A 56,170-nucleotide genomic window follows, 5' to 3' on the forward strand; every position below is an offset into this window, starting at 1 on the left:
CCCGGAAGCGGTATTCCTGTCGACGCACATCGTCGTCATGTCGCCCCGTCCGGGCCGGATCTACGACGTCATCGAATGCAATTTCCCGCGCGACCGGGAGCTCGAGATCCGGGAGACGCCCGAGTTCATCGCCGTCGCCAATCGTGTGAGGCACGGACTGCGCGAGGGCCATTCCTATGACGGGTGAGCCCTCACCCCCGACCCCTCTCCCCGAGGGAGAGGGGAGAACGGCGCCGCAGGTTTCCCTTCCCCCTCAGCGGGAAGGTCGCGCGAAGCGCCGGATGAGGGCGCAGCGATGAAATCTGCGCTGCCCATAGCGACCGTCGTGCTCGCCATTCTCGCGATCTGGTACGTGGCCGCGGCGCTCATGAATGCGTCCCTTCAGCGCGACCTTTTCGCCAACTCGGGCCAAGCCCATTATTCGACCCAGGAGCTCATCGTGGGCTCGCTTAACATGGAGCGGCCGAAGCTGCCCGCGCCGCACCAGGTCGCCAGCGAACTCTATAAGCTCGTCTTCGCCACCCCGCCGACGTCGAAACGCAGCCTCGTCTATCATGGGGTCATCACGCTTGAAGAGACGCTGATCGGCTTCGCCATCGGCTCGGCGCTCGGCATCGGGCTTGCCGTGCTCATCGTCTCCATGCGCTGGCTCGACCGCTCGATGATGCCGTGGATCGTGGCGTCGCAGACGGTGCCGATCATTGCGCTTGCGCCAATGATCGTCGTCATCTTGAACCAGTTCAACATCACCGGCATCGCGCCGAAGGCGGCGATTGCGGCCTATCTCTCGTTCTTTCCGGTAACCGTCGGCATGGTCAAGGGCTTCCGTTCGCCCGACCCGTTGCAGCTCGATCTCATGCGCACCTATTCGGCGACGCGGGCGCAGACGTTTCTGAAGCTGAGGGCGCCGGCCGGCGCACCGTTCTTCTTCGCCAGCATGAAGATCGCCGCCGCGGCGGCGCTGGTCGGCGCGGTGGTCGCCGAGGTCACCAAGAGCGAGGACGGCGGCTTGGGCGCGCGGCTCTTGGCCGGCTCCTATTATGGGCAGACCGTCCAGATCTGGGCCGCTCTGTTCGTCGCCGCGGCGCTGTCGGCGGCGCTGGTCGGCTTGATCGGCGTCATCGGGCGCATCGCCCAACGCCGCATGGCGTTTTCGTCATGACGTCCGGGCGCCTTGCGAACCTTCTGCCGCCCATCGCCTTCGGCCTCGCGGTGCTTGCGATCTGGGAAGCGGGAGTCCGGCTTTTCCACGTGCCGGCGATCATCCTGCCTCCGCCCTCGGCGATCGCAATGCGGCTCGCCACCTCCGTTCCCACCCTCGCCGCCGACTTCAACCAGACGATCCGAGGTGTGCTCGCGGGTTACGCCATCGGCTCGCTCGCCGGATTCGTGATCGCGGTCCTGATCGACCGCTCGCAATTCCTGCAACGCGGCCTCATGCCGATCGGCAACCTGGTCTCCGCGCTGCCGATCGTCGGCATCGCGCCGATCATGGTGATGTGGTTCGGCTTCGACTGGCAGTCGAAGGCCGCCGTCGCGGCGGTGATGACGTTTTTCCCGATGCTCGTCAACACGGTGGCAGGGCTCGAGGCGCCGGGCGCGATAGAACGCGACCTCATGCGGTCGTATACCGCCAGCGGTCCGCAGACGTTGGAAAAGTTACGGCTGCCGGCCGCGTTGCCGTTCATCTTCAACGCGCTCAAGCTGAACACGACGCTCGCGCTGATCGGCGCGATCGTCGCGGAGTTCTTCGGGACGCCCATCGTCGGCATGGGCTTCCGGATCTCGACGGAGGCCTCGCGGCTCGACCTCGACGTCGTCTGGGCGGAGACGCTGCTCGCGGCGATCACCGGCTCGGCGTTGTTCTTCGGGATCGCTTGGCTCGAACGAAGAGTCACCTTCTGGCGCCCGGCATTCCAGTCCACGACCGAAAAGGAGATGCGATGAGTCTCGGCAGGATCGTTCCCGCGGCCGTTTGCGCGTTCTTGCTGCTGGGCGGAAGCGCCAGCGCGGCGGATCACCTCACCTTGCAGCTCAAGTGGGTGACTCAAGCCCAGTTCGCCGGTTACTACGTCGCGCAGGCGAAGGGCTTCTACAAGGATGCCGGGCTCGACGTCACCATCAAGCCGGGCGGCCCCGACATCGATCCCTCGCAGGTGTTGGCCGCCGGCGGCGCCGACGTGATCGTCGAGTGGATGCCCGCCGCCTTGGCGGCACGCGAAAAAGGCGTGCCGGAGGTGAACATCGCGCAGGTCTTCCAACGTTCCGGCCTGGAGTTGACCTGCCGCAAGGACAGCGGCGTTCGCACGCCGGCCGACTTCCGCGGGAAAACGCTCGGCGTGTGGTTCTCGGGCAACGAGTACCCGTTCTTGTCGTGGATGAGCAAGCTCGGCTACAAGACGGACGGACCTCCCAACGGCGTCACCGTGCTCAAGCAAGGCTTCAACGTCGACCCGCTCTTGCAGAAGCAGGCCGCCTGCATCTCGACCATGACCTACAACGAGTACTGGCAGCTGATCGAAGCCGGCATGCAGCCCTCGCAGCTGGTCGTCTTCAAGTACGAGGACGAGGGCGTCGCCACGCTCGAGGACGGTCTCTACTCGACCGAAAACCGCATCAGCGATCCGGCCATGCGCAGCCGGCTGGCGCGCTTCGTCAAGGCGTCGATGCGCGGTTGGGCCTACGCGATCAGCCATCAAGCCGAAGCGGTCAACATCGTGATGGCGGCCGACACGTCGGGGGCGCTGAACGCCGCGCACCAAACGCGTCAGATGAGCGAGATCGCGAAGCTCGTCGAGGGGCCGCAGAAGCCGGGCTATCTCGACGAAGCCGCGGCGAACCGCACCGTTCGCGTCCTGCTCGGGGGCGCGAGCAAACCGGTCATCACGCACCCGCCGACCGGCGCGTGGACGCACGCCGTCTGGCAGGAAGCGTTCGCGAAGTGACGATGCCCATCCCGACCGCGTGGGTGCTCATCACCCTCGAGTTCGGCACCCTGCTCTACGTCGTCTGGCTCCCGCTGATGCCCGCCGTGTACCGCAAGCCGCTCCAACGCGGAGACCTGAGCACCGAGGACGCGGAGCGCCGCTACAAACGCTTGACGATCGGGCTGATCGTCTACGGAGGCGCATTGTTGTTCGGAGCCACCCCCCAGCTCGGAGACAGCGGTACGTTGGGCGCCGCGGCCTGGTGCGGCATCGTCTTGGGCGTCATCGCCGTCATCGTCGGCGTGGTCGTCCGCCGCAGCGTGCACCGACGAATCACGGCGGTCACCTCGTCGCGATGACGGGACGCTGCGGGTGACGCCCGACCGCTACTTCGTCTTGGCGTAGGCGTCGGCGAGGTCGCCGATCGCGCCGTCGAGCGCGGCGGTGACCTCGTCGAGCTGATCGTCCTCGATGGTGAGCGGCGGACCGATGTGCATGACGTCGTACCGGCCCCACGCGAAGACGCCGCGCTTGGCCAGGCCGGCGAAGAGCGTCGGCATGATGCCCGCGTTCTTCCCTTGCCACGGCACCAGCGGCGTGCGCTTCGCGCGGTCGCTGACGAACTCGAGCGCGAAGAATGCGCCCACGCCGCGCACGTCGCCGACGATCTCGTGTTTGTCGCGCAGCTTCTCGAGCCGCGCGCGAATCTTCGCTTCGAGGGCAGCGGCACGCGGGAAGATACCGTCGCGCAGGTAAGCCTGCACGGCGGCGAGTCCGGTCGCCATCGAGACCGGGTGCCCCGAATACGTGTGGCCGCCAGGTACCGGGCGCGCGTCGAAGGCCTTGGCGAGGTTCTCGCGCACCAGCACGCCGCCGAGCGGGACGTAGCCCGAGGTCACGCCCTTGGCGAAGCTGATCATGTCGGGAACGACGCCGAACTTCTCCGCGCCGAACGCGGCGCCCGTGCGCCCGAAGCCGGTCATCACCTCGTCGAGGATCATGACGATGCCGTACTCGTCGCACAGCGCGCGCACGCCGGCGAGATAGCCGGGCGGGAAGACGATGACGCCGTTCGACCCGACGACGCTCTCGATCAGGATCGCGGCGACGCTGTTCGCGTTCTCCGCTTCGATCGTCTCGCGCAGATGCGCCAGCGCGCGCGCCGTCTCTTGGGCCGGATCGTCGGTGAAGAACGGGCTGCGATACGGATAGGGCGCCCAGAAGTGCACGACGCCGGTCATCACGCTGCCGGGCTCGTTGAACCAGCGGCGGTTCTCGCCGGTCAGCGTCGCCGCGCCGGTGGCCGAACCGTGGAACGAGCGGTACGCGCTGAAGACCTTCGAGCGGCCCGTCAGCGCGCGGGCGAACTTGACCGCGTCTTCGTTCGCGTCGGCCCCGCCGACGGTGAAGAACGAGCGGCAGCCTTCGCCGCCCCACGGCGCGATCGCGCTGAGCGCTTCTCCCAGCTCGGCGCGCTTGTCGTTGAACCAGCTCGGCGGGCTGAAGCACAGCCGGTCGATCTGCTCGTGCATCGCCTGGATGACCGACGGGTAGCCGTGACCCAGGTTGACCGCGATCAGCCCCGCGGTCAGGTCGGCGTAGCGCTTGCCCTCGGAGTCGTACAGGTAGATCCCCTCGCCCCGGACGATGACCGGCGGCGGCGGACCACCCGACTGCGTCCAGGGGGTCAGCACGTAGCGCGCGTGGAGGCTCTGCAGGTCCTTCGACGAGGCGATCATCGGGTGGTGTTCGCCGCGCGGCGCGGCGGGTCCGCCGCCGCGAACAGCTCGGGCAGCGCCAGCGCGAAGCCCGGCAGGGCCTCGTGCGCGAGCACGTCGTCTCGGGTTTGGTCTCCGGGAGGACGATCTCGTGGAGCGACATCGGTTCACGCCGACCTTATCACGCGCTGCGCGCGCGACAAGGTCAGCGGCCGATGAGCTGGTGGACGCCGTTCGACGCCAGCTGCCAGAGATGCGCGGCCAGCGGCGGCACGAACTCGGCGAACGCGAACACGCCCGCCAGCGTGCGCGTCGGCCCGACCAGCACGAGCGGAATGCCGATCAGCACGATCGCGAGCAACAAGCCCAACAGCGGACCGAAGCCGCGCAGCGGCGTGCGCGCGACCATCGTGCCCGCCGCGTAGTCGCCGAGTCGGCGACGGGCCGGAAACGGCACCATGATGCCGCCGATCAGCAGCACGTCGATCGGCCGCAGCACGCCGCGCAAGAACGCGCGCGTGAGACCGATCGTGCGCGTGCCGCGCGCGTAGACGTGCAAGCCGAACAGGAGCTTGCCGATCGTCGTCCCGGTGAACGCCTCCGCGACCCACACGTAGACCAGCGCGATCGCGATGCCCAGCCCGAGCGTCGCGTCGAAGCCCCGTTGCGTGTTGGTCGGCAGGCCGGTGATCGGGTTGATCGCGATCAGGGCGTAGCAGAGCAGCGTGACGACGCCGGCGACGAGCGCGAGGTCGACGCCGAACGCGAACAGCCGCGCGAACGCGTCGCCCAGCGGATGCCCCGTCGGCGGCCGCCGCGCGATGCCCGCGTAGCGTGGCGGCGGCCCCTCGACGAAGTGCGCGTCCTCGACCTCGACGACGGGCGCGCGCGGGGGCGGCTGCGGCGGCGGCTCGACCGCGTGCATCGCGATGGTCGGATCCTCGGGCGGCGGCGGCGTGCCGGGCGGCGGGGGTTGCATCGTGCGCATGTACCGTCCCCTACCGGCCCAGGTGTCATCCGGCGGTCGGCGGCAGGCCAGGAGAGACGTGCAGGCAGGCGAACTGGCTGCTTTGGGGCCTGCCATCGCGTCCGCTTCGTGCAGTCGCCGGCCACGATCTTTCCGCCGATCTACATCGCCCAGACGTACCGGTATCGCCCGGGCCCGTGCGGTATGGTGGTGACCTGGCAACCCGCCAGCATCGCCATCCCCTCGCGGGCGCCGTACGTCACGGTCAACGCGACCAACGGCTCGCGCCGCGTAATCGTGCGCTGATCGCCCGCTCGCGGCGGGTGGCTAGACGAAGCCGCTCGCCGCGGTCGCGCCCTTTTTCTGCAGCTCGGCCTGGCGCAGCTCGACGCGCCGTATCTTGCCCGAGCGCGTCTTGGGCAGCTCGGCGATGAACTCGATCGCGCGCGGATACTTGTACGGCGCGGTGACGCGCTTGCAGTGCTCCTGCAGCTCCTTCACCAGCGCTTCGGACGGTTCGTTGCCCGGCCGCAGCACGATGAACGCCTTGACGATGTTGCCGCGGTCGGGATCGGGCGAACCGACGACCGCCGACTCGAGCACCGCCGGGTGCTCGAGCAGCGCGCTCTCGACCTCGAACGGGCCGATGCGATACGCGCCCGAGGAGATGACGTCGTCCGCGCGCCCGACGAACCAGAAGTAGCCGTCGTCGTCGACTTGCGCGCGATCACCGGTGAGATACCATTCGCCGCGGCGCGACGCGCGCGTCTCGTCGTCGTTCTTGTAGTAGCCGGCGAACAGCGAGGGCGGATCGCCGCGCAGCGCGATGTCGCCGACGTCGCCCGGCACGCACACGTTGCCCTGCTCGTCGACGACCGCCACGTCGTGACCCGGCATCGGCTTGCCCATCGAGCCCAGTCGCACCGGCAAGCCCGGCACGTTGGCGACCAGCAGCGTGTTCTCGGTCTGCCCGTAGCCGTCGAGGATCGTCAGCCCGAACGCCTCGCGCCAACGCTCGATCACCTCGGGGTTGAGCGGCTCGCCGGCCGAGACGCAATGGCGCAGCTTCGGCAGCTTCCACTCGTTCAGGTTGGGCAGCTTCGCTTCGAGGCGGTATTCGGTCGGCGCCTGACAGAGCACGGTCACGCCGAGATCGCGGATCATGTCCATCCGCTCGGTCGGGACGAACGCGCCTTCGTGCAGCACGATCGCCGAGCCGCACGACCACGGCCCGAGCAGCACGTTCCAGATCGACTTGGCCCAGCCGGTCCCGGCGGTGCACCACACCACGTCCGTCGGCTTGGCGTCGAGCCACGCCGCGGCTTGCAGCCGCTTCGCCCACGTGTAGGCGACGCGGTGCACGACGCCCTTGGGGTCCTTGGTCGTGCCGCTGGTGTAGACGATGTAGGCCATGTCGCCGGCCTGCGTCGGCGTGCCGGCGAACGGCTGCGCGGCGCGCACGAGCGGGTCGGCGGCGGTCCAGCCGTCGCGCGTGCCGCCGACGAGCAGCCAGATGCGCAGGTCGGGCGCGTCGGCGGCGATGGCGTCGATCTCCCCGGCGTTGCTGACGTGGCCGATGACGGCGACCGCGCCGCTGTGGTTCGCGCGGTACAGCAAATCTTTCGCGCGCAGCTGCTCGGCGCCGGGAACGGCCACCGCGCCGATGCGCAAGAGCGCGGTCATGCAGAACAGCCAGTCGGGGATCTTCGGCAGCACGACGATGACGCGATCGCCCGCACGCACGCCCGCGTCGCGCAAGACGGCCGCCCACCGCTGTGAGGCGTCGGCGATCTGCGCGAAGGTGTAGTCGGTGCGCGCGCCCTGCGCGTCGATCGCGACCAGACCCAGGCGGTCCGCTCGCGCGAGCTGGTCGACGACGTCGCGCGCGAAGTTGAAGTCCGCGGGGACGTCCCAGGTGAAGGTTCCGGCTGCCATGGGCCCAGGATTCGCAGGCCGCCCCGGGGTACCCGCCCCCATGCCAGCCTTCGATCCGGCCCGCATCCTGCGTGCTTCGAGCATCCGGTACGGCAAGCTCCGGGTGCGCGGCGTGCCGGCGATCCTCTTCGGCGCGAGCGCGATCGTCGTCGCGGTCGGCGCGATGCGCGCGGTGGTTGCTTCCGCGCCGCATCTCAGCGACACCCTGCGTGAAGGCGCCAAGCTCGTCGAGGCCGTCCGCAAGGACCAGCCGCGTCTCAAAGCCTAGGCCACCCGCCTAGGCTTTCAGCACCCGGACGACCCGGTAGTCGCCGTCGTAAAGGCGCACCAGCTGGACGTCATAGCCGCCGCGCGCACCGCGGTAGCGCACCAGCGAGGTCGAACCGTGCGGGCCCGGCCGCACGATCACGCTGAAACCCGACTCGTCGAAGCGCCGCGTACAGCCTGCGTCGCGGCCGCAGATGCGCGGGCGGACCTCCGTGACCGCGACCGCGAGCGGATCGCTCGCGCGGCCGTGCTTGCCGAAAAGCCCGTTGAAGATGTTTTCCGGTGCGAGTTGCACCGCGCCGATGCGCCAGCCGGCCGTTTCGTGCACGAGCACGATCGTCCCGGCGTACCACGCCAGCGTCTGCACGCCGCCGCGCAGCGCGTACCGGCGCTCTTCGACGAACACCTGCGCGCGCGTCACCGTTCCCGACTGCTCGACGGCTTGCAGCAAGTCGACGTGCGCGACGTCGTCGAAGCTCGCCACGAAACGGGCGCGCGACTCGCTCGCGCGCCGCGCGCTCGAGAGCAGCTCGTAGGCGCGCGCGAACGGCGCTTCACCCGCCCCGATCGTTCCGCCGCCGGCGCGCATCGCGCCGGCGCCCGCGCCACGGCCGAGCAGGTCGTACCACGCTTGCACCGCGTCGAACGGCGTGTCCGTGCGCACGGCCGCGGGAGCGGCGGCGAGGAACGCTGCGAGCGCGAACACGCCGACCATCGCCCGGAGAACGCGCCCCGGCCTACAAAAGTCGCGCCCCGGCGAAGGCCAGGATCGCGACGACCACCCACCGCAGCGCGAGATCGTGCAGCTTGCCGGCGAGCCGGCTGCCGATGTAGACGCCGGGCAACGATCCGCACAAGAGTCCGGCGGTGAGCCGCCAGTCCACGTCGCCGAAACGCGCGTGACCGAACGCGGCGATCGGGACGATGGCGGCGGCGAACGCGATCTCCGAGCCGACCAGCCGGCGCAGGACGATTCCCGGGCCGAACAAGAGCAGCAACGGCAGCGTGATCGAGCCCGAGCCGATCGACGTCAGCGCGACGAGGAACCCGACCACCAAGCCGATCGCGATGTTGGCGCCCAGCGAGCCGGGCCGCTGATCGTTCTCTTTGCGTATCCGAAAGAAGCGCTGCGCCAAGATCGCGGCGCAGGCGATGAGGATCGCGATCCCGATGGCGTGTCGCGTGACGTGCTGCAAGGTCTTGGGATCGACGTGCGCGCGCAGCGCGCCGAACGCGATCAGCCCGGCGACGGCACCGACGACGCCGCCCATCGTCAGCTGGCCGACCAGCTTGCCGTCGACCGTGCCCTGTCGCCAGTGCACGATCGCGGCCAAGAGCTTCGTCGGGACGCTGTAGACCAGGTCGGTCCCGACCGCGACCACCGGCTGAACGCCGAGCACCAGGATCAGGATCGGCGCGAGCAGTGCGCTCCCGCCGACCCCCGAGACCCCCGCGACGAGCCCCACCACGAGGCCAGCTATCACCACCCGCGGATCGGGAATCATCACCTCATCCTTTTACGCACACCCACGGGCTGGTCCGTTCGTCGCACCGCAGGTGCACGAATTGACCGATCTTGAGCTGCGAGGGTTGCCGCGGGTCGCGCAGCCGCACGACCATCGTCATCTCCATCTCCATCCCCACGTGCGCGTGGTGATGGAGCGTGACCGTGCCGCGCGCGCGGTCGACCGCGACCACGTTGCCGTGGACGTCGGCGGTATACGGCGAGGCGACGGCGAGCAGCGCGGCGAGGACGGGCGTCACCATGGGATTAAGAGCCGGAATTCGGCGCGCAGCGGCGCGTTCCACTGCGTGGTGTTGAAGCCGTTGTCGACCTTGATGAGCCAGCGATGGTCGAGCAGGTTGTCGACGCGGAACTCGTAGCCGACGTACCGGCCGACCGGTGCGCGACCGACCGCTAGGTTCTCCTGGTAGTGCGCCGGCAGCCGTCCTCCGGTCCCGTTGAGGAACGCGACAGGGAAGCCCGAGCCGTACTGCGTCTCGAGCGTCACGAAACTCTTCAGATCCGGGCCGAAGTGACGCGTGACGTAGGCGTCGCCGGTGTAGGTCTCGTCGTGGTCTTCCGGTTCGAGCGTGAGATCGCTCACGTCGGGCGGCGGGAACAGGAACGTCCCGCCCGATACGCCGCCGGCCAGCGAGAGCGAGTACGTGAACGAGACGCCGACGTCGGTCGTGCGCGAGCTCTGCTGGTAGCGCCCGTCGATTCCGCGCGTGACGCCGATCGCGCTGTTGTAGACGGCGAACAGCGGCGTGTTGAGCAGGTTGGTGGTGTCGAGCACGTTGACGACGGTGCGATCGTACGCGTTGATCCACGCCTTGCGCCCGGCGCCGAAATCGTGCGCGATCCCGACCTGCAGCATCGTGTCGCGCTCGGGCTGCAGGTCGTAGATCGGGTTCGCCGTCGGCGAGGTGTCGGTGATGACGGCCTCGCGTCGCGTGTCTTCGAGCCCCGGGGCCGCGTAGTAGCGGCCGACGTAGGCGCTCGCGACGGTGGCCGGCGCGATCTGCTGGTCGATCTCGAACCGCGGGCTGACCTGCTCGCCCGAGACGTAGCCGGTGCTGTGGTCGTAGCGGATACCGGGCTTGATCGTCAGGTAGGGTGAGGGCTCCCACACATCCTCGACGTACGCGCCGGTGTTCGTGCCGCGCTGCGCGGTGACGTCGAGAAACGGCCCCGCTGCCGGACCGAACGGATTCTCGGCCGGCGCGAACGCGATCGCGACGTTGGAGTCGAAGTCTTCCTGCTGCAGATCGACGCCGTAGGTCAGCGTGTGCTGGCCGAAGCTGCGCGCGGCGATGAGCCGCAGGCCGACGTAGGCCGCCGAGCGATCCTGGAACAAGCCGTTCGACGGGCAGTCGAATCCGTTGACGACCGGGACCGGGCAGCTCTGCGGCGTGACGGCGGTGCCGATGATGTATCCCTGCACGTCGGCGTCGAGGTCGCCGTCGTAGACCACACGGTTGTAGCGCGTCCACGGCACGACCCGGAAGTACCCGTTGCCGTCGAGATCCTGGTGCGTGTACGAGAGCGCCAGGAAGCGGTCGTACTCGCGCTGCACGTCGTCCTGGTTCGGCAGCGAGACCTGGCCGGCGTTCAGGTCGTTCGGATCGGTGTTGATCGGGATCTGATAGGTCGCGTACTGGCTGGCCGCGTCGAGCGCCAGCGTGTCGTGCGCGCCCATCGCGTAGCCGATGCGCAGGAACTGATTGGCCGTCGAGGTGGCGTCGTGCAACGCGTCTTCCGCCGGCGTATCGAGCCCGCGGTCGGTCTCGAGGTTGTCGAGCGCGAGCGAGACCTGGAACTTCCCGGCGCTGAACTGCTTGATCAGCTCCGCGTCGTCGGTGCCCAGGTTGCCGGCGCCGAGGATCAAGACGCCGGGCGGCGGCGGGTTCGCGAAGGCGAGGCTGCGGACGTTGACGACGGCGCCCATGCGCTGACCGCCGAACTCGGCCGGGAAGTCGCCGGTGAACACCTCGATCGCGTCGGCCTCGCGCGGATCGACGAGGTTCGCGAAGTTGGAGCTGGTCGACGAGGGGAGCGGCGCACCGTCGAGCTCGTAGGTGACGCCGTGGAAACCGTCGACGACCGGCTCGTCGTATGAGAAGCGCACGACGCCCGGCAGCGTCTCGATGACGCGGTCGATCGTCGTGTTGGCGGGCAGCGTCGCGATCTGCGAGGCGGTGACGGTATTGTCGGTCGGCGGCGGACCTTGCGCGGTCGGAACCGCGACGACGGTATGCCCGATCGTCGGTGCGGCCAGCAGCGCGACCTCGAGGGTCGTGCCGGTGGCGACCTCGATCGGCAGCTCGGCGGGACCGGCCGGCGTGTCGGCGTGCAGCGTGTAGCGGCCGAACGGGACCGCCGGGAACGCGAAGTGTCCGGTCGCGTCGGTGCGCGCGGTCTGCCGCACCGACGGGCCGGTCAGCGTGACCAAGGCGTTCGCGATCGGCTGGTGATCGGGACGGGTCAGCGTGCCGCGCACGGCACCGACGACGTCTGCCCGCGCCGGTGCACCGAGCACCGTCACGAGAGAAAATATGAGGATGCCGCAGGCGCCGAGCGCCCTGGCGGCACGGGTGATGGACATGCGTACTCCGTTGAGCGGAAAAGCGTGAATGCGAGCGCGGCCCCGCGGGCGCGCGGAATCGGATTCAGGCAGTCAGCGGCGGAGCGCGAAGCCCGCTACAGCGGGCCAGAAAGCAGAGCGCGACCGGCCGGACCGGGCGCAGCGTGCGGGGCGCGTGGAGTCGGTCGTCCCGCTCGCGAACGGCGCGCAGCCATCCGACGAGCGCGGCCACGACGGTGGCCGTCGCCGCCGCCAGCCAGCCGGCAAGCCGCAGACCCAGCAGCGCGACGAGCGCTCCCGCGGCGCCGACGAGCGCGGCGCCCAGCCAGGGCGTGCCGCCGAGCGCGTCACCGACGCCGACGACGTGCCCGTACGCGACCAGCTGCTCGCTGAACTCCATGCTCAGCAGCGTGAGGAAGCCGCCGCCGGCGACGGCGAGGACGACCAGCCGCGGGTCGGCCGCGGTCAGCCGGCGCAGAACATTAGCGACGGCGTCTCCACGTTCGCGGCGCGCGGCGACGTCGAGCGCGATCCGCACGATGCCCGCGACGACGAGACCGGCGATGGCGAGCGAGACCGGCCCGACAGCAACGTGTCGACGGTCTGCGTAGTCGCCCCCACCCGTCAACCGGCCGGCGAGGTCGATCGCGCCGTGCGCGAGGGCCGCGGCGGCGAAGGACGCGAGCAAGACCGCCCCGATCGCGGCCAGCGCGACGGAGTATCGGCCCGCGATGCCGGAAGACCAGCCGAGGACTCTCACTACGCTGACGGTAGCACCCTCGACACGGCCCAGTTGAAGGTGCCGGCTGCCATGCAAGGGGGATTCGCAGCCGGGTTCCTCGCTCCCGTCGTCGAGAGCACCGGGCGGTACTAGCGTTTGAACGCCGTCACCCGCCAGGCCGGTACGGAACAGACCACGTACACCATCGCCGCATTGGCCGTGATGCTCGAAGGCAGGCACGCAACGCGACTCTCAAAGGTACGGTGTCCGTCGCCGAGATCGAATCCGCGTACGAGCCCGTCCTTGAACACCACGAACCCCGTGTGTCCGCTGGTCGTCATCGTCACCGCATCGCTCCTAGATGCCACGACTTGCCGCTCCTCGATGAACCTCGATTGCGGGCGAACGCTCCAGACGCCGCTGGCTCTCGTAAGATACAGCGTTCCGTCAATCGGGCCGGCCAAGAGCGTTCCGTCCGTGGAAACCAGTAAAGGCTGGGATTCAGGTTCCGATCGCGGGTATCGATACAAGCGCGAAACCACCGCGATGTAGATGTAGCGATCGTCTGCGACCGGAACCAGTTGCGAATATGCACCACCATTGGCATCGTCGACGACGAAACGGCGATAGTTTTCAGCGAAATCCGGCGCGTAGTAGTGCTGCGTGACGAGGTTTGCGTGCACCAGATCGATCTCACCGACGTCCAACCCGAGAAACGCAGATGGGCGGTCACCGGGATCTAGCAGTACGAGAACATTCTTGCCGCGTTTGGATATCACGCGCGCCGCCCCGCGAACGGCACCGACTTCGCGTCCGCTGTCCAAGCGATACTCGTCCATCGTGTAGACGAGCGAGGCGCCCAAACCGTTGAGCGGCTGCAACAAAAATGAATCCGCAAATGTCGGCAAGGTAAAGAACGAGCTGTCGATTCTGCGCCCAAATATTATTCGACCGAATTCGTCAAATTTGACGTAATTGTCGACGGCAGGCGCCGCGATCGATGCTCCGACGAGAAAGCCGCCCGACGGCGAAACGGCGGTGAACACGACCCCGTCGTCGTTCGGCCCCTCGGGAGTCTGCTTTGTCGAGCGGAACGTCCAAATCCAACGTATCGTCCCGGTCTGAGCGTCGACCGCCTCGACCGCAGCCCCGTGCTGCAGGCGCAGGAGCACCGTACCTCCGCTATAGACGGGGAGCGAGCTCTTCCGAGCGCACCATAGCCGTAGCCCGTCCCGCGCGCGAAAACCGCAAGTACCCCGAGGCGTAGCAAAAGCGACCATGCTGTTGCCGACCGCGAGATACGGTTGGTCGAGCAATGCACGAGACTCCGCACCTTCCCGCGACCATAAAGCGCCTCGAATTGCCGGCGTCCCCGGCGGCACGTCGACGCGACGAACGGGCAGGCTCGTCGAGCGTTGCTCGGGCTCCGCGGCCTCCGACGGCGCATGCGTGCAAGCAGCAATCGCAAGTATCACGGCGAGCGCGAGCCTAGCGGTATTGCTAGTCATGCGAAGCGGGGCCTTCTTCTCTAAGCTAAGAAGGCTACCCTCGTGGGCTGACTGCAACAGCTCGGAATTCCTGTCCACGCGTCCTCGGCAGCATTTGTGTTTGTAGAAAGGGTGTTTACGAATGGCTCGTACCGTGCTATTGGGACCAGCCGTTTTCCTTGCTTTGCTAATCGTGTGTGGCGCCGAGTCGCGCGCAACGGCGAGCGCACCACTGGCTCAATTGACACCGCAAGCTCCAGGCAGCGTCATCCAGGCAACGGGCTCGGTCGAGACGCTTTTTGACAAAGCACAGAACCTCAAGCTGACGAGCGATGCAGACTACGCGCCTTACATCGACGGCTCGATCACCGGCAGCGACCGCGCCTTGGCCATTCGGCTCATGAGACTGATGCCTCCCGCGGCTCGGGGTGACTTCATCTACGTCGACGAAGTAAACGATCGCATCTTCAGCAACAATCCCGCGCTCGCTGCTCGAGTCACGTATCACGATGATCTTCCGCCGCTGCCTTCGCACGACCCAAAGTACCTTGCGCGCAAAAGGAAGGGCACGACCTTCGCCCGCCCCAGCGGCTCCGCGGCTGTGGCGAGTAAGCGCAGTCCGCTCGACATGAACTACTCGAATACGTGCTCGCCACCGCAACCGTTCGAGGGCTCTGGACCGTACGCGCGACTCGTCTCGCAGTGCTCCTTCACCGGTGCGATCGGCTTCGTCGACATCGAATGTGGCTACTCCGACATGGACATCGGCGACTCCGGCAACACTTATTTCGAAGTCATCAACGGCCACAGCCAAAATGCGCAATCCTCCGAGGGCGGCCTGACGTACTACACCGACAATTGGGACGGTACGGCAGACCTGACCGGGATCGCCCCTTACTATCGAAATTCCGGTACTGGGAAGTACACGAATCTAAACGCAAATGGATTCCACTACGATTGCGGCGAGGTCATCACGATCGCGCACGGCCCGGTCGTCGGTACCGGACTCGAGTATACGTTTACCGGACTCCCGAGCGGCTACAACCCCTACACGTACTGGGCCGGGCAAATCATAAACTTCGATCACCCGGCTTGGGAGTTCGATAAACAAGCGCCGAATTGGGGCGCGTCCGGCAAGGATAGTGTTGGCGTGCCAACGCCGTGTACACAGTGTTCGATTGCCGAGGTGACCTCGATCGCTACCGAATGCTTCGACGAGAACGGCCAGTCATATGCCTGCGACGTAAACGATGGCTCAGTGTTCGGCGTGACGGATGACGGTCGAAACGCAATCGCTTGGAATCAAGTCGGATTCGGCGATTGGCTGACGGGATGTAATCAAAATGCATCGGTCTGCACGCTGGAGTACTCGACGACATATACGAATTACTACGGCGGGTTACAAGAGTACGACGCCGGCAACGATAATCCAGACATCGTCGCCGTCAATGGCGATGGGCCAAACCCCACGAGTTATGGGCCGTGGCAGACATACGTCGGGATCGCGCTACCTGACGACGATGACGGCTACGATGATCCGAACTACAATACGGCACGCGGCCCAGCCGGCTCATTCACGTCGAGCGGCCCCCCTACGTGCACCATCGACTCTTATGGATACTGCTTCGACTTCAAGGTCGGACACTTCACAGCAAACAGCGCGGGCACGGTTTACTACTATATTGAGAACGCGCAGCACGTCTTGCTCGAATACAGCGTAAGCAGACCTGACACGTGTCCCGAGACGTTGACGTGGAGCCCTGCCGAACCGAAGGTCGCCCTCGGCGATCCGAATCTGCCATAGGAGGGTGTATGAACCGTAAGCAGCTATTCAATCGCGGCGATTTCTTACTCTCCGGAACAGCACTCGGTCTGGCAGGGTGCTCTGCGACGTCGGCGTCGCGGCCGCCGGTCATCTCGACCAAATCGCCAAACCCAAATGAGGAATATCTCGTACTCTACCCTGACGCGATTACTTCTCAGGTATTGTACGCAGGCACGGTGCTGTTCACGAACTCCCTCGTGAATAACGTACTCAAGGTCATAAGCTTCAATCGTTTATCGATTTCGATCCCGCTCTTCACCGACACCGAGGCGGCCGAGGCACAACTTCCCGGACAGCCGATCGGCTTGCAGCCGAAACAGAGCACGAACTTCCAGCCTTGGCCTACGAAGGACAACAAGGGAATCATGTTCGCCTCAGGGTCGTCCAGAATCGCAGTGAAGCAGATCGATGAGGCGATACGGCTGCGCTTGTTCTCGAGGGGCATACCGAACGCGACATCGGAACTCTCGCTCGATTCGCGGGGCTTCATCACATTCAAGAACAATCAGCTCACCACCAGGAGCGCTCCTCTCAGCGTGAGCATTCGGCTTGCTGCATTTCGGACGAACGCGACGAGCACCAGTGCGCGCAAGGTCACGTTACGTGCGCGCAAAAAGGTGACCGGCCAAACAGCTTACGACTCGATTCGACCCGCTGGCGGCCGCAATGCCGCCGCGACCACCCGAAAAGCGATGCTGACCTCGCATATGGGAACGGCCGATGCGACGACGGTCGGCAGCGGTGTCGCCACCGGTGGAGGAGGAGGCGGGGGCGGCGTGATCGTCAGTGCTTGCACGTTAGGAACGATGGCACCATTGTCCGTGGCACGGAAGGCCGCGAGCGCCAGCCAGCAGGCATCCAGTGCATTGCTCGCGTCGGCGACGAGCTTAGTTGCGATCGTTCGGAACTATGAGAGCGTGCAGGCATCGCTCAGCGAGTGGATCGTCGACGTTGTCCTCAAGGGGGGGCTCTCGCTTCCGAACGCAGGCGGAATCGTTCCGGGTGCGGCACAGTCGAACGCGACCGTAGCGGCCGTCGAGATCGCGGCCTCGCTCTTCACTCTCGGGGGTACCGTAGACGCCTTGACTTCGCTGAGAGAGGGCTACGCCACTTTCCTGCGTGCGTCAGGTGCCGAGGCATAGTCAGTGACCGTCGGCATCGACCAGCGAGAGCGCAGAAGCATGCTTCACGTGAAGACGCGCCTTCTTGCTTGCGCTCCCGATGTCGACCCGAAACGTATAGCTGCCCGGAACTCGGAAGACGAATCCGGCGAGGGAGTTTATCTGCGCTTGGCTCCAAAGGAATGCCTTCGGGGGCTCAAGCCGAGCTTGCAGGATTTCTCCCCGCGGCGTTGTCACCGTGAGATGCGGAGCAGCCCCTGACGCGCGTCCTTCCCACACGATCACCAGGAACGGGGCGGTCGCCGCATCGACTCGAAAAGGGAATGCTGGCACCTCGAGTGAGTCGAATTTTTCGACAAGCTCGAGCGTTTCGCCGACCATGTGCCATCGCATGCAGAACGCGAGACGCACGGGCATCACTTCATGCGTGAATGCACTCGCTGATGAGTTCTCCACAATCGTCCTTCAACGAAGCGTACGCGGGTGTGGGTCGACGCGTCCGGTAGTCGGGCGTTTGTGCCCGACGACTTACGGTTCGACGAACTGGTCGAGTTTCCTGACGCGCGGTTCCCCGAGTTCTTCACTGCGATCCATGAGATCGAGGGGACCCTTCGCGCGCAGCGTCGACGGGCCGTCTTCTATCGGTTGTTGCTCCAGCGCGACGCCAACTCGTTCTCTCCACGCCTGGCGGGCGAAAGGCTTACCGATCTGGCGTACGTCAACGTGCCTTTTGCCGAGGTTCACCTTTTTTCCAGCGCGCAAGAGCTATGCTTTGCCCGCGCGGCGCAGTATCTCTTCGAGCACTTCAGCACCCACGACTTGCTGCGTGTGCTTTGCCAAGCACAACGACGCCTAGTGCCCGATCAAGTGGGCGCCGGTACGATCCGGTCAACGCCTGTGTGGATGGGCCGGCGTGCTACGCAAGTCGAGGACGCCTTCGTCATACTTACGCCGCCAGAATACGTTCGGCCGGCTCTTGAACGCTTCGCCTCGGCTCTCGATTCAGTTCCCCCAGAGTTCCGGCTAGCGAGCGTGGCGATGGCTCATTTTCAACTCGTCGCGATCCACCCATTTCGTGACGCGAACGGTCGTCTCGTCCGCGCGTTCACTCCGGCGCTAATGCGTAAGCTCGGACTACTTCGACAGCCTTCACTATTCGTAAGCGAGGAGCTTCGCCTGCGGCAATGGGAGTATTATCGCCGACTCGAATCACTTGAACACTTTGACGAGTTGTCGGCCTGGATATCGTTCTTTGTCCGCGTCTTGACGGCACAAGCGTGGCGCACGGTAACACTTCTACGCCTTACCGCGTACGTCCGATCTGACATCGCGGCGCGGTTCAAAGACGCCGGCGCCCCCACTTCGAGCGCTATCGCGCTCGCGGACGAGGTTCTCCTCAATCCGACGCTCTCACGATCTCGCATCGCGGCGGCATTGGGGCTGCACGAGCCGGAGTCTTCGGCGATTTTGAGCCGACTTACGGGTGCATATGGCTTGGCGAAATGCACCGACGATGATGATCCACTCTTTCAGTTCGGCGACATAGTCGAACTATTTCGCCAGGAGAAGTGATGGAACGTACGACGGTCGGCCGTTGGCACATGGACGCGCTCGTCGACGTTGCGCGTGAGCTCGGCGAGTGCGACCCACTGGCGGTTCTCGTCACTGGCTCCGTTGCGCTCGGGACCGCAACGGTCGAAAGTGATATCGACCTGTACGCCATCGTCCCGGATTGTCTTCCGACACGCGTCTTTCGACGGTCGCTCCGTTTGGGAGCGGACGTAGATCTTTGGATCATAGATGCGGGCTACGTGAGAGACAGCTTCTGGAACAACGCCGGGCTCCTCTACTGCTTCGCAGTGGGCATTCCCGTATTGGATTCGCACGGCATACTTTCGTCGCTCGTCGTCGAGGCAAAGATCCGCTACGCAGCTGGCCCCAGACCCATTGATCCGCAAATCGCGGCTCAGCTTCGCCATCGTATCGTGACGATTCTCGATGACTGCGAGCGCATGGCTCGAACGCAGGAGCGCCCAGATACGATGCTTTTCAGCAATTCTGCGCTCCGCACGATCCTCAAAGTGCACTGCGGTCTTACGCGCCTGTGGTCGCACGACGACCGCGTGATCATGGCGAACCTACGAGCCTACAGTCCAGCAGTCGCCAAGCTTACTGAGCGAATCTTGGACGAGACCACGGTAACGGGACGAGCCGAACTGCTTCGCGAGCTTGGCGAACTCGTGCTGGAGCCGCATGGGGGACTACTCCGATACTTCCAAACCTCTCTATAACGCAATTGTTCTCAGTCATACCCGTAAGCGTGCGCGAGCCTTTGAACCTCGGGTCGGAAGCCGCCGCGATCGGTTCGCCATCGAAGTGCGCCATCCAATCCGGGCACGCTGAACTGGGACCGCAGAGTCGGATCTCGGAAGAACTTCCGATCGCCGCCGCCGCTCAAGCCGGCTCTCGGCCGTGCGGCGAAGTCCCAACGCTCCGGGTGCAACGCCGTTTCGGCCATCGGAAGGCCGAGCCATGCGAAGATGTGCGGCAGAAAGCGGCCCGGCGCGGTCACCACGTCCTCGCCGCGCAAGCGGATCCAGCGGGCTTCATCGATCCCAGCGAGAAAGTCGTCTATTCGACGATGTCGTCGCAGCCACGAGTTCTGCGGATCGATCGCACCCGTATCCGAATCCATGACTCCATAGAAAATCGATTCGTCGTTTTCGAGCAAGCGCATCACGGTCGCCACGTCGTTCCCGTTGAGCATTGCCAGGAGCGTATCGACGAGCGATGCACCATAGCTCCGCGGGTGCCGAGTGAGGTGGATAAAGCGTGCACGCTTGGAGAAGAAGCGCTCGATCCTGGCCAAATGCTCCAGACGAGCGGTAGTCATCGGCGTCTTCTCGATGATCCTTCGGGGATGAGCGCGTTTGCGCAACTCGTCGAACACGGCACGGGTCGATCGGCGACGCTGGCGCCCGATCCATTCTTGTGCGGCGACGAGTGCGCCATCGGTTTGCCCTTCGAAGACCTGCTGTGCGACGGCGCGAATGAGGCCGTCGACAAAGATGCAATTGTCGGCATCACGCAAATATTCGGCCATCGTATCTCGTACGAAGAGGCACGTCTCAGGCAGCGCATAGAGTTCCGGATGACATCCCAGCATCGCCGAAACGACCGTACTAAACGACCTTCCGGGCGAAAGGATTACCAAAGGCGGCATGAGATCGCCAGCAAGACGAGACATGTAAACTCCAGGCCGGTGCAGGTACGCTTCGAGGAGAGCTCTTGCAAGTCTTTGTGTTAGGTGCGCCGCGCAGTGGTACGACGGTCGTCGGTAACTTTATTGCCTCGCATCCGCAGTGCAGCGACCTTGGGGAATACTACGGCTTTTACCTCACGCTCGACCAAGCTCCCCGCCTCATGCAGCGCATGCCGACGCCGCACAGAGATGCGTTCTTGGCGGACCTGTTCGAGGCTAGTGTCGGGTTTGCCGAGCGCACGTTGATCGACGGCCGATCCTTCTGGTGCGACCATACCCCGCACAACCTCTTGGTCGCCTCATCTCTCGTCGCACGGTTCCCGTCTGCGGTCTTCATTTTGATGCTGCGCCACTACCGGGGTTGCATCCAGAGCCTGCGCCGATCGTACGCCGAGGGATACCCCTGGGCTGGGATTCGTTTCATGGACAGCGCTCAACTGTGGGCCGACTTCTACGAACGCGTCGATGCGTTGCCGCCTGACCGCACGTTGCCGGTTTCGTACGACGCATTGTGCGCGGAGCCCGGCTCGGAAGTAGAGCGCATCACATCCTTCCTTGCAGATCGCGTGGGGGTTGCCGCGGCCGCTTTCGATCACGCCATCTTTGCCAGTAGTCATGCGACAAAGACCTCTCGCCCCACGCTCGCGACCACCGATGGCGCGACGACGTTCTTCCGCAGAAAGTCGTCGTTCGACGCAAACGCTTGGGGCGATGGGTATGAAGCGGCGGCCCACATCCACGTCGCCCCCGTCGACGCGTTGCTTCGGAAACGATACCCCGCTGTTTATCGCGAAGCGACGTCGGTTCCGGACTGCTGACTGAGGCGGAGCAACCGGGGACTCGCGCATAGCGGGCAGTCGGTCGCACGGCCTTTGATCCGCCCGCCGAGAGAGACGCGGCATGCCGGCCGACCCTCGCCTCAGCCGTGCCGACCTGTGCCCCGGCCGTTCGGATGACCGGCGAGCAGCGGGTCCCGGCATGGCGCGCCGCGTAAAAGGAGCGGTCGTGATCGACGAAGCGACGATAGCTGGGATCCTGCGGCAAACGATGCCCGACGCCGAGGTCCGGGTCTTCGACCTGACCGGCACCATGGACCACCTCGAGGTGTTCGTACGTACGAACGCGTTCGCGGGCGTCTCGCCGCTCGACCGGCACCGCATGGTCGAACGGGCCCTGGCGCCGGCCCGCGCCGACGGACGCATCCACGCGCTCCAGATTCGCACCGCTACCCCTGAGGGATGACATGACCGACCTGAAAGACGAGATCACGCGCGAGATCGCCGACAACACGATCCTCGTCTACGGCAAGGGCACGAAGGACGCGCCGCGCTGCGGGTTCACGGCCGAGACGATCCAGTTCTTCAACGCCTTCGGCTACCCGTTCGAGGTCGTCGACGTCCTCGAGAACGTGCCCAAGCGCCAAGCACTCTCCGAGCTGACCGACTGGCAGACGCTGCCCAAGGTCTTCATCAAGGGCCAGTTCTACGGCGACACCGACATCCTCGAGCCGATGGCCCGCAGCGGCGAGCTGACGAAGGTGCTCGAAGCGGCGTTCGCAGGGACCGGCGTACAACCGACGATCCAGCTGCGCTAGCCGTTGCTGGAGCTCTATCCGCACGGGGGCGAAGCCGATTGGCTTCGCTCCTTCCGTTTCGCGGTCGACGTGCGCCCGCGGTTCTGCGAGACCGACGGCCTCGGGCACGTGAGCAACACCGTCTACACGACGTACTGGGAGCTGGCGCGCCTGCAGTACCTCGCGCACGTCGGCGAAGCCGACGACGCCCCGCGCCGCGCGTTCCCGTTCAATCACATGGCCGCCGAGATCGCGATGCGGCTGCTGCGCCCGTGCTTCTACGACGAGCCGCTCGCGGTCCACGCGCGCGTCGTCGCACTCGGCCGCTCGTCGGCCGTGATGGAGCACGCGCTGGCGGCCGGGACGGACATCCGCGCGATCGCGCGCATCGCGTTCGTCGCCAGCGACGGTGAACGCACCGTCCCGTGGACACCGGGCCAGCGCGCGAAGCTCGAGGCCTTCGAGCAACGCGCGCTGCCGGCGCCCTAGGCGATCACCGGAAGTTGTGGGAGATCGAGAGCGTGAACGACCGCGGGCCGTAGCCCTTGAGGTTGGTCGCGTAGTAGTACGGCGTCGTGCCGTTGCCGGCATAGCCTATGCCTTCATACCCCAGGTCGAAGAACTGTGAGTCGACGTTGGAGATGTTGTGCACCGACCACTGCAGGTAGGTGTCGTTCGTCCCGTCCGGATGCGAGGCGTCGCGGATGATCGGCACGCGGATCGTCGAGCTGAACACGGTGAACGCCGGCTCGTTGTACGAGTTGTTGGACCCGATGTACATGGCCCCGAAGCTCGCGAAGAAGCCGTGGTTGCGGTAGTTCAGCTCGCCGTAGCCTTGCGCGTACGGCATGCGCGTGTTCGACGCCAGCGTGTCGGGACCGAAGTTCTGACCCTGGACGAGGAACGGGTTCTGCGACGCTTCGTACGCCGACACCGCTATCGGCGCGTCGTGGATCAGTGAGCCCTGCGCGACGTAGCCGAAGCCTTGCAGCGGCGTGTTGGTGACGCCGAGCTCGATGCCCTCGTAGCGCGAGATCCCCAAGTTCGAATACGCCTGCGTGTACAGCGGCAACGGTCCGGCGGGACCATCGAAGATGCCGTTGGTGTAGTACGCCTTGAGGAACTGGTTGAAGAGGTTGGTCATGTAGATGTCGCCGGTGAGGACCGTCGTCGCGCCGATGCGGTGATCGGCGCCGAAGTCGTATCCGAACGACGTCTCCGGATGGATGTTGAGGCCGCCGCCTTGCGTGTTGTAGTAGCCGGTGCCCTCGCCGTTGGGGCACTGCTTGGCGGGTACCTGCGCGGCGGGCGGTGGCGGGATCGACGCGACACCGCAGGCCGTCGCGCTTCCGCCGGCCGAACCGTTGAGGATTCCCAGGTAGGCGGGAACGATTCCCGAGCCGGCGGCGAGCCGCAGGCTGGTGTCCGGGTCGAGGCGATAGGCGAACGCGGCGCGTTCGTCGCTGTGCCAATTGATCTGATCGTTGAAGTCGATCGTGTAGGGTGCGGACGATCCGTGCCAGGTCGCGAAGTTCGACGAGAGCCGGGTCAGGTAGTAGCCCGCCACCAAGCTCAGCTTGGGCGTGAGCTGGAAGTTCCCGCGCAACAGCAGGGTGCCGGTGTTCTGCGCCGATCCCGAAGGGATGTCGCCCGACCCGTAGTCGATGTCCGGTGTTCCCGGCTCGTAGACGTGGGTCTGCGAGTAGTTCTCGTCGAGCGAGAGCGTCAGCACGTTGCCCGACGTGCCGAGCAAGTGGTCGTACTCGAACGAGTAGCCCGTCAGATTGTCGAACTCATTGCTCTGGTACGTCGGATCGCTGATCGTCGCGATGTACGGGTTACCGTATGGATCGCGCCCGTCGAGGACCTGACCGTTGGTCGTCTGACCGTAGAGATACATCGGCATCGTGATCGCGGTGCCCGACGGATCGCCGTTAGTCTGGATACGGTTGATGACGGCGTTGTAGGCGCGGAACAACACGTTGTCCTGGCCGACCGTCGTGCGCAGCTCGCCCTCGAACATCGGCTCGCTATTGATCTCGTAGTCGCCGCCGAAGAGGTCGTTGTACGGGTTGAACGCCTGCCGCGTACCGGCCGGAATAATCCCCGGCAGCGTCGGGGTGAAGTCGTAGTCGAGCATGTCGTTCGTGTTGCCGTTCTGCGAGCTCGTCGTCTGCGTCGAGATGCTGGTCAGCGTCAGCGACGTCGCGTTCGAGAAGCTGTAGCGCATCTTGCCGAGGAACGCGCGGTTCTCGAACCAGGTCGGTACGTCGACGCAGCACCCGAGCACGTTCCCGGTGTAGCCGACGGTCGTATTGTAGGCGCCGACGGTCGAGCCTTTGATCGTGCCGGGCGTGGTGAGCGCGATCGGATTGCCGTGCGAGTCCGTGACGGTCAGAACGCCGTCATCGAGCAAGTTGTACGGCGCGAACGACTGCGGGTCGTCGTTGCCGCCGGGTCCCGGCGTGCCGTAGCTGGCGTAGTCGAACACGAAGCCGAGCTTCCCGTTCGCGACCGTGTCGGCGATGCGGATATTTCCATATTTCCCGCCGTAGGAGTCGACGCCGAACTCAGCATTTCCGGTCAGCGTGGGCGTCGGGTCCCAGGTGCGGAAGTTGACCGTTCCGTTGATGGCTCGGCTGAGAATCGGCGTGACCGAGCCCGGGCCCTTCTCGAGCTCGATCGTCGAGAAGAGGAAGCGGCTGATGAAGGTTGTGACGTAGTCGCCGTATTCACCGACCGAGAGCGGGTGGCCGTCGATCAGCGTCGCGGTCTCGTACGAGAGCCCGCCGCGAATCTGTGGGAAGGTGATCGAGCCGGGAACGCCGCCGTTCGCGCTGCCGTTCGAGATCGAGGAGACGATGCCGGGCGTCTGGTCGAGGATGTCGCGGACCTGCAACGATCCTTGGTTCTCGAAGGTCTGCTGGCCGACGATCGACTGCGAGGCCGGCGTGGTATTGAAGACGGGGCCGCCGCCCCCGCCGCCGCTCACGCGCGTCGAGCCGATCGTGCGTAGCGAGGTGAAGGTCGGCCGCGTCAGTCCGATGCTGACGTTCACACCGCCGGGGACCAGTGCGACGTCCTCGTCGACCGCCTGCAAGAAGCCGGTAGCAGTGACGGTGATCTCGTATAGGCCCGGAGCCACGCTGAACGAGAAGTGTCCCGTCGCGTCGGTCGTCGTCGTCCCCGTCGCCGGCCCGCGCAGGGCGACGTGCGCCCCCGCGACGGGCGCGCCGCCCGGATCGCTGACCTTACCGCTGATCGTGGCGGTTGCCGGAGCAACGGCTGGCGCCTGCGCGTACGCAGGTAGCGCGCCGAGCGGACCTGCGAGCAGCGCGATCAGCGTCGCGACGCTCGCCGTGCGAGAGAGGCTGAGCAACGGGGTCTCCTTTTGCTGCGATGTGGTGGCGCGTCGAGGCTGGCGGCTCATTGCGGCACCCCCATCAGCTGCGCGTCGTCGATGAAGAAGTATCCGCTATATTTCGTCGACCCGCTGCCGCTGCCGGCTTTGGTCCACATGCCGATGAACAGCTCGACCTTCTGGCCCACGTACGGCGCAAATGCGGTCGCCGGGATCTGCTGCGTCTTGTAGGCGTTATCGCCCGGACTGCTGCTGGTGATGTCGGTGGTGTCGAGCAGCGTCGCGAGATAGTTGCCGCTCGTATCCAGCAGCAGGACGTCGAAGTCGAGATAGGTTGCGCCTTCGTTCCCGTTGGCGAAGTAGTCCATCGTCATGGTGGCGCCGACCGGGACCGTCACCGTCTGACACAGCCCGTTGTAGCCGTAATTTCCGGCGTTGTAGTTCGAGAACAGCGCGCCGAAGACGGCGGCGTAGGTGCCGCTCGCGACCGGCACCGTTGTCTGCGTCGGAACCGGCGAGCTCGAGCCCTGTGGAACCGACGAGCCGTTCGCCATGATGACCGCGGCCGGGGTCGTCCCCGGGTTCGGCGTGTAGCTGGAGATCGGATGGATCGGCGTCACGCCGGATTCGGCCGCGAACACGGAGCACTGCGTCCAGCCGGTTGCGTTCGGTGAAGGCGTCGCGTTGGGCCACGTGTACGCGACCTGCGTGCCACTTTCGAAGCTCGGGTCGGCCAAGACGTTGGTCGGCGTCGCCTGCGGCGTCGGCGTGGGCGTCGGCGTCGGCTCCGGATACGTGCCTTCATAGATCGCCAAATAGATGCTGCCGTTCGCAGCCAGTGTGATCGGCGTCTTTCCGGTGGTGAACGAGACGGCGTCGCCGCCGGTCTCGGGCGCGCTCTCGACGTTGGTCCAGGTCCCGTTGGCGTACTCGGCTTCTTGATAGGTGCCGGTAATCGCCGACGGATACGTCAGCCCGATCCCCGGCAGGCCCTCGAGCGTGGCGGCCGTCTGAGCGGTAATCGTCACGTAGACGACGCTCGGGTTGGTGGCGGCGGCCTTCGCTCGCCGTAACGCCGCCGGGTTCACCGGGATCGTCCCCGTCGGGTTCGTCGTCGACGTGCTGGCGTCGACCACCCCGCTCCCGCCCGTCCAGCTGATGACGCCGGTGACTCCGGCCACCGCTGGCAGCTGCTGCTGTGAGCCGCTCGAGGAGAGCGAGAACGTGCCTGGGCCGGCCGCCGGCGGCGGCGTCGCCAGATATGACGGGGCGGTGCTGCCGCCTCCGCCGCACGCGGTGAGGGCGACGGCCGCAACGGCCGTGGCGCCGAACGCCAACATCAAGAGACGCATGAGGATCCCTTCGGGGAGCGGTGGGGTCGAGAAGCGATACGAGCGCGGCCGGCCCAACGGGGAAAAGCCGCAAGCCCGCCAGGATCCATTAGGACCCGGCTCAGCTGAACGGCCTGAGCGCCGAGGAACGTACCAGCCTAGCTTTATGGATACTTTATCAAAGCTTGGCCGCCCTGGCGCCCTTGTCCACTGATTGTGCGATTGATTGCCGGTTCGGCTGGGCCAATTGGCGAACCGGCCCGGCGTGCCGCGACACTGGCTCTTCAAGACCGAACCCGACACCTTCTCGATCGCCGACCTCGAGCGCGACGGGCGCACGGAGTGGTCCGGGGTGCGCAACTTTCAAGCCCGCAACCTGATGCGCGAGATGGCCGTCGGCGAGCGGGGTTTCTTCTATCACTCGAGCGTCAAGCCGCCGGGGATCGTGGGCATCTGCGAGGTCATCAGCCCCGCGCACCCGGACACGACCCAGTTCGAACGCAACGGGCCGTACTGGGACCCCTCCTCGAAGCGGACCGACCCCAAGTGGTGGTGCGTCGACGTCGGATTCGTGCGCGCGTTCCCGCGCATGATCCCGATCGACGAGCTGCGCGCGCTCCCCGATCTCGCCTACCTGCCGCTGCTGCGCCGCGGCCAACGGCTCTCGGTCCAGCCGGTCGGGGAGCGCGAGTGGGACATCATCCTGAACCTGGTTTCTTGATCGCGCGCTGACACAGACTTTACCGCCGCAGCACACGAGCGCGCGGTCGCAGCCGCCGTTTCGCCGAAGAACCAAGCAGCGGGCGGCTTTCTGACGCGCTCGCGCATTTGCGTAACCGGATGGCGGGCTGGTCCGGTGGTTTCTCGGGGAGGCCACTTCGACCGTGTCGTCACGTGCTTCACAATTTACCGCCCTTTTCGCAATCCTGCTGAGCAGCGGCGCGAGCACGGCGTTCGCGGCCGATCACACGACGCTCAACGTGCTGGTCGCCTCGAACATGAAGCCGGCGTTCCTGCAGATCGCCGCCGCGTACGAGAAGACGCACCCCGACGTCAGCGTGCAGGGGACGTTCGTCAGCAGCACCGTCATCGACACGGAAGTCGAGCAGGGTGCCGCCGCGGACGCGATCGTCATCAGCCGGCTCGTCATCGAGCCGAAGATCACCGCGGCGGTCGACGGCTTCACGCCCGTCTATCAGACCCACTCGGTGCTCGCGATCGCCAAGGGCGCCGCGAGCAAGATCGCCTCCGTCAAAGATCTGGCCAAGCCCGGCGTGCGTATCGCGATGGGCATCCCCGGCTCGGCGGTATCGGCGTGGCAGATTCCGCTCCAGGCCAAGCTCGCCGCCGCCTACGGCAAGGACTGGGGCGACCACTTCCAGGCCAACATCCAGCTCCGCAAGACCGACATCTTGCACCTGCTCGAAGCGGTCGACAGCGGCGCGGCCGATGCGGTCTTCGTCTTCTCCTCGGACGTCGACCCGGCCAAGATGGTGCGCGTCGACCTGCCGCCCGCGATGCAGGCCACCGTCCCGTTCGTGATGGCGACGGTCAAAGCGTCCCCGCACGCCGCCGCCACCCACGACTTCGTCGAATACTGCACCACCGCTCCCGCGAAGGCGATTCTCCAAGCTCATGGTTTCGATGCGCGCTGAACGACGTTTCCCACTCGCCGTCAAGCTGTTCGCCGGCTTCGCCGTCTGCGTGCTGCTGGTCGGCGTCGAGTCGACGCTGGCGGTCCTCTCGACCAACTACTCGCAAGCGAAGACGCACGCCATCGTCAACGCGATCCCGAGCACCCGCGAGACGCGCGACGCGGTGCTGCAGATCGTCAACCTGGAGTCCTCGCTGCGCGGCTACGCGATCGGCTACGACAAGACGTACCTGGCCGGCAGCGACGACGCCAAGACCCGGCTCGACGAAGATACGACCGCGTTGAACATCTTCGCCGCGAACCATCCGCTCTTCAAGCGGTGGCTCGACGAGGCGACGCCGCAGATCAGCGCCATCACCGACCTGGCCGACCGCATCCAGAACGAGCTGACGCTGCACAAGCAGGCCGACGCGGCGCGCGATCTGCTCGCGCTCAAGACGAAGGTCGACACGTTCCGCAACGTCGGCGGCTACATCGACGACGGCTCGATCAAGACGCCGGCGATCTTCACCTCGCTCTTCTCCGAGCTGGTCTCGGCCCAGGACGCCGCCCGCATCGAGTTCGTCGTCGTCGGCGCCTTCTCGGTCCTGGCCTCGATCGTCATCGCCACGCTGCTCAGCCTCTCGCTCTCGCGCCGGCTGCAGCGCGTCTCGAGCGCGATCGCGACCATCGTCTCGCGGGACCTGCCGGTCCTCTCCACGGCCTTCACCGACCTGGCCGCCGGCGATCTGCGCTCCGAGGTCCACATCGAAGCCGAGCCGATCGCGGTCGGCGGCAGCGACGAGATCGGCGACCTCGCGCGCGCCTACGACGCGCTGGCCGAGGGCCTGAGCGGGATCGCCCGTGAGTTCGGCGGCGCGACCGCGCGCCTGAGCGATGCGATCTCGTCGGTCGCGCTGGCCTCCGAGATCGTCGGCCGGGTCAGCACCGAGATGTCGCTCGCGACCGGTCAATCGACGGTTGCCATCGACGGCATCTCGCGCTCGATGCACGGCCTGGCCGACGTGGCCAAGAGCCAAGCCAACCACGGCCGCGAGGGCAGCGCGTCGGCCGACGCGCTCAACCGCATCGCCGCGCAGATCGCCAGCGGCGCCGTCGAGCAAGCCTCGTCGGTCGCCGAGTCGGCCAACGCCGTGCGCGACCTCGACGCCGACCTGCGCTCGCTGGCGACGCTGGCCGAAGGGCTCTCCGAAGCGGCGCGCAGTGCCGATCAGGAAGCCGACGCCGGTTCGACCGCGGTCAGCAGCACCGAGGCCGCGATGGAGCGCCTGCAGGGGCAATCGCACCAGGTCATGGAGGCGATGTCCTCGCTCGAGAACCGCTCGGTCGAGGTCGAGGGGATCCTCGAAGCGATCGACGCGATCGCGGAGCAGACGAACCTGCTGGCGCTCAACGCCGCGATCGAAGCGGCGCGCGCCGGCGACCAAGGCCGCGGCTTCGCGGTCGTCGCCGACGAGATCCGCAAGCTGGCCGAACGGTCCGCCGTCTCGACCAAGGAGATCGCCGGCATCGTCGGCGCGATCCGTCGCGAGACGGTCGCCGTCGCCGCCGGCCTGAGCGAAGCCGACAAGGCGATGGGCGAGACGCGCACGCTGGCCGAGCGCGCCTCGGCCTCGTTCTCCGGCGTCGCCGCCGCGATCGACCGCACCCGCGCGGTCGCGGACGAAGTCGCCGAGCGCACCGAACGGATGCGCTCGACCTCGAACGGTCTGACCCGCAACGTCGAGAGCGTCTCGGCCGTCGTCGAAGAGAACGCGGCCGCGGCCGGTGAGATGCGCGAGTCGGCCGGCGCCGTCGCGGACAGCCTGCGGCCGGTCGCGCAGAGCGCCGAAGAGCAGTCGGCCAGCGTCGACAGCGTCTCCTCGGCGACGCTCGAGCTCTCGGCGCAGATGCGGCAGATCGAAGTCAGCGCCACCAAGCTGCGCCAGCACGCCGATCAGCTGGGCGCGCTGGTCCGTACCTTCCGCGTCCGCGGCGAAGCCGCCGACGCGTCAAACGGCCTGATAGCGCTTGAGGAAGATCTGCTGGGTGTCGACGCGCGTCTCCCCGGGCATGACACGCCGGCGCTCGTAGCTGCCATCTGAGCTCAGGATCCGCGCCTTGACGTTGTCGTGCAGATATACGTCGAGGATGTCATCGCAGATCATGTCGCACAGCACCGGGTCGAAGACGGGTAGCACCGTCTCGACCCGGCGATCGAGGTTGCGTCCCATCCAATCGGCGCTGCCCATGTAGACCTCGCGCTCGCCACCGTTGGTGAACACGAAGATGCGCGAGTGCTCCAGGAAGCGGCCGACGATGCTGCGCACGCGGATCGTCTCGCTAATGCCCGGCAGACCCGGCCGCAGCACGCACATCCCGCGCACGACCAAGTCGATCGGCACGCCGGCGGCCGAGGCGCGGTAGAGCGCCTGCACGATGCCGGCGTCGCTGATCGCGTTGAGCTTGGCGACGATGCCGCTGGGCCGGCCTTCGCGCGCGTGCGCGGTCTCACGGTCGATCAGCTCCTCGAAACCGACCCGCAGCCCGGTCGGCGCGACCATCAGCTGCTCGTAGCTGTCGGCCTTCGAGAAGCCGGTCAGCGCGTTGAACAATTGCGTCGCGTCGGCGCCCAAGTCGGCGCGGCACGTGAACAGGCTCAAGTCGGTGTAGATGCGGGCCGTCTTGTCGTTGTAGTTGCCGGTGCCGAAGTGCATGTAGCGGCGGATGCCGTCCGGCTCCTCGCGCACGATCAGCGTGACCTTGGCATGGGTCTTCAGTCCGGCCACGCCGTACACGACGTGCGCGCCGACGCGCTCCAGGGTGCGCGCCCAGTGGATGTTGTTCTCTTCGTCGAAGCGCGCTTTGAGCTCGATCAGCGCCGCGACTTGCTTACCCTCTTCCGCCGCGCCCAAGAGCGCGCCGACCACCGGCGAGTTGCCGGAGGTGCGATAGAGGGTCTGTTTGATCGCCAGCACGCTGGGATCGTGCGCCGCCTGCTTGACGAACTGCACGACCGGGTCGAACGACTCGTAGGGATGGTGCAGCAGCAGATCGCCTTCGCGGATCACCGCGAACATGTCGGTCTGCCCGATCAAACGCTTGGGGATCGCCGGCGTGAACGGCGGATCGTGCAGCGCGGGCTCGTCGATGTTGACCAGCGCCCACAGGTCGCTGGTCCCCATCAGCCCCTCGACCTCGTAGCAGTCGCTGCGGTCGAGCTCGAGCGCTTCCAGCACCATGTCGCGCAGCGCGTCGGGCATGCCGGCCTGCACCTCGAGCCGCACCGGCTCGCCGAAGCGGCGCTTGCGCAGCTCCGACTCGATCGCTCGCAGCAAGTCGTCGGCCTCGTCCTCCTGCAGGTCGAGGTCCGCGTCGCGCGTGACCCGGAACAGGTACGAGTCGATGACGCGCAGTCCCGGGAAAAGCGCTTCCAAGTTCTGCGCGATGATGTGCTCGAGCAGCACGAACCAGCGCTGTCCCGTCGGCGCCGACTCGACCGGCACGAAGCGCGGCAGCGAACCCGGCACCTTGACCCGCGCGACCAAATGCTGGACGCCCTCGGGCGTCGTCTCCTCCAGCTCGACGGCCAGCGAGATCGACAGGTTCGAGATGTACGGGAAGGGATGGCCCTTGTCGATCGCCAGCGGCGTAAGCACCGGGAAGACGCGCTCGTCGAAGTAGCGGCGCATGGCCCGCTTCGTCGTCGAGTCGAGCTGCTCGTAGTTGAGGATGCGAATGCCGTGGCGTTCGAGCGCCGGCAGCAGCTGGTTGCGCAGACAGTCGTCCTTCTGCGCGAGCGAGCGCCGCAGGCGCGTGCTGACCAGGTCGAGCTGTTCCTCGGGCAACCGGCCGTCATCGGAGCGCCGATGCACCTCCGCCGCGAGCTGCTGCATCAGACCCGCGATGCGGATCATGAAGAACTCGTCCAGGTTGGTGCTGTAGATCGCGATGAACTTGAGCCGCTCGAGCAGCGGGTTGCGTTCGTCGAGCGCCTCCTCGAGGACGCGGTCGTTGAACTCCAGCCAAGAGGTCTCGCGATTGAAGTACAGCGCCGGGTCGTCCAGCTTCAGGACGGGCGCCGGGCGGAGCTCGGGATCGACCTGCGAACCGGTGACCATGGCCTCCGGTCGATTCGGCACGTGAGCGGGGACTTCATCGCGCACGTCGGGCAACACGTCGTGCTGGCCGGATCGGCACTTCTGCTCGCGGTGCTGATCGCGCTACCCACCGCGGGACTCTGCGCGGACCGCGGCTTGCCGCGCGCGCTCATTCTGGGCCTGGCCGGCGGCTTGCGGGTCGTCCCCTCACTGGCCGTGCTCATCCTGGCGCTGCCGCTGCTCGGCCTGGGCTTCCGGCCGGCGCTGCTGGCACTGGTCGTCCTGGCCGTGCCGCCGATCCTCATCAACGCGGACCTGGGTTTGCGCGGCGTCCCGGCGGCGACCCTCGAGGCCGCGCGCGGGACCGGGATGACGCCGCGCCAGATCGGCCTGCGCGTTCGCTGGCCGCTGGCGCTTCCGGTCGTCGCGGTCGGCGTGCGGACGGCGGCGGTCGAGGTCGTCGCGTCGGCGACGCTGGCCGCGTTCATCGGCGGCGGCGGCCTGGGCGACGAGATCGTCGCCGGCTTCGCGGGCGGCGACTTCGGCGAGCTGCTGCTGGGCGCCGCCACGGTCGCGCTGCTGGCCCTCGCCGTCGATTCGGTGCTGGGCGCGCTGCAGCGCCGGCTGACGGTGTGACCGCGTGACGACGCGCCGCGCGGCGCTCGCGCTGCTCGCCGCCGCACCGCTGACCGGGTGCGGCGCGCTGGGCGGCAGCGTGCGCGTGGGCTCGAAGAACTTCACCGAGGAGTTGCTGCTCGGCGAGCTCTACGCGCAGACGCTCGAGCGTCACGGCGTGCGGGTCGCGCGGCGGCTCGACCTGGGCGCGACCGCCATCGCGATGCTGGCGCTGCAGCGCGGCGACATCGACCTCTATCCGGAGTACACCGGCACCGCGCTGCTCGACGTGTTGCACCAAGCTCCGATCGCCGATCCGCGCCGCGCCTACGCGACCGTGGCCCGCGCCTATCGCGAGCGCTTCGGCCTGACCTGGCTCGCGCCGGCGCCGTTCGACGACTCGCAAGCGCTGGCCGCGACCGCGGCGACCGCGACCCGCTTGCACTTGCGTACGCTCAGCGACGTCGCGCGCGCCGCACCGCAGCTTGTGCTCGGCACGGTGCCGGAGTTCTTGCATCGCGCCGACGGCCTGCCCGGCCTGCAGCGCGTCTACGGCGGCTTTCGCTTCCGGCGCGTCGTGCAGCTCGACAACGGCGTCAAGTACGACGCGCTGATGCGCGGCGCGGTCGACGTCGTGGTCGCCTTCACGACCGACGGCGAGATCGACGCCGATCACCTGGTGGTGTTCGTCGACGACAAGCGGCTCTTTCCGGCCTATCAGGCGGCGCCGGTCGTGCGGCCCGCGGCGCTGGCGGCCCACCCGCCGATCGCACCCGCCCTCGACGCGCTGGCGCCGCGCCTGACGACCGCGGTGATGCGGCGCTTGAACCGGGCAGTGGACGGTCCCGCCCAGCGCGAACCGGCCGACGTGGCGCGCGAGTTCCTCGATCATGGCTGACGGGCGCGCGGGCGGCGCGCTGGTCGAGCTCGATGGCGTCGGCGTGACCTATCCCGGCGGAACGCGCGCCGTCCACGACGTCACGCTGACCATCGCCGCCGGCACCTTCGCGGTGCTGCTGGGGCCGTCGGGCTGCGGCAAGAGCACGCTGGTGCGCACGATCAACCGCATGATCGAGCCGACCGCGGGGACGGTGCGCATCGACGGCGCGAACGTGCGGGCGCGCGACCCCGTGCAGCTGCGGCGCGAGATCGGCTACGTCATCCAAGCCGTCGGGCTGTTCCCGCACTACACCGTCGCCGAGAACGTCGCGATCGTGCCGACGCTGCTGGGGTGGGACCGCGCGCGCATCGAACGGCGCGTCGACGAGCTGCTCGCGCTGGTCTCGCTCGATCCGGCGCGCTATCGCGAGCGCAAGCCGCGCGAGCTCTCCGGCGGCGAAGCCCAGCGGGTCGGCGTGGCGCGCGCGCTGGCCGCGCAGCCGCGCGTGCTGCTGATGGACGAGCCGTTCGCGGCCGTCGATGCGATCGTGCGCCGCGCGCTGCAAGACGAGATCGCGCGCGTCCACCGTGAGATCGGCACCACCGTCGTGTTCGTCACCCACGACGTCGACGAAGCGCTGCGGCTGGCCAGCGAGGTGGTGGTCATGAACGCCGGCACGGTCGTGCAGTCGGCGAGCCCCCAAGGCCTGCTCGAGCGTCCGGCGGACGACTTCGTGCGCTCGCTGGTGGGCGTCGACGCCGAGACGCGCCGGCTGGTCGCCGAACGGCCGCTCCTGCCGTGAGCTACCTGTTCGCGCACGGACCGCTGATCGCGCAGCTGTTCGGCCAGCACGTCGCGCTGGTGCTCGTCGCGCTGCTCATCGCGTGCGCGATCGCGCTGCCGCTGGGCGTCATCGCCGCGCGGCGGCCGCGCCTGGGCGCGGCGATCGTGGCCGGTACCGGCGTCATCTACACGATCCCCAGCCTGGCGCTGCTGGCGGTCCTGGTCGTCGTGCTCGGGATCGGACCGCTCAGCGCGATCGTCGCGCTGGTGCTCTACGCGCAGCTGGCGCTGGTGCGCGGCATCGTCGCGGGCTTACGCGGCGTCGACCCGGCGCTGGTCGAGGCCGCCCGCGGGCTGGGCCTCTCGGCGCGTCAGACGCTGGTGCGGGTCGAGTTCCCGGTCGCGCTGCCGGTCGTGCTCGGCGGCGTGCGGCTGGCGACGATCACGCTGGTCGCGCTGGCGACGGTCGCCGCCTGGATCGACGCCGGCGGCCTGGGCACGCTGATCTTCGACGGACTGGCCGAGCACCATACGCCACCGATCGTCGTCGGCGCGCTGGCCTCGGCGGTCTTGGCGATCGGCGCCGACGCCGCGTTGCGCGGCGCCGAACGGCTGGCGCGGCGCTAGCTGCTCAGACCGCGCCGATGACGCGGCCCAGACCGTAGAGCGTGCGGCCCTCGCGCAGGTCGGCCTGCGCGGCCTCACGCGTCGCGGGCGTCGGCGCGGGGAGCCGCCCGAAGTGCAGCAAGCCCTCGTAGAAATACGGATATTTGGCCACGTCCTGCAGCGTGCGCGCGACCGTCAGCCGGACGTTGGCGGGGAGGCCGAAGCGGCCCATCGCGGCCCGCACGGCGTCGAGCAAGGCTTCCGGACTCTCGAAGATGCCGCCCCAGGTGAGAAACGCCATGGGTCCGTGCTCTTCGTCGTGCGCGATGATCCCGACGACGTCTTCCATCGGGGTGCCATCTTCCGGCCCCAAGCGGGAAATCTCCCGTTCGGCCGTGTTAGGCAACGATCAATAGGGACAGCGCGTAGCGGCCGCCGGCGTCGGTGTACGTCGTGCGCTCCAGATAACCGCAGCGAGCGGCCAGCGCGACGACGTCCTCGCGGCTGAACTTGTAGGAAGACTCGGTGTGGATCGCCTCGCCGCGCGCGAAATCCACCGTCACCTGGGCCAGCGGAACCGTGACGCGCTGGGCGCGCTCGGCGACCAGATACGAGCGCACCGCGCCCGCGGCGTCGTCCCAGCGAGCGCGGAAGCGGAACGCGGCGAGGTCGAAGTCGGCGCCGAGCTCACGGTTCATGCGCGCCAACAGGTTCTTGTTGAACGCTGCGGTGACGCCGGTCGGATCGTCGTAGGCCAGCTCGAGGATCGAGCGATCCTTCTTGAGATCGTAGCCGATCAGCAGGCCGTCACCGGGGCGCAGCGTCGAGGCCAACAGCGAGAGCAGCTCGCGGGCGTCGGCGGGCTCGAAGTTGCCGACGTTCGAGCCGAGGAACAGCGCCAGCTGCCGATCGCCGCTCGCCAACCGCCGCTCGCGCAGGAGCGGGAAATAATCGCCGGCGTACGCTTCGACGCGCAGCGCCGGATACGCCGAGGTCAGCGCCAGCGACGACTCGACCAGCGCGTCGGCCGAGATGTCGATCGGGCGAAACGTCAGCGTGCGCTGGCGTTCGAGCGCGGCGTCGAGGATCAAACGCGTCTTGGCGGCGCTGCCGCTGCCCAGCTCGACGATGGCGACCGGCTCGCCGAACGCGCCGACGATCTCGCGCCCGTAGGTCGCGAGCAAGTCGCGCTCGACGCGCGTGAGGTAATACTCCGGAAGCCGCGTGATCGCTTCGAACAGCGCCGAGCCGAGATCGTCGTAGAAGTACTTCGGTGAGAGCGCGAACGGGCGCGCTCCCAACCCGGCGCGAACGTCGTCCGCGAACGTCGCGACACGCATCGGATGCGGGTCCCGGTGGAGGACAAAACGTTCTGTGAGCGCACCCGCCGTCGTCCTGCTCATAGCCGGCCTTACCCTCGCTGATGAAGTGTGGTTGCAGCAGGCCTGCCTATACCCAGGCGAGGGCCTCCTTCACAGGAGCCAACGCGCGATTCGGGTGAGAGGATTGCCATGATTGCCGAGCACGTGACCATCTCCGGGCCGGCCGGTCCGATGGACGCCTATCTGGCGCGCCTGGACGCGAAACCCCGTCCGGCGGTCATCGTCCTCGAGGGCGTCTACGGCTTCGACGCCGAGATCCGGCGCATCACCGCACAGGTCGCCGCGGCCGGCTACGTCGGCCTTGCGATCGACTACCTGCGCGGCCGGCCCGTCGAAGAGGTCTTCGACGACGCCGCGGTCGGCGCTGACGTCGGCGCCGCGCGCGATTGGCTCGACGAGCAGTCCTTCGTGCGCCGCGGCCACATCGGGGCGTGGGGCTTCGGCTGGGGCGGCACCGCCGCGTTCGTGGCCTCGAGCCAGCCCGGCATCGGCGCCGCCATCGCGTTCTACGGCCAAAGCATCGCGCGGCCGCTGGGCAAGATGACCCGCGCGCCGCTGGACGCGGTCGAGCACGTGCGCGCGCCGCTGCTGCTGATCTTCGGCGGCCACGACGAGCTGATCCCCGAGACGGAGATCGCGCTGATTCGCGAACGGTTGACGGCGCAGCACAAGACGTTCGAGCTCGAGACCTATCCCGACGTCGGCCACTCGTTCTTCCGCGAAGACCTGGGCACGCTGGCGACGCGCCAGATCTCGGACGCCTGGGACCGCGTGCAGTCGTTTCTGCGCCGTCACCTCACGTAGAGGTTGCTTTCGGTGAACGCCGCGCCGGCCAGGATGCGCGACCAGCGCATGCGCACCGAACCAATGTAGTCGCGTGTCTCCGCGTACGGCGGCACGCCGTGATAACGGCGCACCGCCAGCGGACCGGCGTCGTACGCGGCGAGCGCGAGCGCATACGGGTCGTCCCGCTCGCCGCGATACGTGTCGACGTACGCACCGAGCAGACGCGCGGCGCCGGGGATGGCGGAATCCGGATCCCAAGGATCGACGCCGACGATCGCCGCCGTCGAGGCGGTGAACTGCGCGATGCCGACCGCGCCCGCGACCGACATCGCGTCGCGATCGAAGCCCGACTCTTGCAGCAGCGTCGCGGCCAGGAACGTCGGCGCGATGTGCTGCGCGCGCGCGGCGTCGACGATGCGCGAGGCCCACAGCAGCGCGTCGACCGGATCCAGGCTCGGATTGGCGCGCAGCGCTTCGCGTGCGACCTTCACGCGCAGCGGCGCGCGCGGCTCCGCATCCCGCAAAAGTCGCAAGCCGCGTAAGACCGGGCCCGGTGCGGGTATACGCCATGCTAGAGCGGCCTGCTGCAGCCAGCCGAGTTGCACCCCGACACGGATGGCGAGCACCGCCACGATTGCGACCGCGAGAGGGTTTCCGGACCCTGGGAGCAATCCGCCGTAAGCCCTCTTCGTCCATGTAAGGATCAGCGTGAACACGATCGCGTGGGGCATCGCAGCGATGCTCGTCGTCCTGCTGGTCGGCGATTGTGCCTCAACGTTTCTCTACCACGTTCCGCAGCACGTTTGGGGCAAGCTGCACCTGCGCACGCATCACGATCGCCGGCGTTCCTATTGGGATCACGCCGTGCTCTCACGCGATCCCGCCGTCTTGCTCGACGGCGTTCTCGGCGCCGTTCCGTACATCATCGTCGCGGCGCTGTGCGCGCGGCTCTCGCTGGGCGGCGCGCTGCTCGGGCTGGTGCTCGGGCAGCTGCACGTCTGGTGGCGCCACACGACCGACCTCGGCTGGCGTTCGCCCGCTTGGGTCGTCCGGCTGGCTCGCCTGACGCAAATCGTTCTCCCCGAGGATCATGACGGCCATCACCGGAACCCCGAGATCGAGTTCGGCGACATCTTTCGCTTCTACGACGCCCCGGCACGCGCCACGATAGCGATCCTGCGTGCCTGGACGCCGCGGCGCAAGCGTGTGTCGCCGATGGTCCGGAGCTTCGCCATCAGGCGGCGCCCGGCGCCCAAACCGACGAGCTGAGGCGGCATTGACCAAACGTGTCCTCTTTTTGATCTCCGATACCGGTGGCGGCCATCGCGCCGGGGCGCAAGCCATCGGCGCCGCGCTGGACGAGATCGACGGATCGACCCGTTTCGAGTGGCGGATCGACGACATCGCCACCCACTGCACGTTCCCCCTCTCGAAACTCGGGCCGGCCTACAGCGCCGCCCTGCGGTACGCTCCCCCGATCTACGGCGCGCTCTACCACGCGACCAACGGCCGCCGCCGCTACCGCACCCTGGTCCGCTTCTGCGAGCCCCTGTACCGCGAGCGGCTGCGCGAGGTCTTCCAGCAGTACCAGCCCGACGCGATCGTCTCGGTCCACCCGCTGCTCAACCACGCGGCGCTGCGCGCCCGGGCCGACGCCGGGATGACCGACGTCCCGATCGTCACCGTCGTCACCGACCTGGGCCGCGTCCACGAAGGCTGGCTGCTGCCCGAGGCCGATCTCACCGTCGTGCCGGCACCCGAGGTCTACAACCGCGCCATCGAGCGTGGCGTCCCGCCCGAGCGGCTCAAGCTGATCGGCCACCCGATCCACCCGCGCTTCGAAGACGTCTCCGCGACCAAGGCCGAGGTCCGCAAGAAGCTCGGCCTCCCGATCGACGCGACGGTCGCGCTGCTGATGGCCGGCGGCGAGGGCGGCGGCAAGCTGCTGCCGACGACGCTGGGCTTGGCCAAAGCGGGCCTGGACTTCCACCTGGTCGTCGTGACCGGCCGCAACGCGGCCCTCAAGCAAAAGCTCGAAGAGCTGGCGCCGACGCTCCCGACGCCGATGACGGTGCTCGGCTTCCGCAACGACGTCCCCGAGCTGATGCGCGCCGCCGACCTGCTGGTCACCAAGGCCGGCCCCGGCACGATCGCCGAGGCGTCGGTGGCCGAAGTCCCGGTCGTCGTCTACGATTACGTCCCGGGCCAAGAGCGCGGCAACCTCGACTACGTGCGCACCAACGGCATCGGCGTCGTCGCGCTGACGACCTCGCAAGTCGTCTCGTCGGTCGCGCGCATCGTGCACAACCAAGAGCGCTTGGCGAAGATGCGCGCGCAGCAGACCGCCGTCGCGCCGCGCGGCAGCTCGCGCAAGATCGCCGAGCTGATCGGCCGCATCGCGATCGACGGCCGCCGCATCATCCCGGCGCCCGCACCGGCGACGACCAAGACCGCCGCCGCCGTCGTTTAGCGTGCTCGCGGTCGATCCCTCGGCCGAGCTGATGGCCGAGGTCGTCGCGACGCGACGCGACCTGCACCGGCACCCCGAGCAAGGCTTCGAGGAGATCCGCACCGCCGGCATCGTCGCCGAGCGCTTGCGCGCGCTGAGTCTCGAGGTGCACACCGGCATCGGCAAGACCGGCGTCGTCGGCGTGCTGCGCGGCAACCGACCCGGCAAGACGATCATGCTGCGCGCCGACATGGACGCGCTGCCGATCGAGGAAGAGAACGACGTCCCCTACCGCAGCGAGAACGTCGGCACGATGCACGCCTGCGGCCACGACGGGCACGTCGCGATGCTGCTGGGCGCGGCCAAAGCGGTGGTCGCGCGCCGCGACGAGGTTGCCGGCACCGTCTGCTTCTTGTTCCAGCCGGCCGAGGAAGGCAAAGGCGGCGCGCGCGCGATGGTCGAGGACGGCGTGCTCGAGCGGTTCGGCATCGAGCGCGCGTACGGATTGCACCTGGCCTCGTCGCTGGCGGTCGGGCGCGTCGGCTTCCACGAGGGTCCGTTCTACGCGTCGAGCGACTCGATCGAGATCACGATCGAAGGCAAAGGCGGTCACGGTGCGGCGCCGCACCTCTCGATCGACCCGGTCTACACCGCGGCCGAGTTCGTCGTCGCGGTGCAGCAGATCGTCTCGCGCAACGTCGACCCGGTCGAGCCCGCGGTCATCACGATCGGCGCGATCCACGGCGGCACGACGCACAACGTGATCCCCTCGCGGGTGAAGCTGCTCGGGACGGTGCGCGCATTCGATGCCGGCGTGCGCGAGGCGATGGCCGAGCGCATCGAGCGCGTGCTGCGCGGTATCTGCGAGTCGACCGGCGCGACCTACGCGTTCGAGTACGTCTGGCGCTACCCGGTGACCTCGAACGACGTCGAGCAGACGCGCTACGCGCGCGCGTTGGCGACGCAGGTCGTCGGTGAAGGACTCGTCTCCGACGTGCCGCGGCTGATGGGCGCCGAGGACTTCTCGTTCTTCGCCGAGCGCGTGCCGGCGTGTTTCTTCACCATCGGCAGCAAGGGCGGCGTGCAGAGCGGGTTCCCGCACCACCACGCGCGCTTCGACGTCGACGAGTCGGGCTTCGCCTCCGGCGTCGCGATGATGACCGCCTTAGCGCTCGACGCGCCGCTGCACTCGCCTTAGTGGCTTCGGCTGCGCCGAAGCCTTCGCGGTCCTCGCTTCGCTGCGGTCCGCCCGTTAATTCGTCGAGGGGCTCATGACGCGGCGCTCGCGGATCTCTGCCGGCGGTCGCGGGTAGCGGCTGCCCAGGATCTCGCGCAGCGTCGTCTGACAGCCGCAGACCCGTGAGGGGACGCCGCGGCCGAGCAGCAGGGCTCGGCACCCGTCGAGGTGGTGCAGGGACGCTCGGTGACCGCAGTCCTCGCAGAGGGGCGGCAACAGGGGGGGTACGTCGCGCTCGTTCACGCCCCCACGGTAAGGGACGTCGATTTCGGAGCGCTTACGTGGCGCTTACGGCCACCCGCGGTGGCGGTGCCAGTTGGGCGACCAGCCCGCCGCGCATGGCGACGGTCGCCGCCCCGACCGCCCCGGCGTCGTTGCCGAGGGTGGCCCGGACGATGCGCGTGGTCCCGCGGGGGACGGTGACCGTCTTGGCCTCGACCAGCGGGCGGATGCGCTCGAGCATGAAGTCGCCGGCGCTCGAGACGCCGCCGCCCAGCGCGATGACCTCCGGGTTCACGAACGCGATCACGTTGGCCAGCCCCAGCGCGAGGTCGTCGCAGAAAGCTGCCCAGGCGGCCGACCCGTGCGGGTCGCCGGCCTGCGCGGCCTTGCGGATCGCCTTGGAGCCGAGCTTCTCGCGCGGGACGTCGAGCAGCGTGCTGCGCGGGAACGAGGGCGCCAGCCGCATGGCGTGCCGGATCAGCCCCGTCCCCGAGGCCTGCGCTTCGAAGCACCCGACCTTGCCGCACGTGCACGTGAAGCCGCTCTCGGGCCGGATCTGATGGTGGCCGAACTCGCCGGCGCCCATCTGCGCGCCCAGCAGCAAGTTGCCGCCCGCGACGATCCCGCCGCCGATCCCCGTCCCCAGCGTGAGCATCACGAAGTTCTCGGTGCCCTGGCCGACGCCGTGCACGAACTCGCCCAGCGTCGCACAGCGCGCGTCGTTGGCGACGAAGATCGGCAGCTTGGGGAAGGCGTCGCGCACGCGCTGGCCCAGCGGGACGTTCTCCCAGCCGAAGTTGGGCGACCAGCGGATGGTCCCGCTGGCGGGATCGATGTTGCCCGGCGAGCCGATACCGATGCCGGCCACGTCGTACTTGCTGGCGTCGAGCGCGCTCTTCACCACCTCGGCCAAGGTCGCGAGGACGGCGTCGGGGGCGTGATCGGAAATGTCCTGCTCCGCTCGGTTGTGGATCCGGCCGGTTTCGTCGACGACGGCCGCCATCACGTGCGAGCCGCCCAGGTCGACGCCGATCGCGCCGCGTGCCATCAGTCCGTCCTCCGCGCAAGGTGGTGAGACACGCCGCCCATTCTCCGAACCGCCGGGTTCTCCGCCGTCGGGACCGAAAGAATCGGCACCATGCAGGAGACGATCGATCTCATAGCCCACCGCGAGCTTCGCAACTTGCGGCGCTATACCCGTGAGACGGGGCAACCGACGACGCTCGCGCAGCTGGATCTCGAGCCGATGACGTCGGTCCAGAACATCGAGATCGACGAAGAGCACATCACGATCCAGTACAACAAGAAGACGGTGCGCAACTACAACGCCAACTCCATCACGCAAAAGGAGTGGTGTTACAAGTACAACGACGATGCCGAGTTCGTCGCCGCCGTCCGCAACGTCATCGAGCTGGCGCGCAAACACCTCTACGATCTGCCCGAGAACCTGGCGTGCCCGCCGGGCTGCGCCGAGTGCTGCAGCGGCTACGAGCCGTTCGTGAGCGGCTCCGACGTGCAGCGCATCGCCGATCACCTGGGGATGAGCTACGAGGACGCGATGCGCGAATACGTCGTGCCGCGCGAGTCGGCCGACGGCTCGTACGTCGGCTGGCTGCGCAAGGTGACCGAGACCGGCGAGATGTCGGAGGACGCGGTCGACAAGTGCGTCTTCTTGATGGGCTCGCGCTCGGGCCGCTACTACTGCGGCATCTACGAAGCGCGCCCGAGCGACTGCCGCGAGTTCACCCCGGTCGGCTGTGACGACGTCGACGCGACGCTGCCGCGGCACGGTACCTATCGCACCGGCAAGCCCTTCACGCCGCGGCGCCGGCCCCGGTGAGCTACGACGTCGCGATCGTCGGCGGCGGCCACAACGGGCTGACCGCCGCCGCGTACTGCGCGCGGGCCGGGCTGCGCACGGTGGTGCTGGAACGGCGCGACGTGCTCGGCGGCGCGACGCTGACCCAAGAGGTGTGGCCCGGCTATCGCGTCTCGGTCGCCTCGTACGTATGCAGTCTGCTCGACCCGGCCGTCGTCGCCGACCTCGCGCTGGGCGAGCACGGCTACGAAGCCTACCGCAAGGACCCCGCGTCGTTCACGCCCTTGCTCGACGGCCGCTCGCTGCTGCTGGGCCGCGACGACCAGGCGAACGCGCGCGAGATCGCGCGCTTCGATCCGCGCGACGTCGCCGGCTTCGCGGCGTTCGAGGAAGAAGCGACGCGTCTGGGACGGCTGCTGTTCGAGACCTTCGACGACCCCGAGCCCTCGTTCGAGCGCTTTCCCGACGACGTGCAGGCGACGCTGCGCGGCTCGGTCGCGGCGCTGGTGGAGCGCTACGTGCGCACGCCGGCGCTGGCCGCGACGCTCAGCACCGACGGGCTGATCGGCACCGACGCCGGGCCGCGCGATCCCGGTACCGCCTATGTGATGGCACACCACTACGCCGGTCGCGCGCTGGGCGCGCAAGGCGCCTGGGGCTTCGTGCGCGGCGGGATGGGCGCGGTCGCGCAGGCGATCGCGAGCGCCGCGCGCGCCGCCGGCGCCGAGCTGCGCACGGACGCCGCGGTCGAGCGGATCGTCGTGCGCGACGGCCGCGCGACGCGGCTGGAGCTGCGCAGCGGCGAAGTCGTCGACGTGAGCGCGATCCTGGTCAACGCCGATCCCAAGACGCTGTTCCTGCGGCTGCTGGCGCCGGGCGACGTCCCCGACGCGCTGCTGACGCGCGCGCGGGCGTGGCGCAGCAACGGCGTGGCGTTCAAGTTGAACCTGGCGCTCGGCGAGCTGCCCGACTTCACGGCGCGCCCGGGCCGCACGCCGCAGCCGCACCACCGCGCGACGATCCACGTCACGCCCTCGATCGACTATCTGCAACAGGCCCACGCCGACGCGCGGCGCGCGGGGACGTCGACGGCGCCGATGCTGGAGTGCTTCATGCAGTCGCCGACCGACCCGTCGATGGTCCCGGCAGGCAAGCACGTCCTCTCGGTCTTCGCGCAGTACTTTCCGTACGAACGTCCCGATCGGCCCTGGGAGCCGGCGGATCGCGAACAGATCGCGGACCGCATCGTGTCCACGCTGGCGCAGTACGCGCCGAACCTGCCGGGGGCGATCGAGGCGCGTCAAGCACTCGGCGCGCCCGACCTCGAAGCGACGTTCGGCTTGAGCGGCGGGCAGATCTTCCACGGCGAGCTGGTGCCGGAGCAAATCTACGAACGCCGCTTCCCCGTTCGCTCGGGTATCGACGGCCTCTACGTGTGCGGATCGGGAACGCATCCCGGCGGCTGTGTGAGCGGTTTTCCGGGACGTCGCGCGGCGCAGGCGGTGCTCGCCGACGCGCGAAAGGGCGCACCGGCAATTCATTAGGAGGGTGTTCATGCAACGTACGATCGCCACCGCCGCACTCGGTGCGGCACTCGTGCTGGCGGCCAGCGCGCAAGCGCCGTCGCCGTCCGCGCCGCTGATCGTCCCGCTCCTGGAACAGAACAACTCGGGCGAGTCGGGCCAGGCCTCGCTCAGCGACACCGCCGCGGGATTGGTCGTCGTGGTCACCGTGCACGGCGGCAACGCCGCCGGCCCGCAGCCGAATCACATCCACTTCGGGACGTGCGCGAATCTCGGCAAAGTCGCGTATCCGTTCGGACCGATCGTCAACGGCACGTCGACCACCACGATCAAAGGCGTGACGATCGCCGACCTGCAGAAGGACCAGTACGCGATCAACGTCCACCTCTCGCCGACGCAAGCCAGCACCTATGTCGCCTGCGGGAACATCCCGAGCAAATAGTCATCCGGCCTTCAACGAAGGCGCCGCGCACAACGCGGCGCCTTCGCGCTTCGGCGTGCCGGAGCTGGCCGAGATGCCCGACGACATCCGCGCGATCTGCGAGGAGACGCGCGCCAAGATCGGTTTCGTTCCCAACGTCTTTCTCGCGTACGCGCGGCGTCCCGAGCACTTCCGCGCGTTCATGCACTATCACGACCTGTTGATGAAGGGCCCCGGCGGCCTCTCGCGCGCGGAGCGCGAGGCGATCGTGGTCGCGGTGTCGGCCGAGAACGACTGCCTGTACTGCGTGACCGCGCACGGCGCCGCGCTGCGCATCCTGGGCAAAGACCCGATCCTCGCCGATCAGATCGCGACCAACTGGCGCACCGCCGACTTGAGTCCGCGGCTGCGCACGATCCTGCACTTCGCCGCGCGCGTCAACGAGCCGGGCTTCGTCGCCGGCGACCGCGACCTGGCCGAGCTCAAAACGATCGGCCTGAGCGACGAGGACGCCTGGGACATCGCCGCGATCGCCGCCTTCTTCGGCTTCTCGAACCGCATGGCCGGCCTGATGGACATGCGCCCCAACCCGCAATTCTACGAGATGGGCCGCCCTACGGCGCGCTGACCGCCGTGATCGAGGCGGCGAACGTCGCGGGGTCGACGTTGCCGCCGCTGAGCACGATGCCGACGCGGGCGTCGGTGACGTCGACCTTGGCGAACAGGAGCGCGGCCATCGCGGTCGCGCCGCTGGGTTCGAGGACGAGCTTGAGCCGTTCGAACGCGTAGCGCATCGCGGCGCGGATCTCGTCGTCGGTGACGGTGACGACGCCGGCGCCCAGCTCGCGCACGATCGGCCACGTCAGCGAGCCCGGCGCTTGGGTCTGTTGGCCGTCGGCGATCGTGACCGGGACCGGGATCGAGACGATCTCACCGGCTTCCCACGAGCGCGCCCAGTCGTCGCCGGCGGCCGGCTCGACGCCGTACACGCGCACGCCGGGGCTGAGCACCGCCGAGGCGAGACAACAGCCCGAGAGCAAACCGCCGCCGCCCAGCGGGACGAGCAGCACGTCGAGCGGACCGGTCTCCTCGATCAGCTCGAGCGCGACGGTGCCTTGACCCGCGATGACGTGCGGATGGTCGTACGGCGGCACCACCGTTCCGCCGCGCTCGGCGGCGACCGAGCCGGCCACCTCGGCGCGGTTGACGCGCATGCGGTCGTAGGTGACGATCTCCGCCCCGTACCCGCGGGTCGCGGCGAGCTTCGCGGCGGGCGCGTCCTCCGGCATCACGATCGTCGCCGGCACGCCGAGCAGCTTGGCCGCCAGCGCGATCCCCTGCGCGTGGTTGCCGCTCGAGAACGCGACCACGCCGCCGGCCCGCTGCGCCTCGTCGAACTGCGCGATCGTGTTGTAGGCACCGCGGAACTTGAACGCGCCGACCCGCTGCAGCGACTCGGCCTTGAGGAAGACGCGCGCCCCGATTCGCTCGTCGAGCGAGCGCGCGGTGACGACCGGGGTGCGCAGCGCGACCCCACGCAGCCGTTGAGCCGCGCCGCGGACGTCCTCGAACGTGACCGCGAGCGCCGGCTCCACGCTCATGAGCCCGTTTGCGGCTGGTCGTAGTGGAAGTGGAAGATCTTGCCGTTCGGGTCGAGCTCGACTTTCTCGTGCACGCTGCCCTTGGCGAACGTCACGTCGAACTCGTGGATACGCGGCGGATCGTCTTTCGGCGTCACTTCCTTGACCCGCTTGATCGCGCCGAGCGGCCCCAGCGCGTCGGCGGCTTTGCCCAACGAGAGGCGCGACATGTCGGCGGCCGTACCGCTGTTCTCGAGCTTCTGCACCTCGGCGAGATCGTCGTTCTGGACCGCCGCGGTGAAGGCGCGGACCATCTTCTCGTTGCGCGTTTCCGCCGTCGAGCACGCGCGCGCGACCAGCAGCACGATCACCAGCAGCACGACCGGGATCAGCCACGAGCGGCGCGTCGGCGTCGGCCGCAGGCTCATGCCGCGCGGCTGTGCCGGCGGCGGCGGCAGCGACCCGGTGCTCACGCCGTCACCTCGGACGCCGGCTCTTTCGCGCCGAACGGCGCGAAGCGCAAACCGGGATTCCACTGCTCGACCAAGTTGACGCTCCACGCGCTCTCGAACAGCGCGACCGGATCGCCATCCCAATCCTCGACCAGGCGTGCGCTGCTGCCGACCGTCGCGGCGCCGGGGTCACCGCCGCGCACACGCCGCGCGGTCGTGTACGGTAACGACTGGAACACGGTCTTCACGTTGTACTCCGACTCCAAGCGGTACTTGACGACTTCGAACTGCAGCGCACCGACGGCCGCCAGGATCGGCTCGCTGCGCGTCTGCCCATAGGGGTAGAAAACCTGGATCGCTCCCTCCTCGCGGAGCTGTGCGATCCCTTTCTGGAACGACTTGTAGCTCGCCGTGTCGATACTCCGCACCAGCGAGAAATGTTCCGGCTCGAAAGCGGGGATCGGCTCGAAGCGCACGCCGTCGCCTTCGGCGAGCGTGTCGCCGATCGCGAACACGCCCGGATTCGCGAGTCCCACGACGTCGCCGGCATAGGCCACGTCGACCGACTCGCGGTCCGAGGCGAACAGCTTCATGGCGCGGGTCAGCCGCACGTCCTTCCCGCTGCGCACGTTGCGCACGGTCATGTCGCGTTCGAACTTCCCGCTGCACACCCGTAAGAAGGCGACGCGGTCGCGATGGCGCGGATCCATGTTGGCTTGGATCTTGAAGACGAAGCCGCTGAACTTCTCGTCGGTCGGTTCGACCACGTGCTTGGCGACGTCGATCCGCGGCGCCGGCGGCGGCCCCATCTCGACGAACGCGTCCAGGAACAGCTCGACGCCGAAGTTGGTCACCGCGCTGCCGAAAAACACCGGCGTCACGTCGCCGCGCAGCATCGCGTCGCGTTCGAACGCCGCGCCGGCACCTTCGAGCAGCTCGAGCTGGTCGAGGAACTCGCGGTGCGTGCGCTCGTCGACCAGCGCCGCGACGGCCGGATCGGTCGGCGCGCTGGTCGTCACCGGCGCGCGCTTGGCGCCGTGCTCGGTACGCTCGAACAGGTGCACCGCGCCCGAGCGGCGGTCGTAGACGCCGCGGAACGTCTCGCCGTTGCCCAGCGGCCAGACCATCGGGTACGCGCCGATGCCCAGCACCGTCTCGAGCTCGTCGAGCAGCTCGAGCGGATCGCGCGCCGGCCGGTCCATCTTGTTGATGAAGGTGAACAGCGGAATGCGCCGCGCGCGGCAGATCGCGAACAGCTTGCGGGTCTGCGGCTCGACGCCTTTGGCGGCGTCGATCAGCATCACCGCGGCGTCCGCGGCCAGCAGCGTGCGATAGGTGTCCTCACCGAAGTCCTGGTGGCCCGGCGTGTCCAGCAGGTTCATCGTGTGCCCGTGGTACGGGAACTGCAGGACCGTCGAGGTGATCGAGATGCCGCGCTCGCGCTCGAGCTCCATCCAGTCGGAGGTGGCCGCGCGCGCGCGCCGGCGGGCCGCCACCTGGCCGGCCGTGACGATCGCCCCACCGTACAGCAGCAGCTTCTCGGTCAACGTCGTCTTGCCGGCGTCGGGGTGCGAGATGATGGCGAACGTGCGGCGCTTGGCGACTTCCTCGCGCAAATCCATGACCGGTCGCTATTCGCCGGCTGCCTGCAGCTTCGCTCCCTTCGCCGACGGCATCCACTCTTCGGGTGGCAGCCCGAACTCGAATTCGGCCTGGCGCATCGCCGCCTCGACCGAGCTGTAGCTGCACTCGCTTTGGACCGCGCCGGCTTCGTCGAGGTAGAGGAGGTAGTACGTCGCCTCGCCGTCGGCGCAGGCGATCGCCAGCGTGTGCGCGACCGGCAGCGGGACCGCCCCCGAGCGGTGGACCGTCCGGGGCGTGAGGTGCGCGCGGGACCGCTCGGCCTCGCTCAGCCGGATCCGGAACAGGACGGGGACCTCGGCGATGCGGTCCTCGACGATGGGCAGCTCGACCACCGGGGCCGGCTTGGGCATCCCCTTGCCCCACTCGGCCAGCACGTAGCGCGCCGTCAGCGAGCGGTTCGCGGCCTCGCGCAGGATCGCTTCGGCCTCTTTGTTGCGGTAGGGCAGCAGCGCCGCGGCAGCGTCGACCCGGACCCGGTCGTCGGGATCACCGAGCAGGCGGGTGAACGCGACGATACCGCGCTCGCCTTGCGAGAAGACGCGCATGTGCAGCAGCTCGAGCACCCCGAACAGCGCGTTCGCTTCCTGCGGCGTCTGCGCCGCGTGGCGCCGCATGTCGACCTGTCGCCATTCGTAGATGAGCTTGTCGAGATCCATCCTGCACTTTCAGTATCGGCGGACCTGTGCGTTTCCCGCGTGCTCGTACACGAGCACCAAGCCTTTGGGCGTGCGATAGAGACGCGCGGACGGCGGAACGCGCAGCCGGTCTTGGCCGCGCTCTACCCACAGATCGTCGGCGCGGACGTGAATCGTGCACGGCCCGCGACGCAGGATCGTCCCGGCCGCGATGCGCTCGCGCGCCGGCGGAATATCGGCCGCCAGCGCCGCGGCGTCGCCCTCGACCGACGACTGCTGGTCGAAGCAGTCGGGCAGCGCACTGAGCACCCAGCCGCCTTCGCCGACGAACGGCCGCGGTGGGGCGCTCGGCCCGCGCACGCCGCCTTCGAGCCCCGGTACCGGGGTGGTGGCCGCGTGCACCGGCGCCGTCGTCGTCGACGACCGCGCCGACGACGCCGCGACGCCGGCCAGGTGCACGCCCCACAGCACCGAGCCGGCGCCCAGCACCAGGAGCGTTGCGATGAGGTAGTAGCGCCACATGGCGCGATCGAACATCGGCGACGCGCGCCGCGGCGGCTAGGCCGCGGAATCCTCGGCGTTCGCGAACGGCGGCGCCAGCTCGAGCCGCGCGCGGCCGATGCGTGCGTCGGCCATCCCGTAGAAGAACTCGAACGCGCGCTCGCCGAGCACGTCGATGGCGGTCGGGAAGACGACGTTGCTGACGATGCCGTGCGTCTCCTCGAGCCCTTCCGGACGCATGACCGCCGAACGCGAATGGTAGCGCACGATGTGCGGCCGCTCGCTGTCGTGAACGGCGAAACCGGCGCTGTAGATCATCGAGTAGCGGCCTTCGCTGGTCGGGATCGCTTCGACGCCGTGATAGAGCGAGAACCAGCCTTCGGCGATGCGCACCGGCGGCGTGCCACCGCCGGTCTTGACCTGGCACCACGGCGCGTCGGGCGTGAGCACGACCGCGCTCTCGCTGACCTCGAGCAGCTTCGCGCGATCGCGCAGCGCCGGCTCGAGCGGGATGTAGCCGATGCGCACGCATTCGCGCTCTTCGGGACGCAGCTCGAGCAGCATCGGGATCGCGCTGCGGCCGTCCACGGTCGAGAGCCGCAGCATCGGCCGGTGGTAGAGCGCGAGCGAACGGACGCCGCTGGGCGAGAGGACCGGCTCGGGAAAGAAGACGCCGTCCTTGTCGTCGCCCTGCGGCAGGCCCGGCGCGAACGTCAGCTGCCCCAGCCGTTTCCAGGCGTAGCCGTCGTCGGAGAGCGCCAGCGTGATGCGCGGGCCGTGAGGTCCGAACGCCGTGTACACCATCACGTAGCAGTCGAGCACCGGCACGAACGTCACGCGCGGATCTTCGCAGCCCATCCCGCCCGGCGCCGTACGCAGCTCGTACGGCTCTTCGGGCTGCAGCGCGTAGCCGCGGTTCTCGAACGTCAGCTGGTCGCCATCACGGTGGCCGACGTACAAGCCGACGCGCGAGACGTTGCCGGCGGCGACGACGCGCGGATACAGCAGCAGCGTCCCGTCGCGCGCGGTCGCGCTGGCGGGGTTGAGGACGCCTTCCACCTGTTCGGGGGAACCGTCGGGGCTCAGGACGACGCCCAACCGCGTGATCGTCCCATCGAAGCGCGGCAGCGCGTCGAGCATCATTCTCTGGCCAAACCTACCACGAGCTCGTGTGAAGTGATACCCGCCCGCGCGGCCAACGCATCGACGTCGTCGCCGCCGCCGATCAGCAGTTCGGCGTCGGCTTCCTCGCCGTCCAGGCGCGTCGTGTACTGCATGCCTATCGAGAGAATCGTCCCACTTCCAGCCAGAGTCTTCGGCAATCCGTCCGCATATCCGCAACGCAAGACCGAAACGGAACGATCGCTGCTGACCGCGACGTCGCCGTAGCCGGCCCAACCGATGCTGCCGGGCGGATGATACCGGACCCGCTTGGCGCGGACCCGCAGCGCGCAGCGCGTCGCCACCGGCGCGCCCAGCCGGGCGCCGAACAGCCCGACCCCGATCCGCAGCCGGTCGCCGGCCGGGACGCTGCCGGCCCAGGCCGTGCTGGCGAGGTCCACGCCGATCACCGGGACGCCCGCCTCCACGAAGCAGCGCCGCCCGGCGGCGAAGCCGGCCAGCGTCTCGGCCGCGCGCGCGGTCGAGGTCAGGTGCGTCCAGAGCTCGACCCGCAAGCCCGTCCCGGCCAAGGCGGCGGCGAAGGCCGGCGCGTCGGCGGGGCGGATCGCCGCCCAGCCCGCCGCGTCCAGCAGCCCGACCCGCACGGTCAACGGCCCGCGGACGGCGGCGGCCGCGGCCGCCTCCGCGACCGCTTCGCGCGTCGAGACGTTCGGGATGCCGCCCAGGGCCAGGACGCGATCCAGGGCGCCGCGCGCGGCGTCGGCCAGCAGCCGGATCGGCTTGGACGTCGCGGACCGCAGCGCCGCCAGCTCGTCAGCGTCGGCCACGACGTACGACTCGACCACGTCGTCCAGCTCGCGGGCCAAACGCCGCGCGCCCCAGCCGTAGCCGTCCGCCTTGACGACCGCCGCCACCGGCGCGCCCAGGGCGGCGAACCCCGCGGCGTTGGCGCGCAGCGTCTCGCCGTCCAGGTCGATGTCCGGCCCCATCAGCGCAGGACCGTCGATGCGATCGCCTCGCCCGACGGGGAGACGACCTCGACCCGGGCGCCCGGCCGGTAGGCGATGTTCGGGACGATCCAGATCGTGTAGGTGCGGTACGCGTGCGGGGCCGGCTCGCCCCCGCCCAGCGGGCCGCGCTCGAAGGCGACGATGTGGACCCGGTCCGTGTTGGCCGCGATCGACTCGACGATCTGGGTCCAGCCGGTCTCCTTGTGGGGTCCCATCAGCAGCACGACGGCGAACTCTTTGCGGAAGTCGACCGGGGCGGCGATCTGCAAGGCGTCGAGCGTCCGCTTGTCACGCAGGACGACGACTTCGGCGTTCCCGACCACAGGGGTCGTCCCGGTGCGTTCCTGGTTGACACGCACCTCGCGACAGCCGACGAGAGCGACGGCCAGCACGAGGGCGGCACAGACTCGCCGCATCGGGACCGAGCGTTCGACGGCCCCCAGCGAGGATACCCCGCCGGTACGACGGAAGTCGCACCCATGGTCAGCCTGCTACCGCTCTTGGTGGCAGTCGCCGTCGCATCTGCCGCGACTCCGACGGCCTCCCCCGCGCCCCCCTCGCTCCCGACGCCGCTCACGATCATCGGTACGACGCACACGGGTCCGTGCGCGACCATCGTCAACCACGCGAACGGCGCGATCGGCGCCGCGCTCGACGACGACCGCAGCCTGGCGATTCTCGCGCACAACATGCGCGCGGTCGACCTCGACATGCTCAGCGCGATGCAGCGGCGCAACGCGATCGATGCGATGATGGATCAAGCCGGCGCGATTCGCAAAGAGGCGCGCGCCGCCGACGCCGACATCAAGCAGTTGCGCGCCGCGGCCGAAGCCGCGCACGATCCCGAGCGCAAAGCCGAGCTCAAGGCGTTCGCCGACGCACTCGGCGGTGCGATCGCGCGGCAGGACAAGGCCGCCACCGAGTTCATGGGCAGCGTGACCGTCATGCAAGGTCGCGTCGAGCGCGCCGAGGCGAACGCGATCATGGCCGCCAGCAACCAGCAGCCGCCGGCCCTGAACGCGCAAGAAGCCGTCGATCAGGAGCAGGCGTTCCCGGCCGCGATCGCGCCGCCGCCGCAGGTCGGCCAATACGACCGCTTCTTCGCGCAGCTCTCCGACGGCCTGACCGCGAAGTCGAGCGACATCTTGCGCGACGAGGGCGTCGCGGCCGACCACAGCATCACGGCGACGTCGGGCTGCTGACATGGTGACCGCGGTCTCGCTGCTGATCGTGCTGGCGGCCGGTCCCGCCGCGAGCCCGTCGCCCGCGCCGCCGCTGACCCCGCCGACGCCGTTGACGGTGATCGGCACGACGCACAGCGGCGTCTGCCAAACGATCACCGAGCACGCAAATCACGCGATCCAGTCGGCGCTCGACGGCAACCTGGGCCTCGCCGTTCTGATCCACAACATCCGCGCCACGGACTTCGACAACCTCAACACGCTGCAGCAGATGCAAGCGCAGCAGAGCTGGCTGCGCGCCGCCAGCGACATCCGCGTCCAGGCGCACGCGGTCGACGCCGAGATCAAGCTGCTGCGCGCCGAAGCCAACGCGGCGCCGCCGGACGATCCGCGCAAGAACGACCTGCTGGCCTTCGCCAACGCGCTCGGCGGCGCGCTCGCGCACCAAGACCGGGCGGCCGCGGAGTTCGCGAGCGCGGTCCTGGTCCTGCAGGGACGCGTGGCGCGCGCGGCCGTCGCCGACGAGACCGACCAGAGCGACGCGCACACCGGCAACCTGGTGCGCTACGGTGCGCCGGTCCACAACCGTCCTCCGGCCTCGCCCGACATGGATCCGCCGCCGCCCCAGCCCGGCGAGATGAACAGGATCGACGCCCAGCTGGCCGCCGCGCTCGCCCAGAAGTCCGACGCGATCTTGCACGACGAAGGGCTCGCGGCCGACCACGACCTGGGCATGTTGACGGGGTGCTGACGCACTTAGGTCGTTTCGAGCGCTGGTCGTTCGCGGTACGCTCTCTCTGATGTTCCGGGCCTTTTCGCTCGCAGGCGCCGCTCTGGCGTTCTTGCTCGCCGTCCTGGGCAGCTGGGTTCGCATCAACGGAGCCGGGATGACCTGTCCCGACTGGCCCCTCTGCCACGGTCAACTGATCCCGTCGCTCGCCGGCGGGGTCGTGTTCGAATGGTCGCACCGGCTGGTGGCCTTCGTGGTCGGCTGGGTCGTGCTGGCGACGCTGTACCTGGCCTGGCGCGAGCGTGACCGCATCGCCGGCCTGCGCGCGGCGGTCGCCTTCGTGGCCGGCGTCTTCGTCCTGCAGGTCGCGCTGGGCGGCCTGACCGTCTTCCTCTCCAACAGTCCCTGGTCGGTGGTCGTCCACTGGGCCGCGGCGATGCTGCTGCTGGCGGGCTTGACCGTGCTGGCGATTCTGGCGACCGTCGCGCCGCGGCGCATCGTCGTGCAGCACTCGTTCCTGGGCGGGCTGCTGACGGTCTGCGCGCTGCTGGTGCTGGCGACGATGTGCGCCGGCGCCTACGTCAGCTCGAGCGGCGCCGGCCTCGCGTGTTCGACGCTGCCGCTGTGCGACGGCGGCTCGTTGACCGGCACCGGAGCGGCACAGCACGCGCAGATGGTCCACCGCGTCTTCGCCGGCGCGCTGTTCCTGGTCGCGACGGTGGCCGCGTACCTGGCCGCCGCCACGACGCCGCGCGTGCGCACCGCGACGCTGTTCGCCTACGCGCTGATCGTGCTGCAGGTGATGCTCGGCTTCGCCAACGTCGCCTGGGACCTGCCGATGGTGCTGCGCGAAGCGCACGCCGCCAACGCCAGCGCGACGTTCATCGCGTTCATCACCGCGCTGGGCTTTGCCGCGTTCGACGGCACGGTCCCGGTCCGCGTGCGCGCGCGCACGCCGGTGCGCGCTTCGAGTGCCAACGCGCCGAACGCCGCCGGAGCCGGTCAGTGAGCTCGACGCTCGGTCGCGTCGACGGCGTCGCCAGCGCGGCGGGGTCCAGCGGCGGCTGGCGCGGCCGGGTGCACGACTACTACGAGCTGACCAAGCCGCGCATCATCTACCTGCTGCTGATCACGACCTACGCCGCGATGCTCATGGCCGCGCGCGGTCTGCCGCCGCTCGTGCTCACCCTGTGGACGCTGCTCGGCGGCGCGCTCTCCGCGGCCTCGGCCGGCGCGTTCAACTGCGTGTGGGACCGCGACATCGACCGGCTGATGAACCGCACCAAGACGCGTCCGGTCGCGCGCGGTGCGATCCGCGCTCGCGACGCGCTGATCTTTGCGATCGTGGCGCAAGTCGTCGCCTTCGCGCTGCTCTACCGGTTGGTGAATCCGCTTGCCGCATGGCTTTCGCTGGGCGGCAACGTCTACTACGTCGTGATCTACACGATGTGGCTCAAGCGGATCACGCCGCTCAACATCGTCATCGGCGGTGCGGCCGGCGCGGTGCCGCCGCTGGTCGGCTGGGCCGCGGTGACCAACCATCTCGGCTCGCCGGCGTTCGCCCTGTTCGCGGTCATCTTCTTGTGGACGCCGCCGCACTTCTGGGCCTTGGCGCTGATGACGAACGTCGACTACGACAAGGCCGGCATCCCGATGCTGCCCAACGTCGCCGGCGTCGCGCGCACCAAGCGCGAGATCATCATCTACTCGCTGGTCCTGGTCGGCGTCTCGCTGGCGTTCTTCCCGCTGCACGTGCTCGGGCCGTGCTACGGCGGCTGCGCGCTGATCCTCGGTGCCGTCTTCCTGTGGGACGCATGGAAGGTCTCGGGTGACTCCACCAAGCGGCAGGCGCGCGTCCTGTTCAAGTATTCGCTGCTGTACCTGGCGCTGATGTGCGTCGCGATGGTGGCGGACCGCGTGATCTGATCGTGACCGAGGGCGCGTCGACGGCCGCACGCACGACCGTCGCGGGACACGAGGTCGATCCGGGCACGGTCCCGTTGCTGCTGACGCTCGGCCTGGGCGTCTTCGCCGGGGCGCTCGACTTGGGCGTGCTCTCGCCGGCGCTGCCGGCGCTGGGCGCGCAGTTCGGCGTCGGCCCCAGCGCGCTGGCGTGGGTGTTCACGCTCTACCTGCTCGCCAACGTGGTCGCGATTCCGATCGCCTCGACGCTCGCCGACCGCACCGGCCGGCGCGGCGTCTACATCGCCTGCGTGGCGCTGTTCGGCGCCGGCAGCGTCCTGGCGATCGCGGCGCCGTCGTACGGCGTGTTCTTG

At 68.2% G+C, this 56,170-nt stretch carries 62 protein-coding genes (1 of these 62 cut by a window edge); 35 read left to right on the forward strand and 27 right to left on the reverse strand.

Features of this window, described 5'->3' with window-relative positions; genetic code table 11:
• The 5 genes from VMD91_00965 to VMD91_00985 all read left to right on the forward strand — a co-directional run.
• On the forward strand, window positions 1-187 hold a 187-nt coding region (locus tag VMD91_00965), incomplete at its 5' end, for a hypothetical protein (protein ID HTW82617.1).
• 108 nt (window positions 188-295) lie between these two features.
• Entirely contained in the window at window positions 296-1,162 is an 867-nt protein-coding gene (locus VMD91_00970; GenBank protein HTW82618.1) for an ABC transporter permease subunit, read from the forward strand.
• The gene (locus VMD91_00975; GenBank protein HTW82619.1) at window positions 1,159-1,947 is read left to right on the forward strand and encodes an ABC transporter permease; all 789 of its coding nucleotides are present in this window, start codon (window positions 1,159-1,161) and stop codon (window positions 1,945-1,947) included. Before VMD91_00970 ends, VMD91_00975 begins: the two co-directional genes overlap by 4 nt.
• Window positions 1,944-2,945 (forward strand): ABC transporter substrate-binding protein, encoded by a 1,002-nt coding sequence (locus tag VMD91_00980; GenBank protein ID HTW82620.1) that lies wholly within the window; start codon window positions 1,944-1,946, stop codon window positions 2,943-2,945. The genes VMD91_00975 and VMD91_00980 overlap by 4 nt, the downstream gene beginning before the upstream one ends.
• Window positions 2,942-3,286: a hypothetical protein gene (locus VMD91_00985; protein ID HTW82621.1), complete on the forward strand. Its 345-nt coding sequence runs from the start codon at window positions 2,942-2,944 to the stop codon at window positions 3,284-3,286. The genes VMD91_00980 and VMD91_00985 overlap by 4 nt, the downstream gene beginning before the upstream one ends.
• Window positions 3,287-3,313: 27 nt before the next feature.
• On the opposite strand, the gene VMD91_00990 is transcribed toward VMD91_00985, so the two are convergent.
• Window positions 3,314-4,666 carry an aminotransferase class III-fold pyridoxal phosphate-dependent enzyme gene (locus VMD91_00990; protein HTW82622.1) on the reverse strand — a complete coding sequence of 451 codons (1,353 nt, stop codon included), beginning with the start codon at window positions 4,664-4,666 and terminating at the stop codon, window positions 3,314-3,316.
• 184 nt (window positions 4,667-4,850) lie between these two features.
• Complete coding sequence (locus tag VMD91_00995) at window positions 4,851-5,633, reverse strand: RDD family protein (GenBank protein ID HTW82623.1); 783 nt, start codon at window positions 5,631-5,633, stop codon at window positions 4,851-4,853.
• A gap of 108 nt (window positions 5,634-5,741) precedes the next feature.
• On the opposite strand from VMD91_00995, the gene VMD91_01000 reads away from it, so the two are divergent.
• The gene (locus VMD91_01000) at window positions 5,742-5,918 is read left to right on the forward strand and encodes a hypothetical protein (protein HTW82624.1); all 177 of its coding nucleotides are present in this window, start codon (window positions 5,742-5,744) and stop codon (window positions 5,916-5,918) included.
• A 21-nt stretch (window positions 5,919-5,939) separates the two neighbouring features.
• On the opposite strand, the gene VMD91_01005 is transcribed toward VMD91_01000, so the two are convergent.
• Window positions 5,940-7,547, reverse strand: a complete 1,608-nt coding sequence (locus VMD91_01005; GenBank protein ID HTW82625.1) for an AMP-binding protein — start codon at window positions 7,545-7,547, stop codon at window positions 5,940-5,942.
• Between the two features lie 40 nt (window positions 7,548-7,587).
• Here VMD91_01005 and VMD91_01010 point away from each other — a divergent pair, with 40 nt between their 5' ends.
• Window positions 7,588-7,815 carry a hypothetical protein gene (locus VMD91_01010; protein ID HTW82626.1) on the forward strand — a complete coding sequence of 76 codons (228 nt, stop codon included), beginning with the start codon at window positions 7,588-7,590 and terminating at the stop codon, window positions 7,813-7,815.
• Window positions 7,816-7,824: 9 nt separating this feature from the next.
• Here VMD91_01010 and VMD91_01015 read toward each other — a convergent pair whose 3' ends face one another.
• The 6 genes from VMD91_01015 to VMD91_01040 all read right to left on the reverse strand — a co-directional run bounded on the left by VMD91_01015 (window position 7,825) and on the right by VMD91_01040 (window position 13,795).
• A complete protein-coding gene (locus VMD91_01015; protein ID HTW82627.1) occupies window positions 7,825-8,520 on the reverse strand; it encodes a hypothetical protein in 696 nt (231 codons plus the stop codon).
• A gap of 31 nt (window positions 8,521-8,551) precedes the next feature.
• The gene (locus VMD91_01020) at window positions 8,552-9,319 is read right to left on the reverse strand and encodes a sulfite exporter TauE/SafE family protein (protein ID HTW82628.1); all 768 of its coding nucleotides are present in this window, start codon (window positions 9,317-9,319) and stop codon (window positions 8,552-8,554) included.
• A 4-nt stretch (window positions 9,320-9,323) separates the two neighbouring features.
• Window positions 9,324-9,581 carry a copper-binding protein gene (locus VMD91_01025; protein ID HTW82629.1) on the reverse strand — a complete coding sequence of 86 codons (258 nt, stop codon included), beginning with the start codon at window positions 9,579-9,581 and terminating at the stop codon, window positions 9,324-9,326.
• Window positions 9,575-11,923, reverse strand: coding sequence for a TonB-dependent receptor (locus tag VMD91_01030; protein HTW82630.1), 2,349 nt, complete (start codon window positions 11,921-11,923; stop codon window positions 9,575-9,577). The genes VMD91_01025 and VMD91_01030 overlap by 7 nt, the downstream gene beginning before the upstream one ends.
• Before the next feature lie 64 nt (window positions 11,924-11,987).
• Window positions 11,988-12,662, reverse strand: coding sequence for a hypothetical protein (locus VMD91_01035; protein HTW82631.1), 675 nt, complete (start codon window positions 12,660-12,662; stop codon window positions 11,988-11,990).
• Between the two features lie 110 nt (window positions 12,663-12,772).
• On the reverse strand, window positions 12,773-13,795 hold the full coding sequence (locus VMD91_01040; GenBank protein HTW82632.1) for a hypothetical protein: 1,023 nt from the start codon (window positions 13,793-13,795) through the stop codon (window positions 12,773-12,775).
• Window positions 13,796-14,252: 457 nt separating this feature from the next.
• On the opposite strand from VMD91_01040, the gene VMD91_01045 reads away from it, so the two are divergent.
• Entirely contained in the window at window positions 14,253-15,914 is a 1,662-nt protein-coding gene (locus tag VMD91_01045; protein HTW82633.1) for a hypothetical protein, read from the forward strand.
• An 8-nt stretch (window positions 15,915-15,922) separates the two neighbouring features.
• Window positions 15,923-17,077: a hypothetical protein gene (locus VMD91_01050; GenBank protein ID HTW82634.1), complete on the forward strand. Its 1,155-nt coding sequence runs from the start codon at window positions 15,923-15,925 to the stop codon at window positions 17,075-17,077.
• On the opposite strand, the gene VMD91_01055 is transcribed toward VMD91_01050, so the two are convergent.
• On the reverse strand, window positions 17,078-17,467 hold the full coding sequence (locus VMD91_01055) for a hypothetical protein (protein ID HTW82635.1): 390 nt from the start codon (window positions 17,465-17,467) through the stop codon (window positions 17,078-17,080). It lies immediately after the preceding gene.
• A 72-nt stretch (window positions 17,468-17,539) separates the two neighbouring features.
• On the opposite strand from VMD91_01055, the gene VMD91_01060 reads away from it, so the two are divergent.
• Window positions 17,540-18,628 (forward strand): Fic family protein, encoded by a 1,089-nt coding sequence (locus VMD91_01060; GenBank protein HTW82636.1) that lies wholly within the window; start codon window positions 17,540-17,542, stop codon window positions 18,626-18,628.
• Between the two features lie 29 nt (window positions 18,629-18,657).
• Complete coding sequence (locus VMD91_01065) at window positions 18,658-19,347, forward strand: nucleotidyltransferase domain-containing protein (GenBank protein ID HTW82637.1); 690 nt, start codon at window positions 18,658-18,660, stop codon at window positions 19,345-19,347.
• 11 nt (window positions 19,348-19,358) lie between these two features.
• Here the strand turns inward: VMD91_01065 and VMD91_01070 are convergent, their stop codons facing one another.
• Window positions 19,359-20,303, reverse strand: a complete 945-nt coding sequence (locus VMD91_01070) for a sulfotransferase (GenBank protein ID HTW82638.1) — start codon at window positions 20,301-20,303, stop codon at window positions 19,359-19,361.
• Window positions 20,304-20,344: 41 nt separating this feature from the next.
• Here VMD91_01070 and VMD91_01075 point away from each other — a divergent pair, with 41 nt between their 5' ends.
• From VMD91_01075 to VMD91_01090, 4 genes are all read left to right on the forward strand, one after another.
• Window positions 20,345-21,136, forward strand: coding sequence for a sulfotransferase (locus VMD91_01075; GenBank protein HTW82639.1), 792 nt, complete (start codon window positions 20,345-20,347; stop codon window positions 21,134-21,136).
• A 187-nt stretch (window positions 21,137-21,323) separates the two neighbouring features.
• Complete coding sequence (locus VMD91_01080) at window positions 21,324-21,560, forward strand: BolA/IbaG family iron-sulfur metabolism protein (protein HTW82640.1); 237 nt, start codon at window positions 21,324-21,326, stop codon at window positions 21,558-21,560.
• A gap of 1 nt (window position 21,561) precedes the next feature.
• The gene (locus VMD91_01085; GenBank protein ID HTW82641.1) at window positions 21,562-21,912 is read left to right on the forward strand and encodes a glutaredoxin domain-containing protein; all 351 of its coding nucleotides are present in this window, start codon (window positions 21,562-21,564) and stop codon (window positions 21,910-21,912) included.
• A gap of 3 nt (window positions 21,913-21,915) precedes the next feature.
• Entirely contained in the window at window positions 21,916-22,380 is a 465-nt protein-coding gene (locus VMD91_01090) for an acyl-CoA thioesterase (GenBank protein ID HTW82642.1), read from the forward strand.
• A gap of 4 nt (window positions 22,381-22,384) precedes the next feature.
• On the opposite strand, the gene VMD91_01095 is transcribed toward VMD91_01090, so the two are convergent.
• Both VMD91_01095 and VMD91_01100 read right to left on the reverse strand, forming a co-directional pair.
• On the reverse strand, window positions 22,385-25,270 hold the full coding sequence (locus tag VMD91_01095; protein HTW82643.1) for a TonB-dependent receptor: 2,886 nt from the start codon (window positions 25,268-25,270) through the stop codon (window positions 22,385-22,387).
• 47 nt (window positions 25,271-25,317) lie between these two features.
• The gene (locus VMD91_01100; GenBank protein HTW82644.1) at window positions 25,318-26,604 is read right to left on the reverse strand and encodes a hypothetical protein; all 1,287 of its coding nucleotides are present in this window, start codon (window positions 26,602-26,604) and stop codon (window positions 25,318-25,320) included.
• A gap of 244 nt (window positions 26,605-26,848) precedes the next feature.
• On the opposite strand from VMD91_01100, the gene VMD91_01105 reads away from it, so the two are divergent.
• From VMD91_01105 to VMD91_01115, 3 genes are all read left to right on the forward strand, one after another.
• Entirely contained in the window at window positions 26,849-27,304 is a 456-nt protein-coding gene (locus VMD91_01105; GenBank protein HTW82645.1) for an EVE domain-containing protein, read from the forward strand.
• 163 nt (window positions 27,305-27,467) lie between these two features.
• Window positions 27,468-28,238 (forward strand): extracellular solute-binding protein, encoded by a 771-nt coding sequence (locus VMD91_01110; GenBank protein ID HTW82646.1) that lies wholly within the window; start codon window positions 27,468-27,470, stop codon window positions 28,236-28,238.
• A complete protein-coding gene (locus VMD91_01115; protein HTW82647.1) occupies window positions 28,228-30,321 on the forward strand; it encodes a methyl-accepting chemotaxis protein in 2,094 nt (697 codons plus the stop codon). The genes VMD91_01110 and VMD91_01115 overlap by 11 nt, the downstream gene beginning before the upstream one ends.
• Here the strand turns inward: VMD91_01115 and ppk1 are convergent.
• Window positions 30,229-32,358 carry a polyphosphate kinase 1 gene (gene ppk1, locus VMD91_01120; protein ID HTW82648.1) on the reverse strand — a complete coding sequence of 710 codons (2,130 nt, stop codon included), beginning with the start codon at window positions 32,356-32,358 and terminating at the stop codon, window positions 30,229-30,231. The genes VMD91_01115 and ppk1 overlap by 93 nt on opposite strands.
• Between ppk1 and VMD91_01125 the strand changes: the two genes are divergently transcribed.
• From VMD91_01125 to VMD91_01140, 4 genes are read left to right on the forward strand one after another with little or no spacing between them, the layout of a single operon-like run.
• Window positions 32,359-32,952: an ABC transporter permease subunit gene (locus VMD91_01125; protein HTW82649.1), complete on the forward strand. Its 594-nt coding sequence runs from the start codon at window positions 32,359-32,361 to the stop codon at window positions 32,950-32,952.
• A 4-nt stretch (window positions 32,953-32,956) separates the two neighbouring features.
• A complete protein-coding gene (locus tag VMD91_01130) occupies window positions 32,957-33,829 on the forward strand; it encodes a glycine betaine ABC transporter substrate-binding protein (GenBank protein ID HTW82650.1) in 873 nt (290 codons plus the stop codon).
• Window positions 33,822-34,613, forward strand: coding sequence for an ATP-binding cassette domain-containing protein (locus VMD91_01135; GenBank protein ID HTW82651.1), 792 nt, complete (start codon window positions 33,822-33,824; stop codon window positions 34,611-34,613). The genes VMD91_01130 and VMD91_01135 overlap by 8 nt, the downstream gene beginning before the upstream one ends.
• Window positions 34,610-35,221, forward strand: coding sequence for an ABC transporter permease (locus tag VMD91_01140; protein HTW82652.1), 612 nt, complete (start codon window positions 34,610-34,612; stop codon window positions 35,219-35,221). The genes VMD91_01135 and VMD91_01140 overlap by 4 nt, the downstream gene beginning before the upstream one ends.
• Before the next feature lie 4 nt (window positions 35,222-35,225).
• Here the strand turns inward: VMD91_01140 and VMD91_01145 are convergent, their stop codons facing one another.
• A complete protein-coding gene (locus VMD91_01145) occupies window positions 35,226-35,549 on the reverse strand; it encodes a hypothetical protein (protein ID HTW82653.1) in 324 nt (107 codons plus the stop codon).
• A 49-nt stretch (window positions 35,550-35,598) separates the two neighbouring features.
• Entirely contained in the window at window positions 35,599-36,540 is a 942-nt protein-coding gene (gene egtD, locus VMD91_01150) for an L-histidine N(alpha)-methyltransferase (GenBank protein HTW82654.1), read from the reverse strand.
• Window positions 36,541-36,711: 171 nt separating this feature from the next.
• Here egtD and VMD91_01155 point away from each other — a divergent pair, with 171 nt between their 5' ends.
• Entirely contained in the window at window positions 36,712-37,386 is a 675-nt protein-coding gene (locus VMD91_01155; GenBank protein HTW82655.1) for a dienelactone hydrolase family protein, read from the forward strand.
• On the opposite strand, the gene VMD91_01160 is transcribed toward VMD91_01155, so the two are convergent.
• The gene (locus VMD91_01160; GenBank protein ID HTW82656.1) at window positions 37,374-37,901 is read right to left on the reverse strand and encodes a lytic transglycosylase domain-containing protein; all 528 of its coding nucleotides are present in this window, start codon (window positions 37,899-37,901) and stop codon (window positions 37,374-37,376) included. The genes VMD91_01155 and VMD91_01160 overlap by 13 nt on opposite strands.
• 175 nt (window positions 37,902-38,076) lie before the next feature.
• On the opposite strand from VMD91_01160, the gene VMD91_01165 reads away from it, so the two are divergent.
• Genes VMD91_01165 through VMD91_01175 form a run of 3 tightly spaced genes read left to right on the forward strand, consistent with a single transcriptional unit; the run spans window position 38,077 to window position 41,015 of the window.
• Window positions 38,077-38,637, forward strand: a complete 561-nt coding sequence (locus tag VMD91_01165; protein HTW82657.1) for a sterol desaturase family protein — start codon at window positions 38,077-38,079, stop codon at window positions 38,635-38,637.
• Window positions 38,638-38,644: 7 nt separating this feature from the next.
• Complete coding sequence (locus VMD91_01170; protein ID HTW82658.1) at window positions 38,645-39,838, forward strand: glycosyltransferase; 1,194 nt, start codon at window positions 38,645-38,647, stop codon at window positions 39,836-39,838.
• 1 nt (window position 39,839) lies between these two features.
• The gene (locus VMD91_01175; protein ID HTW82659.1) at window positions 39,840-41,015 is read left to right on the forward strand and encodes an amidohydrolase; all 1,176 of its coding nucleotides are present in this window, start codon (window positions 39,840-39,842) and stop codon (window positions 41,013-41,015) included.
• 54 nt (window positions 41,016-41,069) lie between these two features.
• Here the strand turns inward: VMD91_01175 and VMD91_01180 are convergent, their stop codons facing one another.
• Both VMD91_01180 and VMD91_01185 read right to left on the reverse strand, forming a co-directional pair.
• Window positions 41,070-41,270: a hypothetical protein gene (locus VMD91_01180; GenBank protein HTW82660.1), complete on the reverse strand. Its 201-nt coding sequence runs from the start codon at window positions 41,268-41,270 to the stop codon at window positions 41,070-41,072.
• A gap of 61 nt (window positions 41,271-41,331) precedes the next feature.
• Window positions 41,332-42,324 (reverse strand): ROK family protein, encoded by a 993-nt coding sequence (locus VMD91_01185; protein HTW82661.1) that lies wholly within the window; start codon window positions 42,322-42,324, stop codon window positions 41,332-41,334.
• A 90-nt stretch (window positions 42,325-42,414) separates the two neighbouring features.
• Between VMD91_01185 and VMD91_01190 the strand changes: the two genes are divergently transcribed.
• From VMD91_01190 to VMD91_01205, 4 genes are read left to right on the forward strand one after another with little or no spacing between them, the layout of a single operon-like run.
• Window positions 42,415-43,116: a YkgJ family cysteine cluster protein gene (locus VMD91_01190; protein HTW82662.1), complete on the forward strand. Its 702-nt coding sequence runs from the start codon at window positions 42,415-42,417 to the stop codon at window positions 43,114-43,116.
• Window positions 43,113-44,639, forward strand: a complete 1,527-nt coding sequence (locus VMD91_01195; protein ID HTW82663.1) for an NAD(P)/FAD-dependent oxidoreductase — start codon at window positions 43,113-43,115, stop codon at window positions 44,637-44,639. The genes VMD91_01190 and VMD91_01195 overlap by 4 nt, the downstream gene beginning before the upstream one ends.
• Before the next feature lie 10 nt (window positions 44,640-44,649).
• Window positions 44,650-45,060: a hypothetical protein gene (locus VMD91_01200; protein ID HTW82664.1), complete on the forward strand. Its 411-nt coding sequence runs from the start codon at window positions 44,650-44,652 to the stop codon at window positions 45,058-45,060.
• Window positions 45,029-45,667, forward strand: a complete 639-nt coding sequence (locus VMD91_01205; GenBank protein HTW82665.1) for a peroxidase-related enzyme — start codon at window positions 45,029-45,031, stop codon at window positions 45,665-45,667. Before VMD91_01200 ends, VMD91_01205 begins: the two co-directional genes overlap by 32 nt.
• Here VMD91_01205 and VMD91_01210 read toward each other — a convergent pair.
• Genes VMD91_01210 through VMD91_01245 form a run of 8 tightly spaced genes read right to left on the reverse strand, consistent with a single transcriptional unit; the run spans window position 45,654 to window position 52,399 of the window.
• Entirely contained in the window at window positions 45,654-46,634 is a 981-nt protein-coding gene (locus VMD91_01210) for a threo-3-hydroxy-L-aspartate ammonia-lyase (protein HTW82666.1), read from the reverse strand. The genes VMD91_01205 and VMD91_01210 overlap by 14 nt on opposite strands.
• Window positions 46,635-46,636: 2 nt before the next feature.
• On the reverse strand, window positions 46,637-47,092 hold the full coding sequence (locus tag VMD91_01215) for a hypothetical protein (GenBank protein HTW82667.1): 456 nt from the start codon (window positions 47,090-47,092) through the stop codon (window positions 46,637-46,639).
• Window positions 47,089-48,693 (reverse strand): peptide chain release factor 3, encoded by a 1,605-nt coding sequence (locus VMD91_01220; GenBank protein ID HTW82668.1) that lies wholly within the window; start codon window positions 48,691-48,693, stop codon window positions 47,089-47,091. The genes VMD91_01215 and VMD91_01220 overlap by 4 nt, the downstream gene beginning before the upstream one ends.
• A 9-nt stretch (window positions 48,694-48,702) precedes the next feature.
• Window positions 48,703-49,371 carry a hypothetical protein gene (locus VMD91_01225; GenBank protein ID HTW82669.1) on the reverse strand — a complete coding sequence of 223 codons (669 nt, stop codon included), beginning with the start codon at window positions 49,369-49,371 and terminating at the stop codon, window positions 48,703-48,705.
• A 9-nt stretch (window positions 49,372-49,380) separates the two neighbouring features.
• On the reverse strand, window positions 49,381-49,887 hold the full coding sequence (locus VMD91_01230) for a hypothetical protein (protein HTW82670.1): 507 nt from the start codon (window positions 49,885-49,887) through the stop codon (window positions 49,381-49,383).
• A 21-nt stretch (window positions 49,888-49,908) separates the two neighbouring features.
• Window positions 49,909-50,991: a hypothetical protein gene (locus tag VMD91_01235; protein HTW82671.1), complete on the reverse strand. Its 1,083-nt coding sequence runs from the start codon at window positions 50,989-50,991 to the stop codon at window positions 49,909-49,911.
• Window positions 50,991-51,962 carry an alanine racemase gene (locus tag VMD91_01240; GenBank protein HTW82672.1) on the reverse strand — a complete coding sequence of 324 codons (972 nt, stop codon included), beginning with the start codon at window positions 51,960-51,962 and terminating at the stop codon, window positions 50,991-50,993. The genes VMD91_01235 and VMD91_01240 overlap by 1 nt, the downstream gene beginning before the upstream one ends.
• On the reverse strand, window positions 51,962-52,399 hold the full coding sequence (locus VMD91_01245) for a hypothetical protein (protein HTW82673.1): 438 nt from the start codon (window positions 52,397-52,399) through the stop codon (window positions 51,962-51,964). Before VMD91_01245 ends, VMD91_01240 begins: the two co-directional genes overlap by 1 nt.
• Window positions 52,400-52,462: 63 nt before the next feature.
• Between VMD91_01245 and VMD91_01250 the strand changes: the two genes are divergently transcribed.
• The 5 genes in view from VMD91_01250 to VMD91_01270 are tightly spaced (at most 49 nt apart) and all read left to right on the forward strand, a layout consistent with a single transcriptional unit that may run on beyond the window.
• Window positions 52,463-53,185, forward strand: coding sequence for a hypothetical protein (locus VMD91_01250; GenBank protein HTW82674.1), 723 nt, complete (start codon window positions 52,463-52,465; stop codon window positions 53,183-53,185).
• A 4-nt stretch (window positions 53,186-53,189) separates the two neighbouring features.
• Window positions 53,190-53,915: a hypothetical protein gene (locus VMD91_01255; GenBank protein ID HTW82675.1), complete on the forward strand. Its 726-nt coding sequence runs from the start codon at window positions 53,190-53,192 to the stop codon at window positions 53,913-53,915.
• Window positions 53,916-53,964: 49 nt separating this feature from the next.
• Window positions 53,965-54,903, forward strand: coding sequence for a COX15/CtaA family protein (locus tag VMD91_01260; GenBank protein HTW82676.1), 939 nt, complete (start codon window positions 53,965-53,967; stop codon window positions 54,901-54,903).
• Window positions 54,900-55,820: a heme o synthase gene (locus VMD91_01265; protein HTW82677.1), complete on the forward strand. Its 921-nt coding sequence runs from the start codon at window positions 54,900-54,902 to the stop codon at window positions 55,818-55,820. Before VMD91_01260 ends, VMD91_01265 begins: the two co-directional genes overlap by 4 nt.
• Window positions 55,787-56,170, forward strand: the start of a protein-coding gene (locus tag VMD91_01270; GenBank protein HTW82678.1) for an MFS transporter. 1,080 nt of this gene lie beyond the right edge of the window; only the first 384 of its 1,464 coding nucleotides appear in the window; its start codon is at window positions 55,787-55,789; its stop codon lies beyond the right edge, outside the window. Before VMD91_01265 ends, VMD91_01270 begins: the two co-directional genes overlap by 34 nt.

The sequence above is a fragment of the Candidatus Sulfotelmatobacter sp. genome, assembly GCA_035504415.1.
Lineage (GTDB): Bacteria > Vulcanimicrobiota > Vulcanimicrobiia > Vulcanimicrobiales > Vulcanimicrobiaceae > Vulcanimicrobium.

Bases quoted from the DNA above. Each gene is read 5' to 3' on its own strand.
- VMD91_01235 (HTW82671.1), bottom strand. From the start codon at position 50,991: ATGCTCGACGCGCTGCCGCGCTTCGATGGGACGATCACGCGGTTGGGC.
- VMD91_01155 (HTW82655.1), top strand. From the start codon at position 36,712: ATGATTGCCGAGCACGTGACCATCTCCGGGCCGGCCGGTCCGATGGAC.
- VMD91_00980 (HTW82620.1), top strand. From the start codon at position 1,944: ATGAGTCTCGGCAGGATCGTTCCCGCGGCCGTTTGCGCGTTCTTGCTG.
- VMD91_01050 (HTW82634.1), top strand. From the start codon at position 15,923: ATGAACCGTAAGCAGCTATTCAATCGCGGCGATTTCTTACTCTCCGGA.
- VMD91_01250 (HTW82674.1), top strand. From the start codon at position 52,463: ATGGTCAGCCTGCTACCGCTCTTGGTGGCAGTCGCCGTCGCATCTGCC.
- VMD91_01230 (HTW82670.1), bottom strand. From the start codon at position 49,887: ATGTTCGATCGCGCCATGTGGCGCTACTACCTCATCGCAACGCTCCTG.
- egtD (HTW82654.1), bottom strand. From the start codon at position 36,540: ATGCGTGTCGCGACGTTCGCGGACGACGTTCGCGCCGGGTTGGGAGCG.
- VMD91_01185 (HTW82661.1), bottom strand. From the start codon at position 42,324: ATGGCACGCGGCGCGATCGGCGTCGACCTGGGCGGCTCGCACGTGATG.
- VMD91_01045 (HTW82633.1), top strand. From the start codon at position 14,253: ATGGCTCGTACCGTGCTATTGGGACCAGCCGTTTTCCTTGCTTTGCTA.
- VMD91_01135 (HTW82651.1), top strand. From the start codon at position 33,822: ATGGCTGACGGGCGCGCGGGCGGCGCGCTGGTCGAGCTCGATGGCGTC.
- VMD91_00975 (HTW82619.1), top strand. From the start codon at position 1,159: ATGACGTCCGGGCGCCTTGCGAACCTTCTGCCGCCCATCGCCTTCGGC.
- VMD91_01005 (HTW82625.1), bottom strand. From the start codon at position 7,547: ATGGCAGCCGGAACCTTCACCTGGGACGTCCCCGCGGACTTCAACTTC.
- VMD91_01200 (HTW82664.1), top strand. From the start codon at position 44,650: ATGCAACGTACGATCGCCACCGCCGCACTCGGTGCGGCACTCGTGCTG.
- VMD91_01070 (HTW82638.1), bottom strand. From the start codon at position 20,303: ATGTCTCGTCTTGCTGGCGATCTCATGCCGCCTTTGGTAATCCTTTCG.
- VMD91_01240 (HTW82672.1), bottom strand. From the start codon at position 51,962: ATGGGGCCGGACATCGACCTGGACGGCGAGACGCTGCGCGCCAACGCC.
- VMD91_01100 (HTW82644.1), bottom strand. From the start codon at position 26,604: ATGCGTCTCTTGATGTTGGCGTTCGGCGCCACGGCCGTTGCGGCCGTC.
- VMD91_00990 (HTW82622.1), bottom strand. From the start codon at position 4,666: ATGATCGCCTCGTCGAAGGACCTGCAGAGCCTCCACGCGCGCTACGTG.
- VMD91_01065 (HTW82637.1), top strand. From the start codon at position 18,658: ATGGACGCGCTCGTCGACGTTGCGCGTGAGCTCGGCGAGTGCGACCCA.
- VMD91_00995 (HTW82623.1), bottom strand. From the start codon at position 5,633: ATGCGCACGATGCAACCCCCGCCGCCCGGCACGCCGCCGCCGCCCGAG.
- VMD91_01025 (HTW82629.1), bottom strand. From the start codon at position 9,581: ATGGTGACGCCCGTCCTCGCCGCGCTGCTCGCCGTCGCCTCGCCGTAT.
- VMD91_01225 (HTW82669.1), bottom strand. From the start codon at position 49,371: ATGGATCTCGACAAGCTCATCTACGAATGGCGACAGGTCGACATGCGG.
- VMD91_01260 (HTW82676.1), top strand. From the start codon at position 53,965: ATGTTCCGGGCCTTTTCGCTCGCAGGCGCCGCTCTGGCGTTCTTGCTC.
- VMD91_01205 (HTW82665.1), top strand. From the start codon at position 45,029: ATGTCGCCTGCGGGAACATCCCGAGCAAATAGTCATCCGGCCTTCAAC.
- VMD91_01220 (HTW82668.1), bottom strand. From the start codon at position 48,693: ATGGATTTGCGCGAGGAAGTCGCCAAGCGCCGCACGTTCGCCATCATC.
- VMD91_01190 (HTW82662.1), top strand. From the start codon at position 42,415: ATGCAGGAGACGATCGATCTCATAGCCCACCGCGAGCTTCGCAACTTG.
- VMD91_01085 (HTW82641.1), top strand. From the start codon at position 21,562: ATGACCGACCTGAAAGACGAGATCACGCGCGAGATCGCCGACAACACG.
- VMD91_01115 (HTW82647.1), top strand. From the start codon at position 28,228: ATGCGCGCTGAACGACGTTTCCCACTCGCCGTCAAGCTGTTCGCCGGC.
- VMD91_00970 (HTW82618.1), top strand. From the start codon at position 296: ATGAAATCTGCGCTGCCCATAGCGACCGTCGTGCTCGCCATTCTCGCG.
- VMD91_01020 (HTW82628.1), bottom strand. From the start codon at position 9,319: ATGATTCCCGATCCGCGGGTGGTGATAGCTGGCCTCGTGGTGGGGCTC.
- VMD91_01245 (HTW82673.1), bottom strand. From the start codon at position 52,399: ATGCGGCGAGTCTGTGCCGCCCTCGTGCTGGCCGTCGCTCTCGTCGGC.
- VMD91_01010 (HTW82626.1), top strand. From the start codon at position 7,588: ATGCCAGCCTTCGATCCGGCCCGCATCCTGCGTGCTTCGAGCATCCGG.
- VMD91_01145 (HTW82653.1), bottom strand. From the start codon at position 35,549: ATGGAAGACGTCGTCGGGATCATCGCGCACGACGAAGAGCACGGACCC.
- VMD91_01030 (HTW82630.1), bottom strand. From the start codon at position 11,923: ATGTCCATCACCCGTGCCGCCAGGGCGCTCGGCGCCTGCGGCATCCTC.